The organism is Flavobacterium adhaerens, from assembly GCF_040045115.1.
Lineage (GTDB): Bacteria > Bacteroidota > Bacteroidia > Flavobacteriales > Flavobacteriaceae > Flavobacterium > Flavobacterium adhaerens.
In genome coordinates, this window is sequence record NZ_JBDLZX010000012.1 from 57,672 (window position 1) to 111,353 (window position 53,682).

Below are 53,682 nucleotides of genomic sequence, written 5' to 3' on the forward strand. Positions count from 1 at the left end.
AAGGAGCTGAAGCTGCAAAATCAACAAAACAATAACCTCCATTTTGGTGCATTATTTTTGCCAATTGATGATAGGGAGTAATAATTCCAGTAACATTAGAACATGCTGTAAAAGATCCTATTTTCAAGTTTCTTTTGGAATATTTTTCTAGCTCTTTTTCTAAAATTAAAGGGCTAACCAAATTATTTTCGTCTGCTGGCAAAATAACAACATCAGCAATAGTTTCATACCAAGGCACTTGATTTGAATGGTGCTCCATATGGGTAATAAATACCACTGGACGTTCATCGGAATTCTCATTTTTAAGAATTTGAGAATTCCCAGAACGTAACCCCATAATACGCTGCAGCTTAGATAAAGCTGCAGTCATACCAGTACCTGTAGTTACCAACACATCATCGTTGTTGGCATTTACATGTTTTTTTATCAATGTTCTTGCATGATTATAACAATAGGTAGATGCTTTACCTGTTTCACTCGAAAAAGAATGAGGATTTGCAATCATTGGCCCTATTGTATCACGCATAACATCCTCTATTGGACCATAAAGTCTGCCGCTGGCAACCCAGTCTGCATAAACAATATTCTTTCGTCCATAAATAAATTCACAATCCGTATTAATTCCGATTATGTTTTTGCGATACTTCAAAAATTGCGCTTCAAGCAGTGTTTCTTTTTTAATATCCGACATTCCTTTACTTAAAATTATTTATCGTAGGTACTAACAACTAGTAAAATTCCCTTCGTTAAAAACCTTTAATTGCTTGAAATACATTTTTCTACAAAAAAAATCTTTAGGAAGTTATTTTAAACTAATTTTTACGAACAAAACTAATTTAACTTTAAGAAAAACTCTGTGCGTTTTGTCACACTATCTTATAAATATTCAACTCTAAGCTTTTTAAGCACCTATTAAATCGAAATCACAATACGCCCTTCAATTTGTCCTTTCTCCATTTTTTCAAAAATAGCATTGATGTTTTCAATTTTATCCATAGTATAATGCGTTTTAACTTTTCGATCAGCAGCAAACTGTAGTGCCTCTTCTAAGTCTAATCGTGTACCTACAATAGAACCTCTAATTGTTTTTCTAGATAAAACCGTATCAAAAATAGGAAGCGGAAAATCACCTGGTGGTAATCCAACCAAACTCATCGTTCCTTTTCTTGCCAGCATACCAAGTCCTTGTGCAAATGATGAAGTTCCTACAGCAGTTATCAAAACACCTTCAGCACCACCAAGAGATGCCAACTTTTCAACTGGATCTTCCGTTTTTGCGTTAATCGTAATCGATGCTCCTAATGATTTTGCTAATTTTAACTTATTATCATCAATATCAACAGCAATAACAATCATTCCCATAGCAATAGCATATTGAACTGCCAAGTGTCCTAACCCTCCAATACCTGAAATCACCACATATTGCCCTGGTTTTACCTCAGTTTCTTTAAGACCTTTATAAACGGTAACCCCTGCACACAAAATTGGAGCAACTTCTTCAAAACCTAAATTATCTGGGATTTTACCTACGTAATTTGGGTCTGCTAAAACATATTCTGCAAAACCACCATTTACGCTATAACCTGTATTTTCTTGTTCCTTACAAAGTGTTTCCCAACCACTCTTACAGTATTTACAATGACCACAAGCAGTGTACAACCAAGGCACACCTACACGATCACCAACCTTTACCGACGTCACGCCTTCGCCAATTTCATCCACAAAACCCACGCCTTCATGCCCTGGAATAAATGGCAGTGTGGGTTTGACTGGCCAATCTCCATGTGCTGCATGCAAATCGGTATGACACACTCCACAAGCTTCAATTTTAACAATAATTTTTCCTGGTTCAATTTTTGGTTTTTCCACCTCGATAACTTCCAAAGGAACACCAAATTCTTTAACTACAGCTGCTTTCATAATTTGATATGTTTAAAAATTATTACTATTTTTTTTATGCTTAATTGTAAATTTACTAAATAAAATTAGACAATCCCAGTCTTTTTAGACTATCTTTTTATTATCAAATCACTGATAATTAGATGATTTATAAACTATAATTTATCATATAAATTATAATTTATCATATAAATAAAGAATAAGCAACACATCAAAACCTTATAAAAGACAATATGGTATTATCACGTTCTAACTCAAAAACTGTGATAAAACTAAAATTCATTTACATTTTTCACCAATCGATATTATTGTTTTGGTTCTAAATAAAAAAAGGCTATCCGTACTTTTCGGAAAGCCCTTTTGATTTCAAATTAAAAATTTTATCATGATTTAAGAAATCAATTATTGTTTACTGGTTTCAAAATAAAACTATTATCAAATTTAATTGTATTTGGCAAATAATAAGGAATTCCTAATAAAATAGAAATCCGACCATTACCAACTTTGTAATTTTTACCCGATTTCAACAAAATAAAAGGTTTCGTTTTTTCATCACCTCCATAAGAAACATAAGTTAATTTCCCTTTCAAAGTATCACCTATTTTTTCTCCGCTAATTTTCCCAGAATCTTTTACTTTTTCATTTCCTCCATAAAACACTTCATAAGTACCATAGAATTTATCATCAGTTTCAACAAGATTCAAAGTTGCAACATCAGGACCATATTTCCCTTGAAATTTATAAATTAAATTACCCTCTTTTCTACAAGAAAAAAAGATAAAAACACAAATCAAAAATATTTTTTTCATACATACTCCTTTGATTAGCAAATTACAAAAACACAACAAACTAATTTGTTTTACAAGAAACTATTTAAATTTATTTGACACAAAGATTTTGTTTGTGTCAACGAGTGTGTCAAAAATCCTTTCTGGAACAGTATTCATATGATTAAAATAAAAAGTTAAAAAATAAAAAAAGCGCACTATACTTGGGCTTACGACCTGTATGTGCACTTTATTTTTTAGCTATTTTAGCCACTTTGTGAACGCAGAAGGATTCGAACCTTATCGGTTAAATCCGTACCAACTCTATATTTTCAGCAATTTCAAAACCGTTATTCCACAATTCTGCCACACTTTTAAAGTGCTTCTAAAAAACTTATTTAAGTGATTTTTGACAATTGTAATTCATTGACAAATATAATTAATCTACAGTCTGTATCAAATGATTTTTTTTTATTTTTATCATAAATAAAAAAGAGGCAATCTCAAATATTTGGGATTACCTCTTTTTACAAAGTTTCACTTCACTTTTGTAACCTGGATGATAGGATGGCTTATACTTTAAATATCCTAAATCCTGAAGCTGTTTAAAATACTTATGATAAGTTGGCAGTGTGTTCACATGGGATAACTCCATAATCTTGCTTCTACTCACCGTTATCCTCCTCCTCTGCCCCTGCTTATACCCCAATCCTAGAATTGCGGTTAAAATGGCAAGATGCCAAATACTCAGTTTTGGATCATTCATATAATTTGACAAACATTCCATTATCCTTTTTCCATCAGAACTATTTTTTTTGCTCATCTTTAAAAAGTTTTTCTAGATCTTCTCTATTATAGTAATATGAACCAAGCACTTTCCTAAAGCGAACTTTCTGGGTTATTCTTAGAGTCTGTACCGACCCAGCAGATATATCCAAAAGTTTTCTAACTGACTTGGTTTTGATCCATTCAGGATGTATTGAATCTTTTCTTTCAAAATTAATCTCTCGAATTATAATTCGCACGTTATCCAATAATTGCAAACCAAACTGTCTTAAATCTTCTTTCGTTACAATCTCATTCATCGCATAATTTTATTTCAATTTTATATCATTAGAATCAATAACAAAAGTAATTCAACAACAAACCAACAATTATTCTAAGGCATTGAATGGCCTTTTTTGGCTTTAATTAGCCTTCTATTTTTAATAAAGAAAGTTTTTAAGGCTATTTTCTAAAACTCTTTTACTTTAAAAAAATATAATAAAATATAATCCATTGCCAGCGACTCCACAAAAAAGCCTTTAACATATTGTTATGAGTTTTGATATGTACACATTAAGAAGGCTATTGTGCATCCACGCAACTTAATTGCTTAATTCTCTTAAGACCGAAGGTGCTGCTAATTTTATTGAAAATTAAAATATCACCTAAATTATGGCTTTTACAAATCTTTTATATCTGATGCTGTTTAATTTCTTCTTTTTTATTTATTAAATCTCTCAACGTATCCAATGCAGTCAAACAGACAATAAAAACAAAATTTAATAATCTATACAACAACTTAACTCCAAAAAAAAAACAACAAATAGACTCTATTTTATTTTTATCTCTCCTCCATTTTTTGTTACTAAATATCTTTGTTTTGGATAATTATGACTGTCAGAATACTTCATTTTAATCACTTCAGCAACCAAAGCCAGCTCCAAATAATTTTCTCTAAAATTACCTTCGTGCTCTAATTCCTCTGCTTCTTGAATTTCTTTCCTACTCTTTCCACTCTCCATTACTTCCAACAGATTTCTCATTTCTACAGAAATATTACTATACTTCTGCGGCACTAGGTCTAAAGAGGATTGTTTTAAACTCTTTTTGTTGCTCGAAATTTGGTTCTGGAAGATTATTTTATTTTGCAATTCTCATTATATCAGCTGTTCCTGTACCAAGACGCTCAATATAACCTTTCAAATACAGTGGTTCCGCTAGAAGAGGATTGGCAGAGACAGAGGTTTTCATCTTGTTCACTAATTTTAATTGATTAAATCAATTACATCACTACCAACCATATTATAACATAGCCACATCTGATGTATAATCAATAACCCTATAAACAGTAGCTCTATCAAAAAATTAAACATCGATCTTGATAGATTATGCAATATTGTTGAAATTTTTCATATCAATAGAACCATTTCACCTTCTCTTCTTCTTTGCTTCCCTTTACTCTTTGTATTTCAAGACCTGTATGCTTTTGTCCCATTTCAAGAGCAAAGGTAACTCCGTGTTCTTAACGCAATAGCAAGGCCAGGTCCTGTGGATTTGCCAAAAAATCTCCACCCTTCCGGGTTGTATTTTTTTAACAAAACCTTGCTATTGCTAAACACTAACCTTTTTATGCTCATGAAACGAAACATAGCATACACTGACTCTTTAAACGAATAAAAAAAATGTCAGCAATGAAAAATAAAATATTGAAAACGGTAATGATGAAACAAAACAGCACCACCTCGTCATTGCCGAATAAATATAAAATCAAAAATTATTCACTAAAAAAGCAGAAATCATGAACATTACAGGAAGACTGACAAGGGATGCACAAGTACGTACGACCGCACAGGAAAAACAAGTAGTAAACTTTTCAGTAGCCGTTAATGACAGCTATCGCAACAAACAAGGCGAACGCATCGAGCAAACCACCTATTTTGACTGCTCTTATTGGATTTCTCCCAATGTAGCCAAGATACTAACCAAAGGCGCAATTGTCGAACTCCATGGCAGGGTAACTGCAAAGGCTTGGACAGCCTCTAACGGAGAAATAAAAGCGAGCCTGAATTTCAATACCTCCCAAATTAAACTCCATGGCAGTATTAAGAAATCGGAATTGGTTGAAAATTCGACAGAAACACAAAACAACACAATACCTCTGGAACAACCAAAGGACGACCTCCCATTTTAACAAATAACATCAAACATTTTTTAACCTTTAAAATCATTTATCATGGCACATAATATCAATTTCAACGAGCAAACAGGACATTATTCTTTCTTTAGCGTACAACAAAAAGCATGGCATGGCTTAGGCCAAATCGTACAACAATACCCAACAAGCGAAGAAGCTATAATACACGCAGGATTAGACTATGAAGTCGCTAAAAGTTCGCTATACACAAAAGGTTCTGGCATTATCGAAACCGCAAACGGTATTGAGATAGGCAACAGCGAATTGAATGTACCTAACTATTACGCTAACATACGTACCGATAACAATGCAGTATTGGGAGTTGTAGGTAAGGATTATCACATTGTACAAAACCGTGAAGCGTTCAATTTCTTTGATGCTATTGTAGGTGGTAATGAAGGTATTTTATATGAAACAGCAGGAGCGTTGGGCAATGGCGAACGCATATTTATCACGGCAAAACTACCTAATTATATCCGTGTTGGCAATGGCGATGATGTAACGGAAAAGTACATTTTCTTAACCACCTCACACGATGGAAGCGGAAGCATTACAGCCGCTTTTACTCCTATTCGTATCGTATGTCAAAATACCCTTAACGCTTCGCTTCGTAATATGAGCAATGTGGTACGTATCAAACATACCTCGGGAGCAAAACAACGTTTGGACGACGCGCACAAGGTTATGGGATTGGCAAATATGCTAAGTACTCAGTTAGAAAGTATTTTCAATGAATGGACAAAAGTAAAGGTGACAGATAGGGAAATAAGAAAGCTAATCCAGTTGGCTCTTTGCCCGAACAAAGAAACATTGGATTTACTTAAAAAGGGGGCTGAAGATGAAGTTTCCACCGTGTTTAAAAACACCGTCGAAGATGCCTTTGCCTACGCTATGACAAGCGACACCCAACAAATGGACACCACCAAAGGTACATTGTTCGGGGCGTACAATGCTGTGACAGGCTACTATCAAAATGTACGCAATTACAAAAACGATGAAGCCAAATTGCAGAGTATTGTAATGGGTGGAACAGCACAAATGAAATCGCAAAAAGCATTTGATCTGTGTACTTCTTTTGAAACAGACGGAGCGGGAATTTTAAACCTTAATTAAAAAATATAGGCTACCGCTTTTAATGGAGGTAACCTTACAAAACAACAGCTATTTGTTACCTAGGAATTTGGCCAACTACTGAAACAGCCCGAAGAGCAAGACGACACGCTAAGTTACTCCCTTGCCGAAGCATTAGAAAAACGAGATATATTTATCAATTCATCATTGGAACAAATGGGATTCTCCCTATTATTGGGTTTGTTTCGTAATGGGTTGATACCTTACAGGGATTCTTCCAAAATTTGAAAGATTTTAGTACCCATCCCATAAAAGTCGGCGCGCAAAAAGTCAACCCTTCCGATGGTCGGGACGACTTTTTGCGATTAATTAGGAGCAACCTATTTGACAAAAATGTCCGTTTGTTCCATTTTATCAAAAAGGTTACAATTTATATTGTGGGCTATCTGATATAGCCAAAAATCATTTCTTTAGGCTTTCTTTATTTTCACATGACCCTTTAAGAATTAGGATGTAATTATAAAACAACACAAACTTATATCCATCTTGATACTGATTCCTTCTCCTATCAAATAAACTATTCACTCACCATTCACCCAATTATGGAAATGGTTTTAATTGATTAAAATTAGACAATCAACTACACACGAATTTACAACCTAACAACCAATTGAAATAATTCCTTCCAATTTTTTTTAGATTACAAACACTTTGAATTAAAACTTTTAACAGTATAATCGCATGCTATAATTAATTTGTCGTCACAAAGTTAGGGCTGTGACTGCAGGGCGCTTGCAAAAAATTCCCCCATAAATGCGAGGATTGTATCCTCACTTTATTGCGTTGCTTTTTGCGCTTGCTCGCCACAGCCCCATTGCTGTTCCATAATTAATCTTAAATACTGGAAATCATGGAAACACAAAATCAAAACTGGCAAAGCGTATCGGAAATCGAACTTATCTACAAAACAAAAGTAAAAGCTTCTGAAAGACCACAAATCAAATGCTCCCGTGATGCATACAAACTGGTTTTATCAACTTGGGATTCTAACAAAATTGAATTCTTTGAGCAATTCAAAGTATTACTGCTTAATCAAGCCAATAAAGCACTTGGAATATATGAGCTTTCCTCCGGAGGTATTACTGGTACCGTTGCCGATTTACGCCTTATTTTCGCAGCAGCCCTAAAAGCAAATGCTACAGCTCTAATGATAATTCATAACCATCCTTCTGGTCAGCTTAAATACTCAGAAGCTGACAATTGTATAACCAAAAAAGTAAAAGAAGCGGGAAAACTGCTTGATATTGCACTTTTGGATTCGCTTATTATCACTCCTGAATCCTACTACTCTTTCGCAGATGAGGGCACTTTATAGACCTCATTATTATTAATGATTAAAAAAGCCATCGTTTCTACTAGAACGACGGCTTTTCTTTTTTAATTCTTTAAAATCCAATTTCAATAATTAAAGCTGCATTTCATTTATTAAGCGGGCTTTAATTAAATCGGAATTTTTTACCCGAAGCATTTGATTCCTACCACCATTTTTTTCAAAAATCTCAATCAGCAAAATCTTGTCTTCTGAAAGGGTAAACTGGTCTAGCAAAAAAACGTTTTGGTCAGTCCTATTACCACCAATAGCTGCCAGAGGCTTATAATCTCTTAGCGGTATCACGGGTCTCTCTTGGAGCACAGTACGCTTGGCCGTCTTTTTATCTACAACCTTGAACTTGATATAATCAATCTGAAAAGGAACATTGGTACTGTTCTTTACTTCTGTATGAAAATAATATTTATCCCTGTAAATATAAATACCCTTTAACATAAATTCGATGCCGAATCTCTTGGCTTTAATATGTTTAATAACAGACTCATTCTTGCTGTAAATAGTTTCCATCCACAAGCTCGTCAAAGAAGGAGGATTATTTCCTAATGCATCAAAAAGTACCTCATTCCTGTTATCACCTTCTACTATTTCCTTCCTTGTGTACAGGTTATAACTTAATGCCTCGGGAGAGGAACTGTAACACACATTAAAACAGTAAAAATGTCTGTCGTCCGTAATTACTGAGAAGTTGGTTTCTGGTTCAAAATTCTTTACCGAAGCTTTTACGCGAAGCACATTTTCCGCCTCATCTGCTTTCCCTGCAATCAAGTATTCACTGCCCAAATCCACATAACGGATAGCGGTCGGAAAAATCAGGTGCGAAGTTTTATCATAGGTAACTTCGATACTGTACGGTTCTATTTTGCCTAAGCTAAGTGTCGTTCTAACACTGTCCTGCGCAAAAGCCAATACTGCAAAGCTGAATGTAAAGGCAAATGCCCAAAAGGTTTTTAAATATTTTTTCATTGTTTTTCTTTATTAGCATTCAACATTATTTTTTGGAAACTAGAAAAACCTGATACCCTGCCTTTAGGGTAAGTTTTGTCGTTTTTATCTTTTTGGAGAAATAGCCAGAAATGCCTTGTACCACACCACGGCTAAGGTCTGCGGCCACCTGCTGTCCCGCTGATTGCGTTAGCATCACGCTTGTTCCCGAAGTCTGGCTCATATTGCCAGCCATTTCCGTAAGGGCATTCATTTCCTGTGAATAGGGAACGTACAGCCCCTGTTGTCCATCGATATCATAAATGGCTATATCTACTGGAATAATATTGCCATTTAGTTCTATTGAACTAACTTTTAGCTGTAAACGTCCCCCTTGAAATTTACCTATTGCAGTAATTATCGTCCCTTTAGGAATAGTGTGGTTGGGAGTTTGGGCAGGTTCCAATAATCGCAAACGCACTCCACTTTCACCTATAATAGTCTGTGTTTTCTCTATACAGGCTTTCACACTGTTTTTGGTCTGTTTCACTTGTTTTGCAGCACCCGCAGTATAAAAATCACTGTTCCTTTTTTCACTCCAATCATTCAAGAAAATACTATCCGAAATGCCCCTATGCAAATTCGACACGGCCTTTTTACTTGTAGGACTAAATGCCTCAAAATATTCTATTTTTGAATTTGAAACAGAATTACGGTCAACAGTACTGTCAATATTTACGGACTGCCCTTTATTTGTTCCCGAAGGGAAATACTTTGAAGCCATCTGATACGATTTTTCCATCAAAGCCAATTGATCTGTTACCGTAACATTTTTAGGCACGTCATTTTCAGCCAGCTTTTCCTTTAGTTCGTCCACTTGTTTGCGGAGCCCTATTGTTTCAGAATTATCATCCTGATAAAAGGAACTTAACGTTCTTTGCGTATTTCGATAACCTTTTAATGCGGAGTTACCATATCTTCTGTTACCATTACTATCATTCTCTTGCTCCTCAGACCTTTCATCTGACGGTACCTCATCTTCCTTAGAATTCCAGTAATCCGAAAGCGTTACCAATGCATGTCTCTTTTCCTCTTCTTTCTGTTCCAACATTTCCTGCTCATAAGCCTTTTGCTTTGCAGATTGCATTACCGTGACAGAAGCCTGCGGTACGGATTCGTTCAAACCAATGTTCTCGATTTCCTTTTTATCGGGTGACGGCTTAAAAATCAAATACATACAACCCATAAAAACTATCCCCATCAAACCGAATATCAATGGTTTTTTCAGTCTTTCCCTAATGCTCTTTTGATCTTCGAACCGATTTGATGATTTACTTTGATCGCTCCCCTCAACGAGGATGCTTACATTTTTCTTCTCTTTCATAAAACTTATTTTTAAGCTTGTTCATTATTATATCCTACATCAAATAAAACTTTACTTCTTTTCGAAAACAGGATTCCTGATATGCTCAATAACCATATTATTGTCTGGTTTTGAAGTATCGTATCCTACTTTTAAAATAACTGCAATTGTAAGTAGTAAGTAAACAGTAAAAAAGTACAGCGTATATTGATACTGTTTTCGAATTGGCAATATCCGCCAACGGTCATCTAACCTTTCAAAGTATCTGTTTATATTTGCCCTTATTTTTTTCATAGTCTTACAATTAATATTGTTATAACTTGAAACGCTTTAGACTTTTTTCTTCCTTTTGCTTTAACTCTTCACTGACCAATGCTATTACTTCCACTGCTCGGGGTACTGATGCTATAGAAAGACCTGTCAGATTTATTTTTTTTAGTAGCTGCCCAAATCCATCCTTTTTTTCCACTTCCATTCTGTTGATAGAAAATTTGTCGTCTAAACATTTTACCCACATATTGCATTGTACTCGAGGCGAATCTTCTCCCGACCATTGCAAATAACTTGTGAGCAACAAATCCTGCTTAAGCAAACTGTCTGTTCCTTTATCGCAGCTTTCGAGGTATTCACCTATACTGTCTTTTAGCTTTCCGGGATACACCCCTTGTGTATGGAAATAACCGCTATAACCTTTGTCGATGAGTAATTTCGCGAATGTGTTTAAATCCAATAGTGCTTCCATAGAATTGTTTTTAACGTTCGATAACTTCAATATCCTTGTTTTCAACCACCGAAAACTTTTCTATGTTAAACCCTTGAGGGTTGGTGTCAGAACGAACAGAGTTCACGAGATAGCATGAAGTAATAAGGTTACGTTTAGTTACATTACTCGAACGGATGATGAATTGTTTGGCGTAAGTACGAATTGCATAAGGATAGTTGTCGAAATTGCACGAAACACTATCCACTTCGATACGCTGCTGAACATTACCCGATATGATACGATTGTAATAGCCTTTTTCAGAAAGGTCTTTGTAATAATCAAAGGCACTTTTATCAGCAAGGTTAAAAGCACGTTCCATATTGCTTTCAATTGCACTTTTGTCTGGTGCCAATGTAAAGAACAGTTCGTGAAAACGTCTGATATGTTCTCTTGCTTCAACAGGACGATTGATATTCGCATCTTGTGACAAGGCAAGCATCAGAGATTTACCATTGTCCAGCACATAGATTTTTTTACGTTGTACTTCTGCAAAATGATAGGATTGCCTGATGGAATATCCCGTGATACCTGCGCAGAGTACAACAAATATTATCGCGTACAATCGTATCTGACTAAAGCTGTTTTCTATATTTCTTAGCGTTTTAAATTCCATTTTTCTTATGATTATTCATTTTACGTTATTTGAGTAGCTGACCTCCAATATTCCCAACTGCTGAACCTGCCCCTGCTCCAGCTATGTTTCCAGCTTTCATGGCAGTTTGGTTTACATTGCGTGTAAAATTTCCCGCTCCACCAGCCTGGATAATCCAACCCGTTACTGTCGGAACAGTAAAATAGCCCACAATACCAATTATCATAAAAATGATGTACACGGTATTGGAAGTATCCGGGATGTAGGTGGGATCAGACAACATTTCGATATCCCGTTCCATGATCAGCGATTGAATCCTCGCCAGCATCGAACTGAAAAGATCTGCAACAGGCAACCATAAATACACACTTATATACCTAGTAAACCATTGTGTGAGCGTGGCCTGAAAACCATCCCATACCGAAATTGCGAAAGCTATAGGTCCAAGTATTGAGAGGACTATCAGAAAAAAAGTGCGTATGGTATCAATAACAAGCGCAGCTGCCTGAAAGAGTATTTCTAAAAGATTCCGAAACCAGTCCTTCATAGCCTTTTCTATCTGATAAGCCTGCCGGTCCATATACATCCCAGCCATTGTCCCGATATCGGAAGGAGACCACCCCAGTTCCTCTAATTTCTTGTCGAACGCTGAATCAGATACCATATAGGCTGTTTCGGGATTTCTTACCATGGCTTCATATTCCAATTGATCTTTCTGCTCCTGCAACATGTTTAGGTCAAGAACCTGATCTTCGAGTATGGCATGCGTCCCTGTTACAATAGGACTTAAAATTGCGTTAATACTTCCCAGAACAATAGTTGGAAAAAACATGATACAAAGCCCCAAAGCAAAAGGACGCAACATCGGAAACACATCTATAGGTTCGGCGCGACTCAGTGCCTGCCAAACCTTTAATGCCACATAGAACAAAGCTCCCAATCCCGCCAAACCTTTAGCAACTGCAGCCATATCTCCCACAAGGGGCATCATATCATCATACAAGGAACGAAGGACTTCATGAAGATTATTCCCTTCCATGCTTACCAGTACTTTTGGTTAGATGTCCCATAAAGTTCAAGGACTCTTTGGGAATCATTTTTCTTTTTGGATCTCAAATAACTCACCGAAATATTCTTATTATTATAATAGCGTACCAAACTGTGATAATCCTTAACTTCTTTGTATACCCTGTCGATAATATCCATACGCTCCTTGTCATTTAAAGAAAGACTCGATGAGGTGACAATCTGTTTGAGTTCTTTGAGTAGTTCGGTACTCTCCCCCAGCAATGCCGAATAACCATTACCAATGGCCACCAATTCCTGTGGTGTAAAATTTGGATCGTTTATCATCTTACCAAAATTCTTCACATACATATCCGACACATCTCCAACCAAGAGTACCGTTTGCTGTACCTTGCGAGCATCTTTCACCAGATTGTTTATAGCTTTCAGTTTATCATAGTATTCTTTACCTTGGTTATATACCTTTTCCACTTCCTTAAAATTCTTTATGACATTACTCACTGTCGAGGAAGTCTGTACAATTTCATTGGCACTGTTGAGAATCCCAGATGCCAAGTTAGTGGGATCGGTTACTACCCATTGGGCTTTTACTGAAGGTGCTGTGGCAAACATAAATGTCACACACACCAGACTTAAAATCTTTGTCATTATTTTTAAAATTTAAATTGTTATTTATTATTGATTTGATTTATCACGCCGCTGATTAGCCATATGTTTGATGGCCAGTTCTACATTGCCGTCCAATTCAGAAGCCAGCTCCATCACTTCCATTTTTTCAGTTTCTTCAGTGGTATATGCCATATATTCCTCCAAACTAACTTCAGTGGCATACACTGCAGAGTGCGTGCCTCCCAAGCCTATCCAAACTTCTTTGTACAGACGACTTGCGTCGTTGTTCATGTTGATGGAAAGCACCTGTGCTTTTTCCTTGTCGGTAAGTCCCAACATCGCCTGTATATCATCAAACTTGTTCATGTACTTGCGCTGGTCAAGCAGAATCTTACAATCAGAGTTATTGATGATACTTTCTTTGACAATAGGCGACTGAATGATATCATCTACCTCCTGTGTTACTACGATAGCCTCGCCGAAAAACTTCCTAACCGTTTTGAAGAGATATTTTATATATTCTGCCATTCCCTCCTTGGCAATGGCTTTCCAAGCTTCTTCAATCAGGATGAGTTTACGGATTCCTTTTAACCTACGCATCTTGTTAATGAACACCTCCATGATGATGATAGTTACGATTGGAAAAAGGATTTTGTGATCTTTGATGGCATCAATTTCAAATACTATGAAACGTTTGGACAACAAGTCTAGCTGTTTGTCAGAGTTGAGCAGGTAATCGTACTCCCCTCCTTTATAATAAGGTTCCAGTACGTTCAGGAAATTGGCAATGTCAAAGTCTTTTTCCCGAACCTGCTTTTCTTCCAATATCTTATAGTAATCCCATTGTACATACTCATAAAAGCCATTGAAAGATGGGTATGAATCATCCTGTTTGATACGTTCGATATAACCGCTTACCGCATTCGATAATGCCACTTCTTCGGAACGGGTTGGTGGTTCGTCATCACGTTTCCATAAGGTTATTATCAGTGTTTTTATGCTTTCTCGTTTTTCTATGTCGAAAATACCGTCATCCGTATAGAAAGGATTAAAGGCAATAGGATTGTCTTCTGTGTAAGTGAAATAAACCCCATCTTCACCTTTGGTTTTTCCTTTAATCAATTCACACAACCCCTGATAAGAGTTACCTGTGTCAACAAGCAGTACGTGCGCACCTTGCTCATAGTATTGCCTAACCATGTGGTTGGTAAAAAACGATTTACCAGAACCTGACGGCCCTAATATAAACTTGTTACGGTTCGTGATAATACCACGCTTCATTGGTAAATCCGATATATCTAAATGAATCGGCTTTCCTGTCAATCGATCGGACATCTTGATACCGAAAGGCGATGGAGAATTGGTATAGTTTGTTTCCTCTGTAAAGAAGCATAGTGCTGGTTCAATGAAAGTGTAAAAACTTTCTTCACTGGGAAAATCACCTGCATTGCCCGGCATTCCTGCCCAATATAAAGTGGCGACATCAGTAGTATTGTGGCGGGGCTTGCATTCCATTAGTGCCAAGGCACTTCCGCAATCGTTCTTCAACTGTTTCAGTTCCGCTGGGTCTTCCGACCAGGCCACAATATTAAAGTGTGCCCTAACAGAAGACAACCCAAAACTATGCGCTTCGTTAAGGTAACGCTCAATCCATTCTTTATTGATTTGATTGGCACGGCTATAACGAGCCAGTGAGTGCATATTCCTAGCGGACTTTTCAAACTTTTGCAGGTTATCTTCACTGTTATCCAAAAACAGATATTGATTATAGATGTGATTGCAGCTCAAGAGTAAGCCCACTGGAGCGGCGAATGACAAACGGCAGTCGCTTCGGTCGGTGGATAATTTTTCGTAACGGGTATCTACCGATACCGTTGATGGTAGGTCATCCGTATCGGATAAGGTATGTAAGCACAATCTTTTATTGCCGATGCGCACCTCTTCCGCTCCAAGTACAATATCCTGCATAGGGGTTCCTGCTTCCCTTGACAGCGTGAGATACTGCTCCAACAGCCCTTGTTTACCATCCGTTCCAACAATATCTTCTTCCGTCAGGCGTTGCAGTTTTATAAATCCGCTATCGTTCACTATACGTTCAAACTGCGCAACTGCTTCCATAAAACGGTGTACCACCTCTTTATCCCTTATTTCCTTTGGTATCAATACACCTTTACAAAGCGAACTGAAGTTGCTCTGTGTACGCATTCTTTCCTTAGTAGTCTTGGTCAGGAAGAGGTAGCAATAATGATTTAGAAAAGGACGTTCGTTGAAATGACCCTGGTAAGACTTTGCCAAAAAACTCAAGTCTTCATTTTCCAACTCCGGAGCATAGCTTTCCTTCAAATACCAATCTTGCTTGTGTACTACCGTATAGTCTGGTAAAGTCTTAATAGCTTTAAACCAAGCGGAATGAACAGCTTCGTATTCTGCAGAACCTACGGTAAAGAGTTCTGGCAAACGCACTTCAAAACAGGCAGTAATGTCTGCATCTTTGGAAAGAATACAATTGTTCTCTACTGCCAATAGTGGAAACTTACTTTCCAATGTGGTGGTCTTTGCTACATTTCTCATACTACATTCCATTTAGGAGTACACTTTATGTGGCGACGTACCGATTTGCGACAGATGATATAACGAGGGTGTCGCTTTCTGGAGGCTAACTTCATTAGACCATACTCCCCGTACTTTTTGTTCAACGAAAAAGTTTGCCAAACAATTAGTGAAGCCAAACCTGCTCCTAAAAACAAACAGATGTAAGAATTAGCCCCAGCCATATAAAGTATCATGACCAGTATAAGTGTTCCGAGCAATCCACCTGCAAAAATGAACAAGTATTGTGCTTTCAGTCCTTGAAATTCTACCATTCTTCCAATCCCTTTATTGATATTGTACTTCATAAGGCGGAAGATTAAAGGAAGAATGAACGCAAGATAGTAGCCGCAACAATTAAGAAAATACAAGCACCAAACCAGCTTGCAGCCGTCTTGCTTGTATCGGGATCACCTGAACTGAATTTGCCATACACTTTAACGCCTCCTATAAGGCCCACCACCGCACCAATGGCGTAAATAAGCTGTGTAGCAGGATCAAAATAAGAAGTTACCATTTGAGTAGCTTCAGTGATACCTGCTGAGCCGTCTCCTTGTGCAAATGCACTAATTCCTGACAATATTGCCAGTGCTGTCAGCAAAACTTTTTTTCTTTGTTTTTCCATGATTTGAATGAATTAATTTGTTAGACATTCCTGTGCGTCGCAGGATTTTAGAACAAATATCTTATGGAATCAGGAACACATTAATGAATTGTCTTTAAGTGGTACTGTTTGGCAGAAGAAGACGTAATAATTTACTTTATACAATAAAAATCAAAGATTTGAGTAAATAAATACTTCATATATCGTAAATTGCAATATGCGATATATATAGATGAAAAGTTGCTTATTATAAAATTTATAGGTAATATTGCATATCGCAATATGAAATATCAGAATGGCACAAGCAAAAAATAATCTCAAACCGCAAGACATTGTAATTTTGTTAAAAATAATTGCACTGGGTGAAAAGCCTTGGTTTCATCATACTATTGCTGAAGAATTAGGCATGAGCCAATCTGAAGTAAGCCAATCTTTAAATCGTTCCAAATATGCAGGACTAATTGATGATACCCGAAAAAAAGTGAACAAAATTGCTTTTAACGAGTTTTTAATTCATGGTGTAAGCTATGCTTTTCCACAACAACCAGGAGCATTAGTCAGAGGAATTTTAACAGCTCATTCGGCGGAACCTTTGAATAAAATAATTCAGGCAACTGATAACTATGTTTGGCCGTATGCAAAAGGATCAGACCGTGGCCAGGCAATAGAACCTTTATACCCTACTCTCGTAACAGCTTCATTAAAAGATAAGGATTTATACGAATTATTAACCTTAGTCGATGCCATTAGAGTGGGAAGAGTAAGAGAAAAAGAAATAGCAAAACGAGAATTAGAAAAAAGAATATTGAATGCATAATAAAAACAAAACCACTATTTTCAATTGAAATTTAAAATAGTGGCTTAACTAAATGAGTAGTTTCTGTTTGCATATCCATAATTAATTTTAAACTAATTCGTCTCTTAATTGAACATCATAATATTCTTCCAAGAAAGCATCAATAATATTTTGATTAGGTTCATTGATTAAAAAATCAATATCATCTTCAGTAAAATTAGGAATACCAAAATTTTTGATATAAGTTCCATTTAAAGAATAATATTCAGATGAATAGGGTTTGCTTGTTGTTTTGATGTAATACCAAAATAGACGTGATTCTAAAATCTTTTTAATTAATAACATTTCATCTTTTGAATGCCCTATAATTGCCTGACCATTGTAAAACAATAAATCATCATCATTGCTAATTAAATAGCTTGGAGTTTTATCTGAAAATTTTGGAAAAAACAATTTGTTCCCAACTTTCTCCAAAGATTGGGTTCTTCCAAAAGCAAACCATTTCTCATATTTGCCTTTGCCTTTATCTCGTTTTGCTAATTCTTCCTGCTTTTTCTTCAGATACTTATAAGCAAAAGGAAATTTCTCTTTTAAAATTTCTTCTTCAAGAGCTTTAGGTTTAATTTCATCATTGTATGGAAACAAAACTTTTTCTTTTACTTCGTCGAAATCAATATCTCTACTCAATTTATTGGAGTTCAGTATATCTTTACAAATTCCTTTTTCTATAGGATACAAACTACCGTTCTGGAGATAATAAAATTCATTATCTTCTTTTACTGGCTTAAAAATATAAAGGTCATTTCTTAACGTTGCAATACCGTGTCTAGTTTTGTACTTTTCCCCGAAAGGTGTTCCCGTGGCTTCAATTCTTGAAATAATTTCATTATCATTTAGATTCCAGCCTTTTCTTGCATCAAGACTTACGTAATTTATTCTACTGTATTGATTTCTATTCGTTGGTAATTCTCTATCTATCGATTTATGATATTCAATATAATCTCTTTGCGTATTTTCTAAAAAGCAAATACAGGTATATGTACTTTTCGATTTAAATATCTGTTGGGTTCCAAAATCAATAATTTTAATAGATGTATTGTTTCTTTCAAAATAACCTCTTAAAGCTCTACCATTCAGACTTTTGAAAAAAGTATTCATTGTAATATATCCAAGAATACCATTAGGAGCTAAATTCTCATATCCAATTTGAAAAAAAGGAATATACAAATCCGGGTTCCCAGTAGCACAAACTTCCCAAAGCCTTACATTTTCTTTTGAATTCTCATCAAGATTACGAGCAGAAACATACGGAGGGTTTCCCACAATGATTTGAAATCCCTCAAAGTCTGGATAATGTTCTTCCCAACTAAAAAGTAAAGCGTCTCCTTGATGTAAATTAAAATGAAATTCTTCTACATCTTCTCCTTCAGATAAAGCCAATAATGACAGCAATAATCTACTTCGCGCTACTGAATATTGCTGAATGTCTAAGCCAAAGATCTGATTCTGAAAAATATGTTGATAAGTACTTCTTGTTCTTCTTCTCAGTTCTTTTGCTGCTGTATATAAAAATCCCGAACAACCACACGAAATATCTGCTATAGTAACTTCATTAAGAATATTTGCATTATTTCTGAACGTTTGACGTACTATATAGTCTCTTATATCAGAAGGTGTATATATCGCTCCGTTAATAATTCTATCCGATGGGGAAATAACAAACTCAAAGAGTTCAATCAATTTTTCAATACTAAAGTTTTCAATCGTATTTCTTACAATTTCTTTAAACTCATTTAATTTTTTTCTTTTTACTGATCGTTTTTGTGATATTGAATAATCTATAAGAAGTTTATTGTTTATAAGGTTTAATCCATTAATTTCAATAAAAGCAGACACAATGAGCTTATCCACTTCTAAAGGAAGTGTTGAATAGGACTCTAGATATTTAAAAATATTTTTCATTTATTACATAGTCTTATAATACTCATCTAACTCGTTTCGATATAGAAAGTATTTTAAGCCATATTCTTCTGATTTTTTTATAATGTTGTTATATTCTTCCGAACCTTTAGAATATTTTTTGGCTTCCAAGGTTAAAATCTCAATCGCTTTTCTTAGCTGATTCAATTCCCATAAAAGTTTAACTGCATAATCCCTTTCATCAAATTTAAATCCAATCTCAACCATCCATTTACCTAAATCTGTTAACCACCTAATACTTCCAGTATTTGTACGATACAAATGAATATCATAATCATTACTACAAGGATTTACAAAACCTTTATTATTTACATTGGGTATTGTTTCATCCTTAGATGGCCATTTACTAAGTTTCACGTTATTACAAAACTTACAGGAATAAACTAAATTGTCATATTGACATAACCCGATATTTCCTGTTTTTGAAAATAGTGATTTAGGTACAAAATGATCCACCTCAAACCAAGTATGACTAAACCCATCAAAAGAACCGCAATAGGCACAGTGTTTATGAAAATCTTCTCTTAAATCGGGTTTATGCTGTGACCAACCATCCCCAGTTGGATTTTTCGTAGGATTAGGTCTTCTTACTGGTAATTTATCCCTTACTTTCATCATTTCCGTTTTCTAATAATGATTTAATATATGCTTCCGCATCTTGCCTTGCTTTGGCAATTTTCTCCAAACTATCAATAGAAGTTAAGTTTTCAGGAGTCTCCATCATTCTCATTTTATCGAGACTTAGTAAATCTCTTTGAGTAGATAGTAGCAAGTTCTTTTCATCTACATTTAACTCATTTGTTTTCTCTTTTTCCAACAGTTCTGAAATGGTATCTTTTCTTTTTGATATGTGTTTCTTGTATTGTTCTATACTTTTAGTAAGAACATCAATAAAATGTTTGGTTTTAGGATGATCATCACCATTGTCACCAGGAAAGACAATCTCTTTATCAAAAATTATCTTGAGGTCGTCTACATCTGGCTCTGCCTGATCTGCCTTATTGGTAAAGATGATATGGGGGAAAAGAGGTTTCTTTTCATAAATTTCTCTCTCTACCTCATCACCATTAAAGGCAAGAATATTACCCTCTTTTAATCTAAAGTCAATCATTAATAAATCAATATCAGAGCTATATACTTGTTCCATTAACTCTTGCAAAGACATACCTTTAGTTATTTCATAACCAATAACTTTAAAACCGAAATTTTTCAGCTTCCTTCTATATAATTTAACCTGATTTATATCTTCGTCAATGTAACCTATTTTATATTTAACATCCATAGCTATATATTTTTAGTTTACTGAAAATGAAATTTTAACTGAAAAGCCAACTTGAGGCTCTAAAATTTCAATATTCCCATTGTTATCATCTATAACAGATTTTACCAAATACATACCAAGTCCAGTTCCAATTTCATTACCAATTCTATCTCTTTTGGATGTAGTAAAAGCAAGAAATATGTCCTCTTTATTTTCAAATGTCTTATCTAATCCTTTTCCATTATCAGAAAATACAATTTCAATTTTGTTATTTACAATAGCTAAGTCAATTGAGATATTTCTGTCATCCACAGAATTCTTATCCTCAAAGGAATCTATAGAATTATTTATAAGGTTTGAAAAAATAGTTGTCATATCCATCTCAAAAGCCCTAAAACTATACTTATCTGTCCCTATTCCATCATTAACAACAAAATTTATATCCTTACGCTTAAAAATTCTTTTCCAAGTATCTTGTAATTGCGTAAAGAAATCCCCAAAATTTAAATTAGTCCTTGTTCGTTTGTCTTTTCTTATCGCTGTAAGCGTATAATCAACCCAATGTTTGATTTTTTCTTTATCGTCCTTAAGTAATTCAAAAATATCAATAACATCTCCATACTCAGTAGAATCATTAATACCATTTGGTAGGATTTTATTTTCTTCAGGAATTAGCGACAAAACATTCCTTTCTAATTCTACTATTTCAGCAGCATTGTTACTAACCTCCTTCAATTCATGAGAAAAGGAAGACACAATTAAACCTAAACTTGCCAATGATCTGACTTGGACAATCTCACGATTCTCTTCATCTTTTTTATCATCAATAATTTCCCTAAAAGATTCTTTGAAAAATTCCTCATACGCTTCCTTCTGTTCATTTTCGTTTTGGAAATTATTCGATTTGCTATCTTCAATAATCTTCAAGGCTAATTCATGTGCTCTTTTTTGAATTTCTTCATTTTTTCTTTTCTCTTCTTCTTGTTTATTAAATAAATATATAGGATTTAGTATTCTAGATCTATCGACCTCAAATTCATGGATCATAGCGGTAATGATATTTTTAAATAAATCAAATGCATCATTTTCCTGTAACCCTCCTCTGTCCGATTTATCAACAAGTAACGGGTTATTGTTTCTTGAAATGGTTACAATACCTGCTAAAGATTCGTTATTCACTCTCCAATCACCTATACGCTGACCAGCACCAGCAGGGCTTTTCGCTGCCCTAAAACCTAAGCCTAGCCAATCATTTTTAGGATCCCCGTAAGGTCTAACTCTAAATGAATCACGATAAATTTTAATTCCACCAAATCTTTCAAGTGTTGCTCTTCTTTCTCTACTAACTATATTTTTATAAGGATATCCCTCTTTTTTTGAATTAGTAAACTTGATATAATTATATGTGAACTGAAAATCACCTAATTCTTTTAAAAATTCTTTTCTAAATTCATTCAATTCCCAATTTAAAAGCTTTGCAATGCTTTTAGAATAAGAAAACACCTTACTTTCAATCGTTTCTATATTAAAAGGAACAGAAAATTTTTCAAATAAATGCCCAAATTTTCTTTTTAGCAATTGTAAGTCAAGTTCATTTCTCTCAACTGTAAAATTAACTACTAGATTTTCAGCATCATATTTAGCTGTTACTTTATAATCAAAATCATTAAAAAAAGCTGTTCTTACTTCTCCATATTGAGATAAATTTTGAATATACTTAAAGTAAACTTGAAAAGGTATGTTTAATTCCTTTGGAGGAATTAATGCTTCTAGACTATAAAAAACATTTTTGATTTCATCGGTGAACCATTCATCTTTTAAATTGCTAATTTTTAAAATAGTCCCGTGATTAAAAGTGATGTTTTTAATTTCGGAATAATCAAAACCTAAGCCTAGTATTTCAACTATTTTTTCTTTAATATCTATTTGTTCTTGAGATAGTTCTGCTTCGATTTCAGAAATTGACTTATCTAAATCATCAAATTGAGACCAATTCATTTTCCAACACAGTCCATCATTATTTCTTTTATTTTTTGAAAGAGTCCACATTTCGGTTTCAAAACCCAATCTATCTAATGCAAATCTTCCAATACCTTTAGCACCTGTTTTTACTCGCTCTTTATCTGATAAATAAAACTGTTCTTTATTTCCTGTCCCTATTTGCATCCAGTATTCTTCAACGATATTCTGTTCCATTCCATCGCCATTATCAATAATATAGATAATACTATTTTCTTTATCTGGTACTATGTAGATTTCTCCATTTTCATCTTTTTTTTGCATAACAGGAATGTCAAAAAAAACAAAACAATTTTCTGCATCTGCGTCATAAGAATTTTTCACCAATTCTGTAATTGCTCCTTCAGGATTGGAAAAGTTTTCTCTACCCAAAAGCTTACCTGCTCTTGCTGAGACTTTAAAAGGTATTTTAACTGTATTATTAGTCATTAAAAGATAATATTAATCTTATTATTTAGTACTTCTACAATTTCAATAAATATTTTTAATAGAATACCATACTCTATTTACACGCCATCGTGAAATAGTTACTTAAGTTTAACCTAATTATTTATAAACCCATTTATGAATTAAATCATTCCCTATAAATACAAGTTTCAATCTATTAATTTCTTTTTTACATAGAAATTGTATATGGCTCAAAGATATTCATTTTTTCAGTCCCTTAAAGGTCTTTTAAAATTAATCCAATAACAAAAGTAATTTACTTAAACAGAAATCCCTAATATGGAAATCCTTATTCATAAAATGGTAAAATTCAATATCTTCGATAGAAAAGCTAATCTATAACCAACAACTCGGCCATTATAATATAGAAATATTCTCTATTCAGATTTCCTAAAATCTTAGTTCTATATTTCACTACCCCCATGATCCTTTAAGTCTTAATCTGCGATTAACCCCGAATTCCCTCCTTTTTCGCAATTAAACAACTTAAAAATAAAAAAGGAGCTTGTTCACACAAACTCCCCAATATCAAAATCCTCAAAATCATTTTTCCGCAAAGTGGAAGAACTGGTTTCAGTTTCAGAAGAAAGGCTACTGTCCAATAGCTCAGCTATTTTACGGGAAGCACTTTCCATAGAATTCTCCAGTAGGTCGAATAATTCGGTTCCCTGTATTTTCTGAACTATAGCAATTGCTTTTTCCTTTTGAGAAGGCTCCAATTTTTCTTTTTGCAGCAACATCCCCACGGAGCTTAGTTCTTCAAAGGTAACGCCTTGAGCAAAACCGTTATCACCATCTAATATTCTATAACTATTCCATTCTTCTGCCTCGTCCTCAAAATCTGGTATATTTCTGAAAACTTCGTCCGGCTCTTCCTGCGGAATTTGCTTATCAATATCTTGATCTTCAATTTCAATATCAAAATTATCCGTTTTATCTTCCTGCTTATTCTTTTGACTTTCATTTGTATTAATTGGCACCGAAAGTCTTTTTAGTGTTTTAGGTTGTCCCATAATATCGGGCAAGTTGGGATTTATTTTATTCTGCTTTACCTTTTGCTCTTTCTCTATTTTGACAACAATCTTATCCTGCAAAAGCAGAATAATTACAATCAGTAAACATATCACAATTACTATTTCCATGGCTTATAAAATAGGTTTGTATTTATCATTAAAACTTCTGGTTATCTGCTCACCAAATTCCTGAAAATGGTAGTTCAACAAATTATCCAGATAAGCATAAATAGTGATCTTGTCTTCGCCAATTACCTGAACAATTCGGGACAGTTTTTCGTGAAAATCGGGCCGGATATACACCGTTTTCCCATCGCGGGCATTGGTATCAATTCTTTTGAAAAAAATACTCTCGTAATCTGGTTCGCTTGTCTTTTTAGTTCTGGTCTTTTCTTTAATTTCTGATTTGGCAGATGGCAATTCTTTAGGCTTAAAATTTTCCTTTTCTGATTCTTCAGTCAGTTCTGTCGGTAGTTGTAAGCCTTCTTTTTTTATACCGTCCACCATCAGGTTCATCATCAACTCCTCGTTAATTTCAGGAGTATTTTTTTTCTTACTATCTTTCTCCATAAACTATAATTGAATGATTTTTAAAAATTCGTTTACAAATAAATCTAACTGACAAGCTTTCATTAAACGTTCATCCGGAGGCATAACCGTAGAGCGAAATACAGTTTTGCTATTCTCTTCGCTTTCTTTACGAAAGCGAGTGCTATTCTTGATTTTGCTTTGCATCAGGCTTAATCCCAATTGTTCAATAAGTTGATTGTAAACATCATATAAAGGTGTACTTTCCCTCCCATCCACCTGATTCCAAAACAGATTAATGGTTTCTATGGAAGTCGTCCCTTTTTTCATAATCACGTCCTGCAAAAGCTGTGTAAATACAAGCGTACTCTCCATGACCAAACGATCAGCCGTAATAGGCGTAAAAATGTGGTGCATTCCTGCCAATGCTTTGAGTATACCTGGAGTATTTACCGTTCCTGGAAGGTCGAAAAATATGACATCAATAGGCACTGAAGAGGAATTCAAAAATTCCTGAGCCGCTTCCAATACACTTTCGGCTTTGTGCTGCATAATGGGATAGGCTTTTTTGTTTATGGTAGTAAATTGTTTGTACGCTAATTTTTTCAAATGCTCATTTTCCATTACCATTGCCAAATCTCGGGTTTTCATTTTCATCAAACTGTGTTGTGGAAAATCGGCATCAAATACGGCAACATTATAGCCTAATCGATAATGCATTGTACTTGCAACAAGAGTTGTGAATGTACTTTTTCCGACACCACCCTTTTGAGAAGAAAAGGCGATAAATATTGTTTTGTGTTTTGCATTCATATTTCAACAGTTTCAATTATTTGTATCTCCAATTACTTATGTGTGTATTTCAGCAGTTATCTACTTACTACCGCATATAGATTTATCTTTATGTATCGAATTCTATAGTCAGGCAAGTACATACCCAGCTGTTCAGCTATCCAAATAGATCTTCATTACTGTATGTAGATAAGTAGATGTTTATAAACTTATTTAAATTCATATAGCTGTACTTTTCTATGCAATTATGTTGTTACCTCTGTACATACTTATCTCCTTATATCTATTAATAAGTACAAAGAAATACAGCTATGTATTTGCTTTTATTAGCATGGTAGTAATTGGCCTTTACTGGCTATTCTTGGCAATCTTTCACATTATAATGATTCTGTATTCAATCATTTACTTTGTATAAAACAGTAATCCAATAAGTCAATGGAAAGATTGAATCAATATTTGGACAGCAACTGGAACGGCGTTAAGCCGTTTTTCCCTGCTTTATTAAATCCGTCCCGCCGACAGGCGGACGGATTATCTGTTCTCCAGAACAGAGCAAGTTGTGTTTTGAGGCACTCGAAATGAATTCCGTGCCTCAAAACAACTTGCCCTTGCAGGGAGCTAAAAACATCCTCCGAAGTCGGTGTTTTGTAAAATTTACAAATAGATTAATGATGAATGAACAACAGAACAATAAACAGTACAAAGGCGGCAGGAATCCTAAAAAGAATCCCAGCATTCATCGTTATGTTTTTCGTTTGACTGACGAAGAAAATGCTAAATTTCTTTCCCTTTATGAAGCTTCAGGAGTTGATAATAAAGCACATTTTATCACTTCTACTCTATTTGAAAGACTAATAAAAACCGTAAAAATTGACATGGCTGCAATGGATTATTATATGCGATTAACCACTTTGTATGGTCAGTTTCGTGCTGTTGGTGTTAATTACAATCAAATAGTGAAGACATTGTACCGCAATTTTTCCGAAAAGAAAGCGGCTGCTTATCTGTTTAAATTAGAAAAACAAACAGCAGAATTAGCCAAATTATGCCGTGACATAATACAGTTGACCGAGGAATTTGAAGCAAAACATTTGATTAAAGATGACAAAAAATGATAGCAAAGATTGGTCGTGGAGTAAATATAATTGGAGCACTTTCTTATAACCAACTTAAAGTTGACAAGGAAAACGGAGAAGTGTTAGCTACCCATAGAATAAGGGAAACAATCAACGGAAATTATACTGTTGCCCAATTGTATCACTCATTTGAACCTTATCTGATTGCAAATAAACGAACTGAAAAACCCGTCTTACATATCTCGCTCAACCCTGATCCGAGAGACAACGTAAACGATGAAAATTTCAAACTAATAGCAAAAGACTATATGGAACGTATGGGTTATGGAGATCAACCTTATGTAGTTTTTAAACATACCGATATTGAACGAACTCATATTCATATTGTATCAACCTGTGTAGACCGTAACGGTAAAAAAATAGCTGATAATTATGAAAAATTACGATCCATGAATGCCTGCCGTGCATTGGAACAAGAATACAAACTAATACCTGCAACGGAAAAAAACCGTCATCCTAAAGAAGAACTTTTCAGACCGATTGACTACAGGGCAGCTAATATAAAAAGTCAAATTGCCTCGGTAGTTCGACATTTACCCAAATATTATCACTATCAAGGATTGGGGACTTACAATGCCTTACTTTCCCTTTTTAACATTACCGCTGAAGAAGTAAAAAGTGAATTACATCGACATCCTAAACAAGGATTGGTCTATTTTGCGCTGAATGAGCAGGGAGAAAAAGCAAGTAATCCATTCAAAGCCTCACTCTTTGGAAAACAAGCAGGACTGGATGCTTTACAAAAACATTTCGAGCAATCGAAAGAAAAAATAAAAACTGAAATGGCAAAAGAAATTTTAAAAAAGACCATAGAAATTGCAATCCATACCACTTCTAATGAAACCGAATTCAAGAAACAACTACTTGAACAAGGTGTCAATACTGTTATTCGTAGGAATCATGAAGGACGTATTTACGGTATTTCCTTTATTGACCATGAATCCCGGAGCGTTTGGAATGGATCACAACTGGGTAAAAATCTTTCGGCTAATATTTTTAATGATTGTTGGAATGAAAAAACTACTCAAAAACATCAAAATGAGTTACATGACACTATAAAGATTTTGTCACCCGAAAAAAATAATACAAAATCAGAAACTGAAAAACCACATGCTCTTTTTGATTTTCTCGATAAGAGCCAATCTACTCAAACTAGTACTGATTTTGGTTTTATGGAAATCCTTGGTAGTATATTACCAAAAACACAGGGAGAGGATTATGAAGAACTGACATTTGCTAACAAAATGAAGAAAAGACGCAGAAAAAATGGTAATAAAAAATAAAATTCCAATTTAAGTTTTATATAGACAAATAGCGACAACAAATGCATTTTGAAACCCGTTCGTTTAAAACACTTTGCTTAATCCTATATTTCACTAACTACACTTTCTAATTTTTCAAAAATGCAAGGAGAAGACGATTTAAGAGGACTAGCCAAAATCATGGCTTTCATGCTTGCAGTAAGTATCTTGTTGGTATTGATACACTTTTACTGGTTTTGTTATAGCTTTTTTTTAGAACGAGGTTGGACATTACAAATGCTCAATAAGATATTAGCTAATTTCCAGCGAACAGCGAACTTATTCTCCAATACATTATATACCAAGCTTTTTGCATTGGTCTTACTGGCATTAAGTTGTTTAGGAACAAAAGGTGTAAAAAACGAAAAAATTACCTGGGTCAAAATCTATATTGTCTTAATCAATGGTGTTATTTTTTTCTTTCTAAACACACCGCTACTACAATTATCTATTTCATTGTATATTCTCACAAGCTCAATGGGTTATATTGCTTTAATGGTTGCTGGGATATGGATTAGCCGTTTGCTTCGCAACAATCTGATGAATGATGTTTTTAATAACGAAAACGAAAGTTTCATGCAGGAAACTAAATTGATGGAAAATGAATATTCTGTAAATCTTCCCTCCAAATTTTATTATAAAGGCAAATGGAATCAGGGTTGGATTAACGTAGTAAATCCGTTTAGAGCTTCTATTATATTAGGTACACCTGGATCAGGTAAGAGTTATGCCATTATAAACAATTATATCAAACAGCATATCGAAAAGGGATTTTCAATGTATATCTATGATTTCAAATTCGATGATCTTTCCACCATTGCTTACAATCATTTACTGAAACATACCGATAAGTATAAGGTTAAACCAAAATTCTACATCATCAATTTTGATGATCCTCGCAGGAGTCATCGTTGTAATCCCATCAATCCAGATTTTATGACTGATATATCAGATGCTTATGAATCGGCTTATACAATTATGTTGAATCTTAACAGAAGTTGGATACAGAAACAGGGCGATTTCTTTGTAGAATCTCCAATTATATTACTAGCAGCTATCATTTGGTTTTTAAAAATATATGATAACGGAAAGTATTGTACTTTTCCTCATGCCATTGAATTGCTCAACAAGAAATATGTTGATGTTTTTACTATCCTTACTTCCTACCCAGATCTCGAAAACTACCTATCCCCTTTTATGGATGCCTGGCAAGGTGGCGCACAAGATCAATTGCAAGGACAAATAGCTTCTGCTAAAATCCCTTTGTCAAGAATGATCTCTCCTCAACTTTATTGGGTAATGACGGGTGATGATTTTTCATTGGATATCAACAATCCGAACGAACCTAAAATACTTTGTGTTGGAAATAATCCGGATAGACAGAATATCTATTCTGCAGCACTTGGTTTATACAATTCGAGAATTATAAAACTAATCAATAAGAAAGGACAATTAAAAAGTTCTGTTATAATTGATGAATTACCTACAATTTACTTCAGAGGATTAGATAATCTGATAGCAACTGCCAGAAGTAACAAGGTAGCGGTTTGTTTGGGTTTTCAGGATTATTCACAATTAACACGCGATTACGGAGACAAAGAAAGCAAGGTTATACAAAACACGGTAGGTAATATCTTCAGTGGACAAGTGGTAGGAGAAACTGCTAAAAGCTTATCAGAACGCTTTGGAAAAGTGCTACAGAAAAGACAAAGTATGACCATTAATCGAAACGACAAATCAACATCGATATCGACACAACTGGACAGCCTAATACCAGCTTCAAAAATTTCGACATTAACACAGGGAGTATTTGTAGGGGCAGTTTCTGATAATTTTGATGAACGTATCGAACAGAAAATTTTTCACGCCGAAATTGTTGTAGATAAAGGAAAAGTTACCGCCGAAACTAAGTCCTATCAAAAAATACCAGAAATATTATCTTTCGTTGATGAAAATGGCGAGAATAAAATGAAAGCCCAGATTGAAGCCAATTACAGAAAAATAAAACAGGATATCGTTTTGATTATCGAGAGTGAATTGAAGCGTATTAAAAATGATCCTGATTTACAGTATTTAGTACAAAAGAGTTAGAAAATTAATTGTAAAAATTTCTTTTCTATAAATTAGATTTCCTTTGTAATGGTTACTTTTACAACTTTCACTTAAAAAAATATCTTATGAAAGAACTAATCGAAAAAATCGCTTCCGAGTTTGAAATATTCAAATCAGAAGCTGAATTACAAACAGAAAAAGGAAACAAAGCAGCAGGAATCAGAGCACGTAAAGCTTCCCTAGAACTTGAAAAACTTTTAAAAGAATTTAGAAAATCTTCTGTTGAAGAATCTAAAAAATAATCATAAAAAATGCCCCAAATTATGTCTCTAACTTTTTGGGGTATTTCTACAATGGGAGTTTTTTATTTACTCCTTATTCTTTTCAGGAAAAACAAATGTTGTCTCTCCTTTCTCATTCATAGCTATAAAAGCATCAAATTGTTTCCCTGATTTACTAATCATTCCTTTGAGGAGACTTGTTCTCGATTTATTAACTAATGTTTCCAAATCAGCTAAATTTAACTGAATACCACATATATTTCGGAACTGTATCCAATTACAGTTTGAATCCGAACATTTTATTAATTTATCCCGAATCATCAATTTCTCTACTTTACATCTTGGACAAATTAATTCTGGCTTCTTCTCTTTTTCAACTGATAATGCAAGTATTTCTTGTGTAATAGCCTTAGTAAAGCCTTCCATTTCTTTTTGAAACTTTGCGAAATCATTTTCGTTATTTTCAATCTTTTGCAAGGCTAATTCCCACTGGGCTGTCATTGCCACATCAGCAATTTTCTTGTCTTTAACCAATTCATATACTTGGAGTCCTTTTTCTGTGGGGATTAAGGATTTCAATTCTCTTTGAATATAGTTACGGCTAAACAGGGTTTCAATAATGGCGGCTCTTGTGGCGGGTGTGCCAATACCTATGTTTTGCAATGCTTTTCGCTCCTCTTCATTTTCAGTCTCTTTTCCAGCGGTTTCCATAGCCGACAAAAGTCCAGCTTCTGTATAAAGCACAGGTGGTTTGGTCTTCTTTTCCAGAATGATGGCTTCTTTTATCTTAAGATTGTCACCAGTTTTCAGTTCTGGCATCTCCTGCAGTGGTTCTGCGTTTTCATCGGAGAAATTGCCTCTAATGCTACGCCAACCTGGTTCCAATATTTTACAGCCTTTCAACAAAAAATCATAATGCAAAACCTGCAAAGCGACATCAGTTATCTCTTTGTTACAGGGTTGTGAAATTGCTTCCAGCAATCGAAAGGCAATCATGTTGTAAACAGCATTTTCCATAGCTGATAAGGCCGAAGGGATTTTGTCCGTAACCAGTAGAGCATGATGATCGGTAATACGCAGATCATTCACTATACATTTATTGAATTGTCCCCATTTTATTTTGGGCACTGCTTGCTTGAAGATCTCTATATCCTGCAAAGCCCTGATAAGTTTGGGAATTTCTACCCACATATCCTCTGGAATGTATTTACTTCCGGTTCGTGGGTAAGTGATAAATTTCTTTTCATACAGGCTTTGTGCAATATTCAGGGTTTCTTCAGCCGTGAGATTCAACTTTTTATTGGCTTCTTTTTGCAAGCCTGTAAGGTCAAACAACAAAGGTGGCTGTTCCGTTACTTTTTTGGTTTCTACAGAAGAAATAGTAACCGTATTATCATTTCTTCTGATGGACTTTAATGCATCTTCCGCTTTTTTTTTATCTTCCCATTTATTTTTGGAAAGGCCCTTAAATTCTTTGAACTCTTTTGTATGAGACAACTCTATCTGCCAGTACTGATGCACCACAAAATTTCTATTTTCCTTATAACGCTTGCAAATTAAAGCAAGTGTAGGTGTCTGCACTCTTCCGAGCGAATAAATACCATTACCAACGGCAATTGAAAGCGCCTGAGAAGCATTGATCCCCACAAGCCAGTCGGCTCTGCTCCTGCCCTGCGCCGCCTGATATAATCCATCAAAATCACTTCCAGGTTTTAAGTTGTCAAATCCCTGCTTGATTGCTTTTTCGGTAAGTGAATTGATCCAAAGACGCTCAAAGGGCTTACTGCATTTTAGGTATTCATAGATGTAACGAAATATTAATTCGCCCTCTCGTCCTGCATCGGTAGCCATAATGATTTTATCGCTCTGATTGATTAGCTGCTCAATTACCTTTAATTGCTTTAATGCTCCAGTGTCTGCTGTATAACCTTTGTCCTTTTTTACTTTCCGTACCGTCAATAAAAAGGGATTAGGAAGTATCGGCAGACATTCTTTCTGAAATCCCGATGTCCCATAATCTTCTGGCATAGCCAGTCCAACTAAATGCCCTAAAGCCCAAGTAACAAAATAGCCGTTTCCAGCTAGGTAACCATCTTTCTTTTCAGATGCTCCCAACAAAACGGCTATTTCTCTTGCTACACTTGGTTTTTCTGTAATAACGACTTTCATCACAGATTATATTTTATGTGCTTTGGATTTGGCAGGTGCTTTGGGTGTTTCCTGTTGCTCCTGCTGTTTCTTGCTGTCAGGATTTTTTTGACCTGATTTTAAAGGTTCTTTGATATTCTTGGTCGATTCGTTGGTTTTACCTTCGGAATTGACCGCCGTCTGGGTTTTATGAGCTTCAGTTGGTTTTACCTCTTCTTTGATTTTGTTTGGGTTTTGAAAAGAAAAGTCTGTTTTATTGGTTTCTTTGTTGAAAGTGATGTACCCATTGTATTCCTTGCCTTTCTTATCCACTAGACCGCTAAGATAGACAGTCTGACCATCTTTCAATTTTTGGTATTGTTCATTGTCCAGCTCTTTGCCCCTAAAAAATTTCGGGGCTTCCAGCGATTGGATTTGCTTATTAGCATTTATTCCGTCAAAAAGGAACTCAACAAAACGTTTATCGGCATTGAATTGTAGGGTAGCATTAAAAGGCTCTCCTTTTTTGGAAACCATACCTTCCAAATAAAGCGGTTTGCCATCCAATAAGGTTTGCCTTTGCTCTGGATTCAGTTTGACCCCTTTGATTTCGTCAGGAGCCTTTAAAAAATCAGTACGCAGTGCCACTAACTCATTAGTGAGCCTATCTACACTAATAATTGAGGGAATGGCCTCTTTCGTTTTTGGATTGGTTAGGTTGACCACTCGGCCCATGTTGCCCGTCTGGAGCAAGTTGTTCTTGTCTTCCTTTGTGAACTCATGCCCAAAAAAGGCAAAATTCAGATTAGGCTCTTTCCTTATGCCATGAATGGCAACCATAACCTGCCCGTCATCATTGTGCTGCAGAGACAGCCTTGCATCCATTCGAGTAACTGCAGTGCCGAGATTAAGGCTTACGGGGACTAGTTCATTCGTTTTAAACCCTCTCAACAAAGGGTCAAGGAGATTCATTTTTTCGAGTTTTTCTTTGTTCAATCCGAGTTTGTTCATTGTTTCCCAATCAATCTGTTCCAGTTTGAAACGGAACTCACTAGTTTGCTGTGGTGTTTGTGCTGTTTCCATATTATTTTTATTTAATTGTTTTTCATCTTTCTTTTGTTCAATTTTTATTTCATTTTTCCTCATAAGCTGTTCTCCTTCAGATGTCGGATTAGTTAGATGTCTCTGCATTTCTTTAGCTGTATCAACAGCTAAAAGTGTCGGTATTTTGAAAAAAGAGAAATTCGTAGGGTTATTCAGTTGACTGAAAAAATTGGAAAAGAAATTCGAAAACAGATCGCCATTTTTATCGACTTTCATAAACTGGTTTTGGTTCTTCTTTACAGGATCAACTGTTTCCAATTTTCCATTTTCATCAATACTCTTTACCGCTTGGATTTTCTTTTTCTCTTTATCCAATACCAATAATATTTTTGCTAATTGCTCCATATACTCTTGTTTATTTGGAATTTGTTCTTTCATACTCTACCATTTATAAAATTACTTTTCGAAAATATCAGAGAATTTCGTTGTATTGCATCAAACGGCATCAACAGGTATAATTTGTCACTTGCTGACTTTTTTCATTGATAAGGAAACATTAAAACTTTCCCTGACAAACTGCTGTACATCTGAAAGCTTATAATAGATTTTCCCGCTAATTGTATAATATGACAACTTTCCACATGAACGATACCTTTGTAAAGAGCGTGTACTTATCTTTAGCATCTGTAAAACATCTTGATTGTCCAACAATTCCTCCCCTTCAAAAATACTAGGCTGATTTCTAGACTGGTTAACCGCTTCAGAAATAATATCAAATCGTTCCATTATCCGGTCCATCCATGATATAAATTCTATTCTGTCTATATTCATAATCGATCTTTTTGGTTATACTATACCACAAAATTGAAATATGGAAATACTATTTTCTGCCAAGCTCTACCCATTGGCAAACACATTTTTTTTACAGAATACAATATGAATGAAAGAAAATTTGAGCCCTAAATTGACCAACTATGCAGATATAAATTGAAAAATATATCTTGCACCCATTGCCATAAATGGGCAAAAAAAAGCAGTGCGATTTGCACTGCTTGAGACAAAAAAAAAGAATAAAATTTGCTACAACCCTTTATCCATATACTGTTCCAGGGATAACTTCAACTGATCAAGAAACATTGTCCTTGTTCCAGCCCTATCCTTCATCCTGTGAAAAGAATGATGTATATCCCCAAGTGGAACGCGAAAAAGTATTTGAAATACCAACGTAATTTTACGAATGCCTATCTTACCATGCGATATTACGCCGGAGGCATACAGGGCATAAATTAATTCTATGAGAGCATTTTTTGAATCAGTCCAAAAAATATCTTTGGTAGATTCAGGATTTTGTAATAAATAACCACTCGATTCTTCGGGGCTTATTTTCGCAATCAAATAAGTATAGATCAACTCATTTGCAACAATTCTTGCGACTTTAGAATCATAATAGGTAGAAAACTGATGATCTATTTCAAAAACATAACTATTAAGACCATCTCGATAATTAATTTTTCCACGCATAAAATATTCTTCATCACGGTCTCTTCTTCCCGACCTATAATAACGGTAAAAATGAGAACCATAAATATCTTCTTCAAATTCCTGCTTTAGTTGTTGAAGCTGACTCATGAAGAATTTCTGATATAACTTACCGTCCTTTACAGGACAATCAGTCTCTATTCTAAATATTTTATTATAATAGATCAGCTTTCCCAGTATTTGGGGTTTTACATCACGAAAAAATTCCATTTCTTCTGTCTCATTTTTAAATCCTATCTTGAGAATATATTCTCGAGCAGAATATAGTATCTCTTTTAGATATAGTGTCATCTGATAGGCTTCATCAATAGGGTGTTTTGTTTCGTGCAAAACTTTTTCTTCTTTAATACGAATTTCGGAAATAATAGAACTAATTGATTTCATAGTCTGAATTTAATGCTATATCTTTTACAAAACTTGGATTAAATAAACATTAAGATTTCTTCTGTAACACTACATTCTTTAGGATTAAACTGCAATTATTTCATGACAAAACTAATTAGTAAAAGATATCAAGGTTTGTTGATTAAAATTATCTTAGTATTGGGTAATCAAAATTTGTAATCGTTTTGTAAAGTATTCATCAATTCCATTTCGTAATTATCCCTTGTCTGGATGTAAGCTACTTTTTGTATTATCTCAGATCCCAATTTTCTTTTTTCAAAAGTTGCTGATATCCCAAAGTCTATTTTTGAGAATTGTAGTGCATTTGCTCTTTTTATTGTTTGGAACAACAATTGTCTGTAGAGTTGGTATTCTTTTGCCCATTCATAATCCATACCAATTAATTCTGGCACGTAGGTATGATTGTTGTTTTTATAGCAAAACATAATTCCTACCATTGGGTTATTGATTTCTGTCTTCAAAGTTAATACGATGAATTCCCAATTAAGATTCTCATCCATATTATCGAAAACCTCCTTCGTGTACTGGAATGTATTAATGGCAAAATTTTTATCTTTCACATTGATATAGAGCTGGTAAGCTCTTTCCATTTCATATTTGCTTAATCTTTCTTTTATTTGAACATCATAATACTTTTCAAAAGGTTCAATCTCTTTATTGAAATGCTTGCGGGAACGAGGGGATAACCCATTTGCAAACTCTTCATTGGTACTCCATATTGGATTTTGCAACACACAGGATTCCGGCATATCTATTTTGAAATATCCTAGATCTAGAATTGTTTTGTTGTAAATATTGTCTTTTTTGAAATCCCGTAAAACCAGCATATCTGCATTTAGGGCGTTGTATTTTTCTTCTACTTTGTCTAATAATAACTTTAATGCTCTTTCTGCTAAGGGGTGTTCTTCATTGATGAAGCAGTGTTCTCCTTCAGTAAATAATGACCCCATACCCAACACTTTTGAAGTAAGGTATAAAGGATTGCTTTTTCTTATTTCTTCCAAGTGGAGAGAAACTGATTCAGTTGCCAGCATATCATCTTTCCATAAACCATAAGTAAAAAAAGTCATTAAAATAATATCGCCTATGTTGTCCTTAATGGTGAAATAGTAAAAATCCCAGTGATTGGTAGGATCGGGATGCTGGCTGAATGTTTTTTCTAAATAAACTAGACCGTCCCAATTGAAAATATTGTGATTAGCCATACAGTGATTCCATTCTGTCTTCTCGATATCCTGAATGGTCTTTTTTTCTTCGATAAAGAGTTCGCTTGGTTCTGAAGCAGAAACCTTTTCCTTTTTTCTATTTTCTATTCCAAATGCCTGGTTGATTTTGCTTTCACTGTTATTTGTTTCTTCTAAAGCTTTAGGAAAATGGTATTCCATTGCTTCAGCCAAGGCTTTAATATCATCTTGTTGATTGTGACTGGACAACGTAATTCTGATTCCTGTATTTTTGATAGGTACAGCGGGATAGATCCCCAAATTCAGGAAAAATCCTTCCTTAAATAAACGTTGCACAAAGTTATAAGCTGTTGCCGGTGTCCCTAATCCTAAAAAGAAAACAGGTGAATCATTTTTTGAAATTATCGGAAGGTTTCCTTGTGACAATAATTGATTGAAGTAGGTTATTTTATCTGCCAACTCATTTTGTTTTAATTCTATTTCCGTAGATAAATGAATATCTGCTGAGGCAATTGCAGCCGCAACCGATGCGGGTTCCAGTTGGGCAGAAAAAGTAAGTGGTCCTCCAAAGTTTTTAATTTTTTCCCTCAACTTTTGATTCTTGCAAAATACTGTTGCACCGCTGGCTCCAAAGGTTTTACTTAATGTGCTGACAACAACACAATTTTCAGGTAATTCTTTTATTGTACCAAAGACAAAACCTGTACCGTTTTTTCCTTTCCAACTCATACCGTGAACATCGTCAAAGTAGAGGTTTAATTGAGGATATTTTTGAGTTAAAGTAAATAATTCGGGAATAGGGGCATAGTCACCAAACATGGAATAAACTCCATCTGCCATATACCATATTTTGTTGCATTTTGGAATTAATTGTTTGATTTTGTCTTCCAGCATTTCTAAATTACTGTGCCTAATCATTTCAACAGGAATTCCTCTTAGTTTTAAAAGTTGACAAGCATTTTGGACACTCCAATGTACCTGATGATCAATTATAACAGCATCTTCATCTCTGATTAATGTTGGAATAACCGCTAAATGACCCAATGTACTGTTCTTGGTTATAATCGGTTGAATTCCGTACATTAATTCTATTTTATGCTCGAGTTCACTGTAAAGGGGATGTGAGATGTATGATTTTGAAAGAGGAAATTGTGTACCGTAATTGTGAATAGCTTCTATTGCGGCTTCTTTAACTCTTTTATCTTGTTCCAAGCCCAGATAGCCAGTAGTCCCGAAATGAAACATCTCTTTATCTTTTATTTGTATTGTTCTGCCTGTTAGAACTTTGTTTTCGGCATATAAGTGTAATGCACCTTCGTTTTTAGCAACAGTAAAAATTTCATCTACCGTATCGATAAAATTGTTGTGTTTGATTTTTGCCATTTTGATGTTTTTTACTTGGTTTTATTTCTTTTTTTGGTTAGTAACTATAATACCTGTCAAAATTGGCTATAATAAATAAAAGTATTTTCATCTAATTTTTAAATGCTCCCGAACTGACAAGTCAAAATCCCGAATTGACAACTAAAACATCAAAAGGCAATAAATAATACCGAATTAACAACAGCGATGTTATTAAATGTTTATATTTTTGTTAAAATTTCACACTATTAAATTCATAAAAAAATGATTGCAGCACATGATTTTTATGAGAATAATTATGCCCGCTTTTGGGTATCTGATGATATTCTTTTTTTTGAATACAAGCCCAATACGATAATAGATCTGAAGGTAGCTCAATGTGTTGTAACCGACAGAATTCGTTTTCAAAATGAAAAATCATTTCCTGTGTTGTGTGATGTCCGAGGTGTTATTTCGACAGAGAAAGCTGGAAGAGATTATCTTGCACAATCTGGTTCAATTTTGACCAAAGCAGTCGGTCTGCTAATCCACGAAAAAGTTATTTTAACCATCAGTACATTTTATTTAAAGATTAGTAAGCCCATAGTGCCAACAAAGATTTTCACTAATCAAAATGAAGCTTTGGTTTATCTGAAACAGTATGTATAGTTAAGATTATATCTAAGAATAAATAGATTACAAATTAAACTTATGAAAAGTCCACATAATCAAGAGCGGATTGTTTCAATGTATCAAATGTTGTTTGAAATGGCTCGGGGTAATTTTAACAGCCGTATCCCTTTGAGTCCTTATGATGATGAATTGGAAACACTTGTTATTTTAATTAACATGGTTGCTGAAGAGATGAAAGAGTCGATTTTTCATGGTGGCTATGTCAATAGTCATAGCACACATCGTTTTATTGCTCAAACTTCTTTTATTTTGGATGATGCTCTACTTATTAAAAGCTTTACTCCTGAAGTTATTTCTTTTTTGGGCTATTTGGAATCTGATTTATTAAATCAACCTTTGTCGAGTATCCTTACTAAAGCTTCTATGCATCAATTACAGGAAGTTTTCGCAAAAGATGTTCGTATGCCTACAATGATTCAATTGGATTTCACTACTAAAGATAATCTGCTTATTTCTGTTTCCTGCAGTATCGGGAAATTAATTAACCGACCAGAACTTATATTGAGCCTTGTAACTCCAGTTCCTCAAGAATCGTATAATCCTATGGTAAATGAAAATGATGACGAGAAACAAATTAAACCCAGAAAATCAGATGCTTTTTTGATTCAAAAGCTTTATGATTATATCTTAGCCCATCTTGAAGAACCACTTCCATCACTAAAAGAACTTTCACGTCAATTTGGTTCTAACGAATATAAACTGAAAGAGGGCTTTCGTTATTTTTTTAAGACCAGCATCTATCAATTTTATAATGAAGAACGTTTGAAAAGAGCCCATTTTATGATTGAGAACACCACATTTCCTTTAAAAAATATTTCGGAAATGAATGGCTTTAACAATTATCCTAATTTTTCAAAATCTTTTAAAAAGCGATATGGGTATTCTCCTTATGAATTGAATCGAAATGATATCGATCTTGGTTCTCAATCAAAAGATTAAATTTAGCTATTCGAATTTTATCCGTTTTGGTTAAGTTTTGCTCCCAATAAGGCAAGGGTTTTGGTTTTGGAATTCTGAATTTTACTTCATGGAACTAAAACCTATGAAGTTATGTGGATGACCACCAAGATACAAAAAGCAATTATTGAGTTTATTTGCTTACTCTATGTTCTATTGTTTGTTTATGCAGCAGTAAGTAAACTATTGGATTTTGAAAACTTCCAAGTGCAATTGGGGCAATCCCCATTATTAAGTGCTTTTGCAGGTTGGGTCTCTGTTTTGGTACCGGCTATAGAGCTCTTAATTTGCGTGCTCATTGTCATTCCAAAATTTCGAGCAATCGGTTTATTTGCTTCTTATGGTTTAATGGTCATGTTTACAGCCTATATTTTTATTGTACTCCATTATACCTCATTTGTACCATGTTCTTGTGGAGGTGTCCTTGAAAAACTTAATTGGACACAGCATTTAATTTTTAATACCGTTTTTGTCATCTTGGCGATATTGGCTTTGATATTATTTTTTTCTAATAAAGAATTAGTACCTAAGGAACAATCAAAAACAATTTTTGTTTTATTTATCTGTATATCCTTTTTTAGTATCGCTTCAGTTGTTGGATTATTTCTAATGTCAGAGAATATTATTCATTATCATAATAAATTGGCAAGACGTTTTCCGCATACATCTGCTACGTTAATAGCTAATATGGACCTTAAACTGAATTCCTATTACATTGCAGGCGTAGATAATGATAGAATATATTTAGGCAATACCACTGCACCTTTATTGATTACAACATTGGACACAATCTTAGGTCAATGGGGAAAAAAAAATATTGATCTTGATCGCAAAGACCTCCCTTTTCAGGCGATCAAAGTTATAGTGCGAACACCTAATTTTTATGTGTTGGATGGTCTAATACCCTGTGTGTACAAAGGAAGCACCAAAGATTGGAAAGCAAAACTAATTAAGAAGGGAGGAGAATACTTTACAACGGCTCAGGCAATAGATTCAACGGCTATTGCTGTACGTACTTTTAGTTCTATTAATGGTGAGGCCATTATGGGAATTATAAATCCAATAGGTACTACAAAAACAATCTTGAATCAGGATATTTTACAAAAACAATTTGATGGGGTGTTTGATACTGATGGACAGTTGCTATATAGTACAAGCTTGCAAAGGTTTATTTTTTTGTATGCGTATCGCAATCAATTTACTGTTTTCGATAAGCATCTAAAAATTGATTTTAGGGGCAATACAATCGATACTATTAGCCATGCAAAATTAAGTGTGGTAAAAGTTGTAAAACATCATCAGAGAAAGTTTTCAAAACCACCTTTGTTTGTCAATAAAAGTAGTGCAGCGTATTCTAATTTATTGTTTGTTAATTCAGCAATTCCAGGGAAGTATGAACAAGATGTGCTGTGGAAAAAGGCAAGTATTATTGATGTGTATAATGTTGTAGACAATAGCTATTTATTGAGTTTTTACATTTATGATATAGATGGTAGAAAAATGCGCAGTTTTGTTGTAAACAATAATAAATTATACGCATTGATCGGGAAAAATATCGTCTGTTATAATTTGGAAAAAAGAATTACTGCGAATTATAAAAAATAAGTATGAGTTGCTTCATGATTAAAGTATTAAAATCTATTGGCCAAGTAGCAGGGATTAGATCGAAAACCTGTAAAAAAGAGTAGATCGATAACTATCAATTATATTATTATGAAAACTAAATTTGTGAATTTCGTAATGCCAATGGCGGTGGTTGCACTGGGATTGGTAGGTGCTTTTAGCACTCATGCAATGAACGAAAGTGAAAAGGATGTAGCGCCTGTAATGGGGTACAAACATGTATCTGCTGCTATCCCTTGTCAAGCAGTGCAAGAATGTTCTAATTCAGGGGTTTTTGACTGTACCGCTCCTGATGGATCCCAACTTTATTCTTTAGCGGGTGCTTCCAATTGTGCAACTCCGTTGCAAAGAAATATTGAGTAATAACTTATTAGTAGAAAGTACGATACCATCCAAAGAAATTGGGTGGTATCGTTTTTTATGAAATCTCAAGTGCTTTTAGTACTATTCACTTTTCATCCAACTTTGAATTGGGGCATTTTTAAGATAATAATTAAACCATTGCTCTATACGAAGGGTGAGGTCTTTTTGATTTTCCCGTTTCCACAACGTGTGTTTTTCTTCTGGATAAACCAGCAAGGTATGTTCTTTATTCAAACGTCTGAGTGCTAGATAAAATTCCATACTTTGGAGATAATGGATGTGTCGATCTTGTTCTCCAGTCCATCCCAATAGCGGAGTTTTTACATTTGATGCCTGTAAAACAGGAGAATTTTTCAAATAAGTTTCAGTATCTTCAAAAAGTGATTTACCAATACGTAACTGATCGTGCTCAGCGCGGTAAAAATCGGGTATCTGAAAGTTAACCCCCACATAGAGATAGCTGCTAATGAGGTCTGTCCAGGCTGAACCAGAAACCGCAGTGGCAAACCTGTCGGTTTGTGTAATAATTAAATCGGTCTCATAACCTCCAAATGAATGTCCGATGAGTCCCACTTTTTTAGGATCAACATCTCCTTTTGCAATGACTGCATCCACTGCAGACAATACACATGCTGTTGCCGACTGTGCCACATTGGCAATTTCAAAAACCATGTCCGGATATAAAACAAAGTATCCCTGAGTGGTATAATTGGTAATATTAAAACCATCCCCTACATAAGAACTTGGATTTTCGTAATCATTTAAATAAGAGAACTGCCGTTGATAAACATGCACAATCATTGGGTATTTTTTGCCCTCTTGGTATTCTGCCGGATAATAGAGTATCCCTGACAATTCTTTTCCTTTAAGGCTATATCGTATTGGCTCTGCCTTGCCCCAATAAAAATGCTCCTGTTGTCTGTTGGATTGTTCAATTATCTGCGGTGATGTATGATAAAGCATTAGCCTGGGGGCCACTTCATAATTTTGTTCTACGTAGAGGTATGTGTCGTTGTTGGGGGCTTTAATGATCTGGTTCACTTTTTTAGGCTCCCAAACCAATGGAGTTACCCCATTTTTTACACTCCATTTACAGAAACCAGATGCTCGTGAACGAAGATTTAAGACACTTAAAATAAATCCATTATTAAGTTGTAACGGTTGTGTCTTAGGGTCAATTAGCGCATTTTGATATAGAGGTTTTGAATTTAGGTTTTCAATACGATAGGATCTTTGTTTTTCCCGACCTTTGGTAAGTTTCTTTTTTGTTTTGCCATCAGTAGCAATTTGCCATAGATCGAATTGATCATATAAAATTACCGTTTTGTCTTTTTCTGTCCATCCTGCGACACCATAGGGAGCTGGTTGTATAGGCACATCCTGATCCTCTCTAAAAAAAGATACCGGTATTGTTTTAGTAATATTGGTATGGGTATCTTTTTCAACATCATAAATCCACCAGTTTCCTTGCTGGACGTAAGCGAGAAATTTTCCACTAGAAGAAGGAACCGTTAAGTAGTCACCCGAATATTTTTCGAGTATTTTTTTTCTTTTGCCAGATGTTAGATCAACAATATACAGATCATAAGCACCATCAAAACTGTTTTGGGGCTCATAGGCCACAGGGTCATAAATAAAAGCATATTTGTAATCTCCACTCAGGAATCCTTTTGGTATTTCCCTGTCGGTTATCTGAATAAAGTGGTTGTGCTTGACCGACCATACTGCCATCTTATCCTCCTGACTGTATTGTCCGTAATTTTTTTTACGGCTAAAGAGTAGTTTATCGGCCGTATTCCATATTTGTACAGCAGCTGGATCAATAGGACGAAACCTATCCTGGTTTTCCTTGAGCCAGAAAAAAACTTGATTACCATCATCCGATATTGTCAATTGGTTGAAAACTGCATCAGAAATTTTCATATCTACAGGAAAGTTTGGCTGTGACTTCCTATCAAAATGATTCAGTTTTTTGGTATCAATAGTATAGCTGTAAAGCTGTGGATCATCCATTACATTTTGGATAAAAGCTATAGTATTGTCTTTCCAGTTCAGATTTTGAAATGTACCATTACTACCTGATAAAATGGTACTTTTTTCGATTTTTAATCCTAATTTTAAAAAACCGGTTTCATTTTTACCAATTGAATCTATTGCGTATACTACACCTTTACGATTGGGTTCTAAGCGCCAGGTATTTACATTGTGAATTTCTTCTACTGTATTTCCCTGCATATCCTGAACAATAAGATTTTGTTTTTGATTGGCCTTTTTTTTCAATAGCAACAAATATTTCTCATTGTCTGAAAACGCAAAATCAGTAACATCAGCTGTTTTTGTAAGCAGGCCACTCGTCAGGTTTTGTACTAAAAGCGTATCTCTAGCAATGCAGGCAAAATGGGTTTCGCTATTAAAAACACCGCTTTTACCATAAGGAAAATGATAGGTCAATTTGTTTTTGGTATTTTTAACAAACAAAGTGTCCTTTTGGGATTCGTACCTTACTAAATAACTGCTCCAATTGCCCTTATTGGATATATTCATTGCCACCAGTTTACTCCAAAGACTATAGTCCTCTTTGGTAAGTGGTCGCTTTTGGCTAGACTGCCCCCATAAGGGGCAGATCACTAACCAAGACAAAAAAAGAGTAAAAGTAATAACCGACAGTTCATACTTCCTGAATCTTTTAATTGAAATACTTCTTTTAATAGTTTGCATTTTGTGGAGCAAGATTAGGATTAAGTAAAAATTCGGATTCGGGAAGCGGTAACAGATTGTCTGTAGTATCCCATTGTGGTTTTACAGGTGATAGTGTTGCATCGAGACTCCCCGTTCTTTTTAAATCGAAAAATCGGGTTGCAAATTCCGTAAAGAATTCAAGACGTCTTTCCTTAATCACCTCAGCAATAATTTCTGCAGCTGTAATGGCATTAGTATCGGTAAGACCTGCCAGATTTCTAGTTTTGTTTAGATCTTCTTTTGCGCCAATTAGATCACCTTGGTACGCACGAGCCTCAGCCCTTAAGAGATATTGCTCTGCCATTCTCAGCACAATGGAGTATTCCACAGATGTTCCTGTGTTGGAAGCTTCTTTATATTTGTTCGCATGGTACCATGTATCCGTTCCGTTTGTCACTGTTTTGATCCAATTTGATTTACGAAGATCATCATTACTAAATGCACCGATTAGCTGGTCACTAATTACTACAGAAAGAGGAGGTCCTTCAACAAAAATAAATGTTCCCGCCTCATAGGTATTCGCTCCAGCTATTGGAGGCATCAATTGCCAAATAGTGGAGGGGCTGTCTTTGCCAAATACTGTACCAATATCTGAAGGCCAAATATATAATCCTGTTTGATTCAGAACAGCCGAAGCTGCATTTGAAGCTTCATCCCATTCCTGTCTATAAAGGCAGACTCTGGCTAATAATGCCTGAGCAGCCCATTTATTGGGACGTACTCGATCTGCACCTATGTATCCTTCAGGCAATAATTCACTTGCCTCAATCAGATCAGCTTTAATTTGTGCATATACTTCATTAACCGGCATTCGATGTACCGTTTTGTTTTTTCGATAATCGGTAGTTAGCAAACAGGGAATGTCTCCAAAAGTATTCACAAGATAAAAATGAATGAGAGCCCTAACAAACAAAGCCTCTCCCGTTAGTTGATTTTTATCTGATGGATCTAGCACATCCGATAATGCAACACCTTCAATGATAGCGTTGGCAGCGTAAATCTGATTATAACTGCTAGTCCATAATTCCACTATTTCCAGATCAGAAGCCAATAGTGAATTTGTGTAGAAGTTGGACTGGCCAGTACCTGAAATTCCGTAAAACATCAGTTCGTCGCTATAAAGTCCCAGTTCACATGAAATCCCTGTAGGATAGCCAGTAAGTAGTCCACGATCACGTATATTTGTGTAAATATCGACCATAGCAGCATTAGCAGTGGTTTTGTCCTGAAATACGTCTTTTGCTGTCAATTGCGAAGATGGCAAGTCTACCTCGGTAAAACTGTCACATCCCACCATTACCAATAACAGCATAAAATATAGTGTCAATACTAATTTATTATCTTCCATAAGATTGATTTTAAAATTAAAAGGTGATTTGTAAACTACTGGTAACAACTCGAAGCGGTGGCAAATAGCCTGAGGCTTTAAATTCAGGATCCATTCCTTTATAATGGGTCAGCGTTAGCAGATTTTGCCCTTGCAGGCTAAGTTTGCATACAATATTTTTAGTCCAACTTTTTGGTATGTCATAAGAAATGGAAACATTTTTTAAGCGGATGAAGGAAGCATCACTGATAGCGGCATCACTTTGAAAAAAGCGGGTGTTCGCTGTTCGTTTTTGTGAATTGCTATTGCTATAGGATTGATACGGCCCCAAATCCCCTGTATTCTCCCAATGCTCAACAACACCTTCGGGTTGGTTGATCATCGTTCCAGGCATTCCCATTCTGTAGTTTTCATTGAAAGCCTCCTGTTTTACAAACTGAAACAAAAAATCCAGTTGGACATTTCCGTAGCGTAGTTGGTTTTGAAAGCCACCGTAGTATTTCGGGCTTAAATTCTTTATGATTTGTTTATCATCTGCCGCCGAGAATTTGCCATCACCATTAAAATCCTCAAATTGATAAATACCTGTAGTTGGATTAAGTCCTGTATAGTGATAGACCTTTGTTATATTAATGGGTTGTCCCACTACATATTGGTATTTATAGGTGGAACCTTCAAGTCCGGGAAAGGAAAGCAACTCATTTTGAACACAAGTCAGATTGAAAGTACTTGTCCAGTTAAAGTCTGCAGATTGAAAATTTGTGGTTCTCAGACTAAATTCGAAACCGCTGTTTTGAACCTCAGCATCCAAATTAGCCTGTAATTCCGAAAAGCCTGTTGTTCCAGGCAATGGTATTCCTACCAGTTGGTTTGAAGAGCGATTGCGGTACCAAGCTACGGTGGTAAATATCCGGTCGTTCCAAAAACCGGTTTCTAAGGCGACCTCCAGTTTTTTATTGGTTTCCCAACCAAAATCAGGATTAAAAAGCCGTGTAGGCTGTAGTCCTCCAATCCCTTGGTAGGTATTACCAGAAGTGGCATAGGTATCCAAGTATTGGTAATCCCCAATCTGGTCGTTACCCGTTGTGCCATAACTTGTTCGTAATTTTCCAAAACTTACAAAAGGAAGCTTGTCTTTTATGATTTTCTCATTTGAAAATAGCCATGCAGCACCAACAGCGCCAAAATTGGCAAACTGCCTGCCTGGTCCAAAACGACTGGATCCATCCCTGCGTCCAGTGATGTTTATTATATATTTTGTATCCCAGTTCCAGTTAATACGTCCAAAAAAGGCTTGGTATTTGTACACTGATTCATCACTGTTTAGTACATAGTGGTTAGTAGCAGAGGCTGGGTTTTCAATCAAACTATTGCTGGCAAAACCTTCCGCAAGGCTTACCAGTTGATCACTATTTTGTTGTTGAAAAGTTGCTCCTGCTAAAGCGTCTATTTTTCCTTTACCCAATGCGTAATTCCAATTGATTTGTGGCTCAGCAATCCAAGAGTCACGATGAACGGTATTGGTGAACAGCACTGACATTTCGCTCCCCAATCCATAGGCTGGATTATAGATAGTTGAAGGTTGGACATTGTTTTGCCTTTGCTGCAGGTTCGTATAACCAAAGCTTGTTTTTGCCGTAAATCCTGCTCCCAAGCCGTAGGAAAGCAATAGGTTGACAATCAGTTCCTTTGTTTCTCCTTTAATTGTTCCTTCCAATTGGGCAAGTGGATTGTCAAAAGTATTGTTTTCCCAGTTCAGATTTCCCTGCTCATCGTATAGGGCAGGAGCATTTGGGACAAGAGTGATGGCAGTACGGGTATAGTCTAGTGCGGGTAAATTATTGCGCTGAATTGTGTATCCGGCGGTAAAGTTAGTTTTCAATTTCTTATTCTCCGATTCGTGATTTAGATTGAAATGGCCATTACCTTTGATGTACTCAAAATCACCCGGAAGCACCGTAGTTTCCCTACTGTAATTTCCGCTTAAAAGAAATTGGGTTTGCGAGTTACCACCAGATAAAGAGGATTGAACGTTGGTGTAATTAGCAGTTCCTCCTATGAGTTCTTTTTGCCAGTTTGTATTTCGGTTTTGATCCCAAGTTCCATTTACATCGTAGGCATTGGCAGGATAATTGGTAACTCCATCGTTGGCAAAAGCCTCCCGGCGCATAGATAAATACTCAGGGGTCTCCATAACATCCATAAAATGGGCTACTTGTCCAATTCCGTTAGAGTATGTCGCTCTAAAAGTGGTTTTGCCTTCTTTCCCTTTTTTAGTTGTTATCAGTACTACGCCATTGGCACCACGAGAGCCATATATTGCTGTAGCATCTGCATCTTTTAATACTTCTATACTGGCGACATCATTGGGGTTGATACTGTTCAAGGGGCTATTTTGACCGGGTATGTTACCTGAAGTATAGGTACTGCCAATATCCTGAGAAGAGTATGGCACTCCGTCAATAACATAAAGAGGATTATTACCCTCTAATCGCAGACTGTTTTGTCCCCTGATTTCAATAGCAAAACTTCCTCCTGGTGTACCTGTGGTTTGGGTTATATTGACTCCAGCCATTCTGCCTTGCATTGTGGCAAGCACATTGGTAACAGGTTGTTTTTCGATGTCCTTGGCAGTAATTTTGGAGATACTACCTGTACGTTCGCTGTTTTTTACAGAATAGTATCCCGCATTGATTTTGACCTCTTGGAGTTTTGTTGTGTTTTCTTGTAGGTTAATGTTGATTGTACTGCGGTTTTGCACAGGGATTTCCTGTGTCCTATATCCAATGTATGAAAAAACTAAGATGTCGTCTGATGAGGCAGAAAGGGTGTAATGACCATTATAATCTGTTGCAGTAGTACTGGATTTTCCTTTTATCGAAATGCTAACTCCTGCTAAGGGATTTTGACCATCTGTGACAGTGCCTTGAATTTGATGCTGTTGGCTTGTGTTACGAGTTTTCCGAAGTGGATTTTTGGCTTGTATGGATGAAAAAGACAGCAGGCTTCCCATGAAAAACAGGAAACAAAAAGCCTTTACACCCCTTAAGAATGAAAAATTATTCATAATATTGGGTTGGTTAAGTGAAACGTTAGTTTTATTAGCTACGGTCCTCTAGGTTGTTTGGCGACGCGTTAGAGGGCCATTTTTTATTGTACCGCTAAGACGCTATGGCACAAAGATTTTTTTGTGTTTTTTTTTATTACATAGGCATTTGATTTAAAAGGTTTTTAAATAGGAAAGCTTACTGCTGGTGCCTGTTGCAGCCAGACGGTGGCAGTGACTTTCCCAACTAATTCATTAATAATTTAAAGTCTGTTTACGTTTTTTTAAAAGAAATTTTCTTTTTTCCCGTCCCTAAAGGGTGGAAATTTTAGACAGACTCTAATGGTATTGCGAAACTGTACTATGAAGGAATGTCGCTAAGAATGAAGTTGAGTTTTGCCTAATTAATGGCAATAAAAAAAGGCATGGAACTCAGCTTACTACACTAGAGGTACTGGTATACCAGGAAACAATAAGTGAGCCCACGCCATAGGACGTGAGCATCTAAACTTATCATCTCGTTTCTATTAAATTACCAGTTTTCTAGTGCGAGATTCAAAGCGAATGCTTCAATGTTTTATTTGAAGAATCGCAAAATTACAATTTAAGATTTAATCTTAAAACAAAGATAAACTATTTTATCATTATTACCGAATTCGGTAATAATATTTTTTTCAGTTTTATTCAAATTGCACAAAAAGATGGCAATGAAGAATGAAAATAAGACAAAAGAAATTAAAGAATTGATTGCGCAAAAAGTAAAATCTTTAAAAGGTGAAACCGCTTATGCAAAGATTGCTGCTAAATGTGAAATTCATAGTGGTAAGATCAGTAATATTGCTAACAACAAAATTGATTGTCAGCTTTCAAGTCTTATAGAATTAGCCAAAGGTCTGAGGGTGCATCCAAGAGAACTATTTGAAATAGATTTTGATTTTGAAACATATTATCATGAATTAGATTCTACAAATAGTTCAGAAAAAAATAATAGTTTATAAAAAGATGCTTCGGCATTTTTTTTATGCGTATAATCGAAATACTTGTCAATTCGGGATTATCAGTTGTCAAATTGGGAGTAACTGATTTTATGATACTGAAGTATGTTATACGCTGTTCTATATTTGAGGAATGGAATGGTACGAAATAATAATAGGTATTGTAATCTGGCTTGTAGGTGTCTATCTAGGAGTAGAATGTAATGAGCTTAGGAGAAATTATGGTAAGAATGATAGTTGGGAGGAGTAAACACAAGAAATAGGTAAGGACGCTGATGATGTGTGTGTTTTAAAAAAACTTTTCTCAAATAGCTCCAACAAAAGTTATTCCTTATAAAACAAATTTTGATTCTTCGCTTAGCCTATATTAAATAGGAATTCCTTATATGGAACCCATTTTTATAAAAGAATAGTGTGAAAAGCACGGCAAAGATTTACGATACCTCAAACTATAAGGTTGATGCTGAAAACCAAAAGCCACTTCTATAACTAGACTGAACCCAAAAGTTTAGACGAATTTATAATTAATTTTGATAATAATGAGCTCGATATTGTATCGGGCTCATTTTGTTTAAATTGGATTTAATTCTTTCGTTATTATAATAGTAAATGTATTGTTTTATTTCGGTTTTTAATTCATCTATTGTTCTGAACTTTTTTATATAAAAAAGTTCAGATTTTAATATCCCAAAAAAGTTTTCAATAATAGCATTGTCTAAACAATTTTCTTTTCTTGACATACTTTGTATAATTCCTTTTTCTTTCAATAAATACTGATACTGCTTCATTTGATATTGCCAGCCCTGATCAGAATGAAGCGTTAGATTTGTGTCTTTCGGTATTTTATTAAAGGCTTTTTTTAGCATCATAACTACTTGATTAAACACTGGTCGTTCAGTTAGTTCATAGCTGATTATTTCCTGATTAAATAGATCTATTATTGGAGACAAATACAATTTCTTTCCTGACACATTAAATTCTGTTATATCGGTTGCCCATTTTTGATTAGGAGCATTGGCTTTAAAATTCCTCGCTAAAATATTAGGAGCTATTTTGCCTTGTTCTCCTTTATAAGATTTATATTTTTTGATTCTAATAATACTTTTTAATCCCAATTGATTCATTAATTTTGAAACCGTTTTATGATTTATAATTATTCCTCTGTTTTGAAGTTCATCAGTTATTCGTCTATAGCCATAGCATCCTTTATGTTTGTGATAGATGGATTTTATGACTTCTTTAATGATTTTATACTTATCAGGTAACTTACTTTGTTTTTGGTGATAGTAAAAACTACTGCGTGCCATTTCTGTTTGATTTAAAAGTAAATTTAAATCAAACTCATGCCTTAATTCGATTATAGCTTGCGCTTTTTGGCTTCTTCTTCGGCTTGAATTAAGGCTTGTAACTTTTTTAATAGAGCGTTTTCACAACGAAGTCTTTCGTTTTCAAGCAATAGTTCTTCTTCTCGTGTCAGAGGTTTGTCAGATTTACGTTTTTTACGTTTAAAATTACTCATGGATTTTGGTCTGCCTTTAGGTTTTGGTTGTAATCCTTCAATCCCAAATTTAGCAAAATCTCGTTGCCATTTTGTAATTGTACTTCGTGCAGGAATGTTAAATTTTACATAGGCTTGATGTAATGATAAGTGTTTATCGTCAATAGCTTTTAAAACTTTTATTTTAAAATCGGTTGAATAATATTGATTTTTTCTTGGCAATAAACCTTTCTCTCCATAACTGTTGTAAAACTTCAGCCATTTATAAATAATAAATTCATTAACACCTTTTTCCTTTGAAACATCTTTGCGTGTATAATGCTTCTCAATGATAAGTTTTACGCATTCAAGTTTGAATGCAAAATCATATTTCACTTTTCTTTCCATAAAAATACCCCCAAATAGTGTCTAACTTTTTGGGGGCAGTCTAGTTATTGAAGTGGCTTTTTTGATTCTCTTTGTGGACACAGATTGCAAATCTGCGCTATCGTTCGCAACTTTATTCTGGTATTTCCGAGTTATCGGGTTGTGCATTATAAATAATTTGAAATCCCTTTGATAAGAAATAAAACGCCTGCTATAACAAGTATTAGAGCGGCGAACCATCCTTTAAGAGTTTGTGTTTTTCTGAATAAGTTATGATCTGTTTCTTCAAAAAAACTATTCCCGTTACTTTTATAAATCCATTTGGAATACAAAAAACCTGCAATAATACTTAATAATGGTAAAATAATATCCTGTATCATAATTTATTCTTTATCGGTTTTTGCATCAATATACCTATCTATTCCCATAATTTTAAGACTGACATTTTGTTGTAAAATTTCACTACCTAAATTCATTACTTCTTCTCCATCAACATTCTTTAAAGTGGGTTCTAATCCTGGTACTTTGTTTAAGAGTTTTTTTGAAATTTCACCAGCTGCAAAAACACCAGCTGCTTTTGCAATTTTAAATCCATTTTTAGAGACATCATTTCCATAATACACTTGTGCAGAAGCTGCTGCCGTTGATATAACAGAGCCACCAAGAGAAATACTATTTCCAATACCAGCAAGAGGCACGCCAACTTCGGCTAAAACTCCTGTAGCTGTCAAGGCATATCCAGCAATAGCTATACCATCTCCTATATCTTGCAAGCCTTGACCCAAATCACTAAACTTATTTATTCTTTGTCTAGTTCTCCAGCTACTATAAAATTTACCAGTACTATAAACGTGGGCTTGTAATTGCCCTAAATAAGAAGCATCACCACGATTATTTTTAGTAATTGTAACTTCGCTTAAGGCATCGTGACCTGTGAATTCATTTGTGGTATTATCTACACTTCCTGCTTTACCATTACCGATATTATCAGAGTAAAAGCTACCACCTGTATTGGTCCAAACTGTTTTTCCGCTACTATTGTTACTATTGTTCCAGAGAGAATTTATAAATTCTTGCGAAAGCAATCCGCTTGGATCCATCCAAAAAACAGGATTGTTTCTTGCAAATGCAAAAGGTGAAGTTGAAAAACTCATTTCAGACAAAGCATCTATCGAGTTAAATCTACCTAGAGCATTATCATATTGACGGAAATCCATTGCTGTAACATTAAGCCCCAGCTCGTCCTGCAGCTCTTTACCATTGTACTTATACTTTAAACCGTCATTGGTAGAATTTTTAGCCGTATTATATCCCTCCTGTTTTAATCCAAATGGATAATAATTATTTTCTTCCTGAATAACAAGAGCTTTGTCGTAACTTACACGAATGTTACCCAAATGATCTTTGTACTGATAAATATATTTAAAAGAACTTGCTGTAACAGCTTCTACATACCCTTCTGCTGTTGGGAAAAATTTTAGTCCCACTTGGTTTGAGCCAGCTTTTACATATTGATAACCTCCCAAATAATCTGTTGTGGTAATGTCTGAACCCTGGGTAACCACTTTCTGAACCTTTTGTCCTGCTGCATTGTAAATGTAAACAATATTTCCTGCTGTACCAAAGGTAATTTTAGTTGGTAAATCTAAATGATTGTAGGTAATACCATCGGTAGTAGCCGTTCCAATTCCTTTGTTTAAGTCTTTTTTCATATTACCATTGGCATCATAGCTATAATCAGTCCCAGATACATTTTTAAATTCATATAAAAAATTAGAATTATTAGCTTGTGTATCGTCAACACTACTCAATTGATTGCTTTGATTAGTATTCAAATAATTATAAGTCAGATTATCTATCAAGGTTTGCGCACTATCATTCAAACTTCCATAACGTGTTAGATGCATGATATTACCATTCTTATCATAATCCATCTTCTCATTATATAAATTCAAAAAAATAGTATTAGTATTATCTACTTTTTTATAAATAGCTTCTCTAAGTCTGTTTATATTATCGTATTTATAGCCATAAGTCCTCAAATTTCCTTCATCAAAATTTGTTTTCCATTGGGTCTCGGAGATATTCCCGTTGTATAAAGCATTAACACCGCTAATACCCGAACTTGGAGTATTATAATTGATTTTAAAGGCAAAAAGGTCTTTGGGGTCGCCTGATTTACTCAGTGCCGCTACATCATTAATACCCTTCAACCAACCACGGATGTTATAGGTATAATCTACTATTTGGGTCGGGGCTGCTGTAGTATTCCCAAC

The 53,682-nt window shown here is 35.0% G+C and carries 46 protein-coding genes (1 of these 46 cut by a window edge); 13 read left to right on the top strand and 33 right to left on the bottom strand.

Translation table 11 applies throughout. The features are described from left to right. From ABEB18_RS14840 to ABEB18_RS14860, 5 genes are all read right to left on the bottom strand, one after another. Window positions 1-691, bottom strand: partial view of an aminotransferase class V-fold PLP-dependent enzyme gene (locus tag ABEB18_RS14840; protein ID WP_348800103.1) — the 5' portion only. It extends 797 nt beyond the left edge of the window; the window shows 691 of its 1,488 coding nt (coding positions 1-691); the start codon lies at window positions 689-691; its stop codon lies beyond the left edge, outside the window. 221 nt (window positions 692-912) lie between these two features. Continuing rightward, entirely contained in the window at window positions 913-1,920 is a 1,008-nt protein-coding gene (gene adhP / locus ABEB18_RS14845; protein WP_348800104.1) for an alcohol dehydrogenase AdhP, read from the bottom strand. A 377-nt stretch (window positions 1,921-2,297) separates the two neighbouring features. After that, window positions 2,298-2,708, bottom strand: coding sequence for a hypothetical protein (locus tag ABEB18_RS14850; RefSeq protein WP_348800105.1), 411 nt, complete (start codon window positions 2,706-2,708; stop codon window positions 2,298-2,300). A 764-nt stretch (window positions 2,709-3,472) separates the two neighbouring features. Further along, the gene (locus tag ABEB18_RS14855) at window positions 3,473-3,751 is read right to left on the bottom strand and encodes a DNA-binding protein (RefSeq protein WP_348800106.1); all 279 of its coding nucleotides are present in this window, start codon (window positions 3,749-3,751) and stop codon (window positions 3,473-3,475) included. A 510-nt stretch (window positions 3,752-4,261) separates the two neighbouring features. Then, window positions 4,262-4,474, bottom strand: a complete 213-nt coding sequence (locus ABEB18_RS14860; RefSeq protein WP_348800107.1) for a Fic family protein — start codon at window positions 4,472-4,474, stop codon at window positions 4,262-4,264. 755 nt (window positions 4,475-5,229) lie between these two features. On the opposite strand from ABEB18_RS14860, the gene ABEB18_RS14865 reads away from it, so the two are divergent. The 3 genes from ABEB18_RS14865 (at window position 5,230) to ABEB18_RS14880 (ending at window position 8,071) form a co-directional block, all read left to right on the top strand. After that, the gene (locus ABEB18_RS14865; RefSeq protein WP_348800108.1) at window positions 5,230-5,622 is read left to right on the top strand and encodes a single-stranded DNA-binding protein; all 393 of its coding nucleotides are present in this window, start codon (window positions 5,230-5,232) and stop codon (window positions 5,620-5,622) included. Window positions 5,623-5,664: 42 nt separating this feature from the next. Continuing rightward, window positions 5,665-6,738 carry a DUF932 domain-containing protein gene (locus ABEB18_RS14870; protein ID WP_348800109.1) on the top strand — a complete coding sequence of 358 codons (1,074 nt, stop codon included), beginning with the start codon at window positions 5,665-5,667 and terminating at the stop codon, window positions 6,736-6,738. Window positions 6,739-7,606: 868 nt separating this feature from the next. Beyond that, a complete protein-coding gene (locus ABEB18_RS14880; RefSeq protein ID WP_348800110.1) occupies window positions 7,607-8,071 on the top strand; it encodes a JAB domain-containing protein in 465 nt (154 codons plus the stop codon). A 90-nt stretch (window positions 8,072-8,161) separates the two neighbouring features. Here the strand turns inward: ABEB18_RS14880 and traN are convergent, their stop codons facing one another. Genes traN through ABEB18_RS14930 form a run of 10 tightly spaced genes read right to left on the bottom strand, consistent with a single transcriptional unit; the run spans window position 8,162 to window position 16,574 of the window. Further along, complete coding sequence (gene traN / locus ABEB18_RS14885) at window positions 8,162-9,049, bottom strand: conjugative transposon protein TraN (protein WP_348800111.1); 888 nt, start codon at window positions 9,047-9,049, stop codon at window positions 8,162-8,164. Window positions 9,050-9,074: 25 nt separating this feature from the next. Continuing rightward, entirely contained in the window at window positions 9,075-10,391 is a 1,317-nt protein-coding gene (gene traM, locus ABEB18_RS14890; RefSeq protein WP_348800112.1) for a conjugative transposon protein TraM, read from the bottom strand. Window positions 10,392-10,442: 51 nt separating this feature from the next. Further along, window positions 10,443-10,664 (bottom strand): nitrogen regulatory IIA protein, encoded by a 222-nt coding sequence (locus tag ABEB18_RS14895; protein WP_348800114.1) that lies wholly within the window; start codon window positions 10,662-10,664, stop codon window positions 10,443-10,445. Window positions 10,665-10,683: 19 nt separating this feature from the next. Beyond that, window positions 10,684-11,142 (bottom strand): hypothetical protein, encoded by a 459-nt coding sequence (locus tag ABEB18_RS14900; protein WP_348800115.1) that lies wholly within the window; start codon window positions 11,140-11,142, stop codon window positions 10,684-10,686. Further along, the gene (traK, locus tag ABEB18_RS14905) at window positions 11,123-11,746 is read right to left on the bottom strand and encodes a conjugative transposon protein TraK (protein WP_348800116.1); all 624 of its coding nucleotides are present in this window, start codon (window positions 11,744-11,746) and stop codon (window positions 11,123-11,125) included. Before traK ends, ABEB18_RS14900 begins: the two co-directional genes overlap by 20 nt. 25 nt (window positions 11,747-11,771) lie before the next feature. Beyond that, window positions 11,772-12,764, bottom strand: a complete 993-nt coding sequence (gene traJ, locus ABEB18_RS14910; protein ID WP_348800117.1) for a conjugative transposon protein TraJ — start codon at window positions 12,762-12,764, stop codon at window positions 11,772-11,774. 2 nt (window positions 12,765-12,766) lie between these two features. Further along, window positions 12,767-13,399, bottom strand: coding sequence for a DUF4141 domain-containing protein (locus ABEB18_RS14915; protein ID WP_348800118.1), 633 nt, complete (start codon window positions 13,397-13,399; stop codon window positions 12,767-12,769). A 27-nt stretch (window positions 13,400-13,426) separates the two neighbouring features. Next, on the bottom strand, window positions 13,427-15,931 hold the full coding sequence (locus ABEB18_RS14920) for a TraG family conjugative transposon ATPase (RefSeq protein WP_348800119.1): 2,505 nt from the start codon (window positions 15,929-15,931) through the stop codon (window positions 13,427-13,429). Then, a complete protein-coding gene (locus ABEB18_RS14925; RefSeq protein ID WP_348800120.1) occupies window positions 15,928-16,257 on the bottom strand; it encodes a DUF4133 domain-containing protein in 330 nt (109 codons plus the stop codon). The genes ABEB18_RS14920 and ABEB18_RS14925 overlap by 4 nt, the downstream gene beginning before the upstream one ends. Before the next feature lie 11 nt (window positions 16,258-16,268). Continuing rightward, window positions 16,269-16,574, bottom strand: a complete 306-nt coding sequence (locus ABEB18_RS14930) for a DUF4134 domain-containing protein (RefSeq protein ID WP_348800121.1) — start codon at window positions 16,572-16,574, stop codon at window positions 16,269-16,271. Window positions 16,575-16,848: 274 nt separating this feature from the next. On the opposite strand from ABEB18_RS14930, the gene ABEB18_RS14935 reads away from it, so the two are divergent. Next, window positions 16,849-17,370 (top strand): hypothetical protein, encoded by a 522-nt coding sequence (locus tag ABEB18_RS14935; protein WP_348800122.1) that lies wholly within the window; start codon window positions 16,849-16,851, stop codon window positions 17,368-17,370. A gap of 87 nt (window positions 17,371-17,457) precedes the next feature. Here the strand turns inward: ABEB18_RS14935 and ABEB18_RS14940 are convergent, their stop codons facing one another. The 7 genes from ABEB18_RS14940 to ABEB18_RS14970 all read right to left on the bottom strand — a co-directional run bounded on the left by ABEB18_RS14940 (window position 17,458) and on the right by ABEB18_RS14970 (window position 25,410). After that, on the bottom strand, window positions 17,458-19,311 hold the full coding sequence (locus ABEB18_RS14940) for an Eco57I restriction-modification methylase domain-containing protein (RefSeq protein ID WP_348800123.1): 1,854 nt from the start codon (window positions 19,309-19,311) through the stop codon (window positions 17,458-17,460). A 3-nt stretch (window positions 19,312-19,314) separates the two neighbouring features. Next, window positions 19,315-19,947 carry an HNH endonuclease gene (locus ABEB18_RS14945; protein WP_348800124.1) on the bottom strand — a complete coding sequence of 211 codons (633 nt, stop codon included), beginning with the start codon at window positions 19,945-19,947 and terminating at the stop codon, window positions 19,315-19,317. Further along, a complete protein-coding gene (locus tag ABEB18_RS14950; RefSeq protein ID WP_348800125.1) occupies window positions 19,928-20,611 on the bottom strand; it encodes a response regulator in 684 nt (227 codons plus the stop codon). Before ABEB18_RS14950 ends, ABEB18_RS14945 begins: the two co-directional genes overlap by 20 nt. 12 nt (window positions 20,612-20,623) lie before the next feature. Next, window positions 20,624-23,038, bottom strand: a complete 2,415-nt coding sequence (locus tag ABEB18_RS14955) for a sensor histidine kinase (protein ID WP_348800126.1) — start codon at window positions 23,036-23,038, stop codon at window positions 20,624-20,626. Window positions 23,039-23,565: 527 nt separating this feature from the next. Beyond that, window positions 23,566-24,198, bottom strand: a complete 633-nt coding sequence (locus tag ABEB18_RS14960) for a conjugal transfer protein TraD (RefSeq protein ID WP_348800127.1) — start codon at window positions 24,196-24,198, stop codon at window positions 23,566-23,568. 3 nt (window positions 24,199-24,201) lie between these two features. Next, entirely contained in the window at window positions 24,202-24,639 is a 438-nt protein-coding gene (locus tag ABEB18_RS14965; protein ID WP_348800128.1) for a DUF3408 domain-containing protein, read from the bottom strand. Between the two features lie 3 nt (window positions 24,640-24,642). Further along, window positions 24,643-25,410, bottom strand: a complete 768-nt coding sequence (locus ABEB18_RS14970) for a ParA family protein (RefSeq protein WP_348800129.1) — start codon at window positions 25,408-25,410, stop codon at window positions 24,643-24,645. Window positions 25,411-26,060: 650 nt separating this feature from the next. Between ABEB18_RS14970 and mobA the strand changes: the two genes are divergently transcribed. From mobA to ABEB18_RS14990, 4 genes are all read left to right on the top strand, one after another. Continuing rightward, on the top strand, window positions 26,061-26,504 hold the full coding sequence (gene mobA / locus ABEB18_RS14975; protein ID WP_348800149.1) for a conjugal transfer protein MobA: 444 nt from the start codon (window positions 26,061-26,063) through the stop codon (window positions 26,502-26,504). Then, window positions 26,501-27,808, top strand: a complete 1,308-nt coding sequence (gene mobB / locus ABEB18_RS14980; RefSeq protein ID WP_348800130.1) for a conjugal transfer protein MobB — start codon at window positions 26,501-26,503, stop codon at window positions 27,806-27,808. Before mobA ends, mobB begins: the two co-directional genes overlap by 4 nt. A gap of 120 nt (window positions 27,809-27,928) precedes the next feature. After that, entirely contained in the window at window positions 27,929-29,917 is a 1,989-nt protein-coding gene (gene mobC / locus ABEB18_RS14985; RefSeq protein ID WP_348800131.1) for a conjugal transfer protein MobC, read from the top strand. A gap of 86 nt (window positions 29,918-30,003) precedes the next feature. Continuing rightward, a complete protein-coding gene (locus ABEB18_RS14990; protein WP_348800132.1) occupies window positions 30,004-30,180 on the top strand; it encodes a BF3379 family histone-like protein in 177 nt (58 codons plus the stop codon). Window positions 30,181-30,246: 66 nt separating this feature from the next. Here ABEB18_RS14990 and ABEB18_RS14995 read toward each other — a convergent pair whose 3' ends face one another. The 5 genes from ABEB18_RS14995 to ABEB18_RS15015 form a co-directional block, all read right to left on the bottom strand. Next, a complete protein-coding gene (locus ABEB18_RS14995; RefSeq protein WP_348800133.1) occupies window positions 30,247-32,328 on the bottom strand; it encodes a type IA DNA topoisomerase in 2,082 nt (693 codons plus the stop codon). 6 nt (window positions 32,329-32,334) lie between these two features. Beyond that, complete coding sequence (locus ABEB18_RS15000; RefSeq protein WP_348800134.1) at window positions 32,335-33,768, bottom strand: DUF3945 domain-containing protein; 1,434 nt, start codon at window positions 33,766-33,768, stop codon at window positions 32,335-32,337. Between the two features lie 84 nt (window positions 33,769-33,852). Beyond that, window positions 33,853-34,161, bottom strand: coding sequence for a helix-turn-helix domain-containing protein (locus ABEB18_RS15005; protein ID WP_348800135.1), 309 nt, complete (start codon window positions 34,159-34,161; stop codon window positions 33,853-33,855). 249 nt (window positions 34,162-34,410) lie between these two features. Continuing rightward, window positions 34,411-35,253, bottom strand: a complete 843-nt coding sequence (locus tag ABEB18_RS15010) for an RteC domain-containing protein (RefSeq protein ID WP_348800136.1) — start codon at window positions 35,251-35,253, stop codon at window positions 34,411-34,413. Between the two features lie 167 nt (window positions 35,254-35,420). Next, complete coding sequence (locus ABEB18_RS15015; protein ID WP_348800137.1) at window positions 35,421-37,841, bottom strand: aminotransferase class I/II-fold pyridoxal phosphate-dependent enzyme; 2,421 nt, start codon at window positions 37,839-37,841, stop codon at window positions 35,421-35,423. A 243-nt stretch (window positions 37,842-38,084) separates the two neighbouring features. On the opposite strand from ABEB18_RS15015, the gene ABEB18_RS15020 reads away from it, so the two are divergent. The 4 genes from ABEB18_RS15020 (at window position 38,085) to ABEB18_RS15035 (ending at window position 41,435) form a co-directional block, all read left to right on the top strand. Next, window positions 38,085-38,468 (top strand): DUF7793 family protein, encoded by a 384-nt coding sequence (locus tag ABEB18_RS15020; protein ID WP_348800138.1) that lies wholly within the window; start codon window positions 38,085-38,087, stop codon window positions 38,466-38,468. 42 nt (window positions 38,469-38,510) lie between these two features. Beyond that, window positions 38,511-39,431, top strand: a complete 921-nt coding sequence (locus ABEB18_RS15025) for a helix-turn-helix transcriptional regulator (protein WP_348800139.1) — start codon at window positions 38,511-38,513, stop codon at window positions 39,429-39,431. Between the two features lie 117 nt (window positions 39,432-39,548). After that, window positions 39,549-41,054, top strand: a complete 1,506-nt coding sequence (locus ABEB18_RS15030; RefSeq protein ID WP_348800140.1) for a MauE/DoxX family redox-associated membrane protein — start codon at window positions 39,549-39,551, stop codon at window positions 41,052-41,054. A gap of 108 nt (window positions 41,055-41,162) precedes the next feature. Continuing rightward, window positions 41,163-41,435 (top strand): DUF6520 family protein, encoded by a 273-nt coding sequence (locus ABEB18_RS15035; RefSeq protein WP_348800141.1) that lies wholly within the window; start codon window positions 41,163-41,165, stop codon window positions 41,433-41,435. 81 nt (window positions 41,436-41,516) lie between these two features. Here the strand turns inward: ABEB18_RS15035 and ABEB18_RS15040 are convergent, their stop codons facing one another. Genes ABEB18_RS15040 through ABEB18_RS15050 form a run of 3 tightly spaced genes read right to left on the bottom strand, consistent with a single transcriptional unit; the run spans window position 41,517 to window position 48,568 of the window. Next, a complete protein-coding gene (locus tag ABEB18_RS15040; protein WP_348800142.1) occupies window positions 41,517-44,153 on the bottom strand; it encodes an alpha/beta hydrolase family protein in 2,637 nt (878 codons plus the stop codon). Then, entirely contained in the window at window positions 44,140-45,522 is a 1,383-nt protein-coding gene (locus ABEB18_RS15045; RefSeq protein WP_348800143.1) for a RagB/SusD family nutrient uptake outer membrane protein, read from the bottom strand. The genes ABEB18_RS15040 and ABEB18_RS15045 overlap by 14 nt, the downstream gene beginning before the upstream one ends. Before the next feature lie 16 nt (window positions 45,523-45,538). Further along, window positions 45,539-48,568 (bottom strand): SusC/RagA family TonB-linked outer membrane protein, encoded by a 3,030-nt coding sequence (locus ABEB18_RS15050; RefSeq protein WP_348800144.1) that lies wholly within the window; start codon window positions 48,566-48,568, stop codon window positions 45,539-45,541. A 686-nt stretch (window positions 48,569-49,254) separates the two neighbouring features. Between ABEB18_RS15050 and ABEB18_RS15055 the strand changes: the two genes are divergently transcribed. Further along, window positions 49,255-49,545 carry a helix-turn-helix transcriptional regulator gene (locus tag ABEB18_RS15055; protein WP_348800145.1) on the top strand — a complete coding sequence of 97 codons (291 nt, stop codon included), beginning with the start codon at window positions 49,255-49,257 and terminating at the stop codon, window positions 49,543-49,545. A gap of 521 nt (window positions 49,546-50,066) precedes the next feature. On the opposite strand, the gene ABEB18_RS15060 is transcribed toward ABEB18_RS15055, so the two are convergent. The 3 genes from ABEB18_RS15060 to ABEB18_RS15070 form a co-directional block, all read right to left on the bottom strand. Then, window positions 50,067-51,427 (bottom strand): IS3 family transposase gene (locus tag ABEB18_RS15060; RefSeq protein WP_348800146.1). Its coding sequence is split into 2 segments (ribosomal slippage): window positions 50,067-50,936 and window positions 50,939-51,427, totalling 1,359 coding nucleotides; the frame shifts between segments, so codons are not numbered across the junction. 146 nt (window positions 51,428-51,573) lie between these two features. Next, complete coding sequence (locus ABEB18_RS15065; RefSeq protein WP_348800147.1) at window positions 51,574-51,786, bottom strand: hypothetical protein; 213 nt, start codon at window positions 51,784-51,786, stop codon at window positions 51,574-51,576. A 3-nt stretch (window positions 51,787-51,789) separates the two neighbouring features. Beyond that, window positions 51,790-53,682 (bottom strand): RHS repeat domain-containing protein (locus ABEB18_RS15070; RefSeq protein WP_348800148.1); only part of this gene is annotated, 1,893 nt, incomplete at its 5' end.

What these genes read in the sequence shown, in the direction of transcription:
- adhP (WP_348800104.1), bottom strand. Translation starts at nt 1,920, where the DNA reads ATGAAAGCAGCTGTAGTTAAAGAATTTGGTGTTCCTTTGGAAGTTATC.
- ABEB18_RS14850 (WP_348800105.1), bottom strand. Translation starts at nt 2,708, where the DNA reads ATGAAAAAAATATTTTTGATTTGTGTTTTTATCTTTTTTTCTTGTAGA.
- ABEB18_RS14855 (WP_348800106.1), bottom strand. Translation starts at nt 3,751, where the DNA reads ATGAATGAGATTGTAACGAAAGAAGATTTAAGACAGTTTGGTTTGCAA.
- ABEB18_RS14860 (WP_348800107.1), bottom strand. Translation starts at nt 4,474, where the DNA reads ATGAGAAATCTGTTGGAAGTAATGGAGAGTGGAAAGAGTAGGAAAGAA.
- ABEB18_RS14865 (WP_348800108.1), top strand. Translation starts at nt 5,230, where the DNA reads ATGAACATTACAGGAAGACTGACAAGGGATGCACAAGTACGTACGACC.
- ABEB18_RS14870 (WP_348800109.1), top strand. Translation starts at nt 5,665, where the DNA reads ATGGCACATAATATCAATTTCAACGAGCAAACAGGACATTATTCTTTC.
- ABEB18_RS14880 (WP_348800110.1), top strand. Translation starts at nt 7,607, where the DNA reads ATGGAAACACAAAATCAAAACTGGCAAAGCGTATCGGAAATCGAACTT.
- traN (WP_348800111.1), bottom strand. Translation starts at nt 9,049, where the DNA reads ATGAAAAAATATTTAAAAACCTTTTGGGCATTTGCCTTTACATTCAGC.
- traM (WP_348800112.1), bottom strand. Translation starts at nt 10,391, where the DNA reads ATGAAAGAGAAGAAAAATGTAAGCATCCTCGTTGAGGGGAGCGATCAA.
- ABEB18_RS14895 (WP_348800114.1), bottom strand. Translation starts at nt 10,664, where the DNA reads ATGAAAAAAATAAGGGCAAATATAAACAGATACTTTGAAAGGTTAGAT.
- traK (WP_348800116.1), bottom strand. Translation starts at nt 11,746, where the DNA reads ATGGAATTTAAAACGCTAAGAAATATAGAAAACAGCTTTAGTCAGATA.
- traJ (WP_348800117.1), bottom strand. Translation starts at nt 12,764, where the DNA reads ATGGAAGGGAATAATCTTCATGAAGTCCTTCGTTCCTTGTATGATGAT.
- ABEB18_RS14915 (WP_348800118.1), bottom strand. Translation starts at nt 13,399, where the DNA reads ATGACAAAGATTTTAAGTCTGGTGTGTGTGACATTTATGTTTGCCACA.
- ABEB18_RS14920 (WP_348800119.1), bottom strand. Translation starts at nt 15,931, where the DNA reads ATGAGAAATGTAGCAAAGACCACCACATTGGAAAGTAAGTTTCCACTA.
- ABEB18_RS14925 (WP_348800120.1), bottom strand. Translation starts at nt 16,257, where the DNA reads ATGAAGTACAATATCAATAAAGGGATTGGAAGAATGGTAGAATTTCAA.
- ABEB18_RS14930 (WP_348800121.1), bottom strand. Translation starts at nt 16,574, where the DNA reads ATGGAAAAACAAAGAAAAAAAGTTTTGCTGACAGCACTGGCAATATTG.
- ABEB18_RS14935 (WP_348800122.1), top strand. Translation starts at nt 16,849, where the DNA reads ATGGCACAAGCAAAAAATAATCTCAAACCGCAAGACATTGTAATTTTG.
- ABEB18_RS14940 (WP_348800123.1), bottom strand. Translation starts at nt 19,311, where the DNA reads ATGAAAAATATTTTTAAATATCTAGAGTCCTATTCAACACTTCCTTTA.
- ABEB18_RS14945 (WP_348800124.1), bottom strand. Translation starts at nt 19,947, where the DNA reads ATGATGAAAGTAAGGGATAAATTACCAGTAAGAAGACCTAATCCTACG.
- ABEB18_RS14950 (WP_348800125.1), bottom strand. Translation starts at nt 20,611, where the DNA reads ATGGATGTTAAATATAAAATAGGTTACATTGACGAAGATATAAATCAG.
- ABEB18_RS14955 (WP_348800126.1), bottom strand. Translation starts at nt 23,038, where the DNA reads ATGACTAATAATACAGTTAAAATACCTTTTAAAGTCTCAGCAAGAGCA.
- ABEB18_RS14960 (WP_348800127.1), bottom strand. Translation starts at nt 24,198, where the DNA reads ATGGAAATAGTAATTGTGATATGTTTACTGATTGTAATTATTCTGCTT.
- ABEB18_RS14965 (WP_348800128.1), bottom strand. Translation starts at nt 24,639, where the DNA reads ATGGAGAAAGATAGTAAGAAAAAAAATACTCCTGAAATTAACGAGGAG.
- ABEB18_RS14970 (WP_348800129.1), bottom strand. Translation starts at nt 25,410, where the DNA reads ATGAATGCAAAACACAAAACAATATTTATCGCCTTTTCTTCTCAAAAG.
- mobA (WP_348800149.1), top strand. Translation starts at nt 26,061, where the DNA reads ATGAATGAACAACAGAACAATAAACAGTACAAAGGCGGCAGGAATCCT.
- mobB (WP_348800130.1), top strand. Translation starts at nt 26,501, where the DNA reads ATGATAGCAAAGATTGGTCGTGGAGTAAATATAATTGGAGCACTTTCT.
- mobC (WP_348800131.1), top strand. Translation starts at nt 27,929, where the DNA reads ATGCAAGGAGAAGACGATTTAAGAGGACTAGCCAAAATCATGGCTTTC.
- ABEB18_RS14990 (WP_348800132.1), top strand. Translation starts at nt 30,004, where the DNA reads ATGAAAGAACTAATCGAAAAAATCGCTTCCGAGTTTGAAATATTCAAA.
- ABEB18_RS14995 (WP_348800133.1), bottom strand. Translation starts at nt 32,328, where the DNA reads ATGAAAGTCGTTATTACAGAAAAACCAAGTGTAGCAAGAGAAATAGCC.
- ABEB18_RS15000 (WP_348800134.1), bottom strand. Translation starts at nt 33,768, where the DNA reads ATGAAAGAACAAATTCCAAATAAACAAGAGTATATGGAGCAATTAGCA.
- ABEB18_RS15005 (WP_348800135.1), bottom strand. Translation starts at nt 34,161, where the DNA reads ATGAATATAGACAGAATAGAATTTATATCATGGATGGACCGGATAATG.
- ABEB18_RS15010 (WP_348800136.1), bottom strand. Translation starts at nt 35,253, where the DNA reads ATGAAATCAATTAGTTCTATTATTTCCGAAATTCGTATTAAAGAAGAA.
- ABEB18_RS15015 (WP_348800137.1), bottom strand. Translation starts at nt 37,841, where the DNA reads ATGGCAAAAATCAAACACAACAATTTTATCGATACGGTAGATGAAATT.
- ABEB18_RS15020 (WP_348800138.1), top strand. Translation starts at nt 38,085, where the DNA reads ATGATTGCAGCACATGATTTTTATGAGAATAATTATGCCCGCTTTTGG.
- ABEB18_RS15025 (WP_348800139.1), top strand. Translation starts at nt 38,511, where the DNA reads ATGAAAAGTCCACATAATCAAGAGCGGATTGTTTCAATGTATCAAATG.
- ABEB18_RS15030 (WP_348800140.1), top strand. Translation starts at nt 39,549, where the DNA reads ATGACCACCAAGATACAAAAAGCAATTATTGAGTTTATTTGCTTACTC.
- ABEB18_RS15035 (WP_348800141.1), top strand. Translation starts at nt 41,163, where the DNA reads ATGAAAACTAAATTTGTGAATTTCGTAATGCCAATGGCGGTGGTTGCA.
- ABEB18_RS15040 (WP_348800142.1), bottom strand. Translation starts at nt 44,153, where the DNA reads ATGCAAACTATTAAAAGAAGTATTTCAATTAAAAGATTCAGGAAGTAT.
- ABEB18_RS15045 (WP_348800143.1), bottom strand. Translation starts at nt 45,522, where the DNA reads ATGGAAGATAATAAATTAGTATTGACACTATATTTTATGCTGTTATTG.
- ABEB18_RS15050 (WP_348800144.1), bottom strand. Translation starts at nt 48,568, where the DNA reads ATGAATAATTTTTCATTCTTAAGGGGTGTAAAGGCTTTTTGTTTCCTG.
- ABEB18_RS15055 (WP_348800145.1), top strand. Translation starts at nt 49,255, where the DNA reads ATGAAGAATGAAAATAAGACAAAAGAAATTAAAGAATTGATTGCGCAA.
- ABEB18_RS15065 (WP_348800147.1), bottom strand. Translation starts at nt 51,786, where the DNA reads ATGATACAGGATATTATTTTACCATTATTAAGTATTATTGCAGGTTTT.